The sequence below is a fragment of the Rhizobium sp. SU303 genome (genome assembly GCF_021052345.1).
GTDB lineage: Bacteria > Pseudomonadota > Alphaproteobacteria > Rhizobiales > Rhizobiaceae > Rhizobium > Rhizobium laguerreae.
Genome location: NZ_CP088096.1, coordinates 740286 through 796546, shown reverse-complemented (window position 1 = coordinate 796546; position 56261 = coordinate 740286). Strand labels below are relative to the sequence as shown.

The following is a 56261-nucleotide window of genomic DNA, read 5'->3' as shown; positions in this document are numbered from 1 at the left end:
TTTTCTCGGGCCAGGCCGATCTCAGCCGGGCGTCCTCCACGACGATCTCGTCGATTTCGATCTCGCCGGCGCCGTCGACGAAAATGCTGCCGAGGTCGGCGAGATCAATCCTGTCCGGGGTGACGGTCGGCGCCAGGCATGTCATCAGCGACAGGGCCGCCGGCTTGCCGCCGTCATAGGTGTCGACGATCTCGACATGGCGGCCGCGCAATAGCGAAACGACGCGCCGATAGCTGTGCAGCTGCGCTTCGGGGGGATAGGCGCCTGAAATATCGAGCGATATGCGCGCGCTCCCTTCGTCGAACCCGACCTCGACATCGCGCGCGCCAAAGGCTTCGCCGGCGGACTGCATGACACCGGCGAATGTCGGCAGGTTGTGGAACGCCGACTGCATCGTCCATATCTCGTAGCGCCGCGCCGAAAAGGTTTTTGCGGTATAGGTCTCGACGCCGACGTCGATCAGGAACGGACGACCGTTCTTGTAGAGCGTCACGCTCCCAACATCGTTGTGATTGTGGCCCTCGCCGTTGTTGCCGCCCTTGACGGCGAGCGAAAACTGCTCGTCGCGGGCGATGAACAGGCCGATGCCGGGATAGAAGATATCGCGTCGGGATGCGGGATGCGGCCCGGCGGCAGCGGGAAGCGTCGGGCCGACCAGCAGTTCCTGCACGCGATACCACAGGTTCCATTCCCCCGGCAGGTGGGGATTATCGGAAGCGGCTCTGTCGGATGCAGCGAACTCAGCGAGCATCTCAGAGCCAACCGCCTGTCCGAACAGGTATTCCCGCGCGCTGCAGGGTTCGACCACCGCGGAAGAATCCGCGAAATTGAAATAATAGCGGCCGGCCACATGCATGTGAGCGATATATTCGGCCATGTTGCGGATTTTCGGCTGTTGCCAAAATCGGCCGAACAGGCCCGGCGCCACCCTATCCAGGATGGTCAAAGCCCCATGCAGGCAGAGCGCGGCGTGGCGATAATAGAGCACGCCCTCCTCGCAGGCGCCGTCTTCGGCATAGTCTTTCAGGAAGGCGTCGAGGCTGCCGAGCGCCTTTTTGACGACGGCGTGACGCGTGGGTTGATCTGTTTTCAGGGAGAAGGCCGTCAACAGGACGTTCTGGCTTATCCATGCCGTCCAGTTGTTCATCCGCTCCTCGCCGCGGCCCATCCACCAGAAATGCCGTCCGAGATAAGGCGAGAGGATGCGGATCTCGATCTCGCGCTCCACGCGTGCCGCAATCTCGGGGCTGATGCCGTCGAGCTCGTCGCGAAGCAATGCGACGATGGTGGCAAGCAGGGCGGCCGTTTCGGCGGCGAAGAGATCGACGACAGGCTGCGAACTGTCGGGAAGCGGCAGGCGTGCGCCGCTTCGTTCATAGGCGTTATGCGCCGGAAGCTGCCAGCCGCTTTCCTCCGCAATCAGGAAGATGCTGTCGACGATCTTCGGCAGGAAGCGCGCCCCGCCTTCGATGAGTTCGCCGAGCACCAGATTGTTGAGCATCCGGCGGCGCGTGAAATAGAGTGCCTCGAAGTGCGAGCGGTTGCCCGTTGCGGTGAACTCCCGGTAATCCGAGGCCGCAATCAGCGGCCAGGCGCGCGCAAGCGTCTCTTCGGCCTCGCCAATGACCAGCTCCCGTACCGCCTGCGGCACGGAGTTCCATCTGGGGCGATCGGAGCCGACCGCCCAGGGCGTGAAGTCGCCCAGCACATCCGGCAGCTCCTCTGAAATCTCGCTGAACATGTCCGTCCCCGCACCGGAAAAGCATCGATGAGCGCTTGGTCTTCATGCTCACCTATCATATGTGTTCTGCGCTTTCCATAAAATTCGTATGACCTATTCAGAACTTGTTTGACCAATACCGGATATGTGCTATGTGGTTGCGGGAGGAAGAGGAGGCTTCGGTGTCCATATCGAATTCGGTCATCGCGACGGACGGCGCTCCGGCAATCTCAAGCCGAAAAGTCGCGGTCTTGTCCAAGCGCCAGCGCAGGATACGCAGCGCGCTCGTCGCCTATTCCTTCATTGCCCCGAATTTCATCGGCTTTGCCGTCTTCACGCTCGGCCCGATCCTCTTCGCCTTCGCGCTCGCCTTCATGCATTGGGACGGCTCGAATGCGATCACATTCGCCGGGCTGGACAATTTCTGGCGGCTCTTCGAGGACAAGGCCTTCATCGCGGCGTTCTGGAACACGGTGATCTATACGGTCGCCTCCGTGCCGGCGACGCTCATCTGCGCGCTCGGCCTCGCCGTTCTTCTCAACCAGAAGATCGCGGGGCGCGATTTCTTTCGTACGGCGATGTTCTTCCCCTATGTCGCCTCGCTGGTGGCCGTCGCGGTCGTCTGGAACATGATCTTCAATCCCGAGATGGGGCCGGTGAACATGATCCTCTACACGCTCGGTCTCGATCCCAAGAACATGCCGGGATGGGCAGCCGATCGCCACTGGGCGATGGTGACGGTGATCCTCTTCGGCATCTGGAAGAATATGGGCTATTACATGGTCATCTACCTGGCCGGTCTGCAGGGCATCAATTCGGAGCTCTATGAGGCCGCCGATCTCGATGGCGCCAATTCCTGGCAGAAGTTCATCCATGTCACCGTGCCGCAGCTCGGGCCGACGACCTTCTTCGTCACCGTTATGCTGACGATCCAGTCCTTCAAGGTGTTCGACCAGATCTACATGATCACCCAGGGCGGGCCTGGCACCTCGACGCTCGTCCTCGTCTACCACATCTACAACGAAGCCTTCATTTCCTGGGATCTCGGCTATTCCAGCATGGTTTCGCTCGTGCTGTTCTTCCTCGTGCTCGCCGTCACCGTCTTCCAGTTCCGGCGCCAGAGGGAGGACGAGGCATGAGGATCGCCGGACGCAAGGTCACCGTCAGATCGGTCGCGATCTACGCCATCGTCATCGCCGTCACGCTCATCATGCTGATGCCCTTTGCCTGGATGCTTTCGGCATCCCTGAAGCTCAGCCGTGACGTATTCGCTTTCCCGATCGAGTGGATACCGCCCGAGCCGCAATGGCAGAACTATGTGGATATCTGGACGAAGATCCCGCTTGCGCTGTTCATCTACAACACGTCGAAGCTGACGATCATCGTCACTCTGCTGCAACTGCTGACCTCCAGCTTTGCGGCCTACGCCTTCGCGAAACTGAATTTCCCCTACAAGAACACCCTGTTCCTCGGCTACATCGCCACCATCGCCATGCCCTGGCAGGTCTATATGGTGCCGCAATTCCTGCTGATGCGTGAATTCGGCCTCAACAACACGCATCTGGCGCTGATCTGCCTGCAGGCCTTCACCGCCTTCGGCGTCTTCCTAATGCGGCAGTTCTACATGTCGATCCCGACCGAGCTCTGCGAGGCGGCCCGCATCGACGGCATGAACGAATATCAGATCTGGGCGCGCATCATGCTACCGCTGTCGAAGCCCGCGCTCTCGACGCTGACGATCTTCACCTTCGTCACCACCTGGAACGATTTTCTCGGGCCGATGATCTACCTGACCAAGACCGAGCTGAAGACCGTCCAGATCGGCCTGCGCATGTTCATCTCGCAATATTCGGCCGAATACGGGCTCATCATGGCGGCCTCCGTCGTCGCCCTCATTCCGGTTCTCATCGTCTTCCTCTCTCTCCAGCGTTTCTTCGTCGAGGGCATCGCCTCGACGGGACTGAAGGGTTAAATCCATGAACGCCGTCTCGTCCGTCGCCCCGCAACCGATCACCGATCCGGAGGTCAAAGCCGCGCTCGATCTTGCCGTCGAGCAGATCAGGCGCAACCTCCCCCAGTTCACCCATGCCTCGCAGAACCATTCGAGCGTCGGCAACTTTTATCCCGCGGTGGCGAATGATCAATGGACCGCGGGCTTCTGGCCCGGCGAGCTATGGCTCGCTTTCGAGCACAGCGGCGAGGCGGTTTTCCGGGATGCCGCGCAGGTCCAGGTCCAGTCGTTCCTGCATCGGATCGTGAACCGCATCGAGACGGATCATCACGACATGGGCTTTCTCTATTCGCCCTCCTGCATCGCCGCCTGGAAGCTCGTCGGAGACGAGGATGGCCGGAAGGCCGCCATCCTGGCCGCCGACCAGCTGATCGAGCGCTTCCAGCCCATCGGCCAGTTCATCCAGGCCTGGGGCCGCAAGGGGGTGGCGGAAGAATACCGCTATATCATCGACTGCCTGCTGAACCTGCCGCTTCTCTACTGGGCAAGCCGCGAGACTGGCGATCCGAAATACCGTGAGATCGCTCTCATTCACGCCCGCACCACGCTCGCCAACTCGGTTCGGCCTGATGATTCCACCTATCACACCTTCTATATGGACCCGGTTACCGGAGCGCCGGTGCGCGGCGCCACCAAGCAGGGCTACAGGGACGACAGCGCCTGGGCGCGCGGACAGGCCTGGGCAATCGCTGGCATGGCGCTCTCCTATCGTTATGAGCGGCTCGAGGAATATCGCCAAACCTTCGACCGGCTGCTCGCCTTCTATCTCAACCGGCTGCCGGCCGACATGGTGCCCTATTGGGACCTCGTCTTTTCTGACGGCGACGGCGAGCCGCGCGACAGTTCGTCGGCATCGATCACCGCCTGCGGCCTTCTGGAGATGGCCGATCTCGTCGAGCCGGAACCGGCCGCACGTTATCGTACACTGGCGCGCCGCATGATGAAGAGCCTTACGGATCATTATGCGGTCAAGGATCCCACCGTCTCCAACGGCCTGGTGCTGCACGCCACCTATTCGAAGAAATCGCCGTTCAACACCTGCCGCGGCGAGGGTGTCGATGAATGCGTCTCCTGGGGAGATTATTATTACATGGAAGCTTTGACGCGCCTTTCGCGCAGCTGGTCTTCCTATTGGTGAATTCAGGAGAACCCGATGGCCAGCATTTCGCTTAAAGAGCTGAACAAGAGCTACGGTGCGCTCACCGTCGTCCACGACATCGACCTCGAGATCGCAGATAAGGAATTCATCATTCTGGTCGGCCCCTCCGGCTGCGGCAAATCGACAACGCTGCGGATGATCGCTGGCCTCGAGGAAATATCGGGAGGAGAGCTTAAGATCGGCGGCGACGTCATGAACGATGTCCCGTCCAAGGATCGGGATATCGCCATGGTCTTCCAGAACTATGCGCTCTATCCGCATATGACAGTCTACAAGAACATGGCTTTCGGCCTGCAGCTCAGGAAGGTATCGCGCGACTTCATCGATGCGCAGGTGCAGGACGCCGCCAGGATCCTCGACATCTCTCATCTCCTGAACCGCAAGCCGAAGGCGCTTTCGGGCGGGCAGCGCCAGCGCGTCGCACTTGGCCGCGCCATGGTGCGCAATCCGGCCGTCTTCCTTCTCGACGAGCCGCTTTCCAATCTCGACGCCAAGCTGCGCGGCACGATGCGCTCCGAAATCACCAAGCTGCACAAGCGTCTCAATGCCACCTTCATCTATGTCACCCACGACCAGGTCGAGGCCATGACCATGGCGGACCGGATCGTCGTCATGAAGGACGGGCATATCCAGCAGGTCGATACGCCGCAGAACCTCTATGACCGCCCCGTCAATATGTTCGTTGCCGGTTTCATCGGCGCACCGCAGATGAACATGCTGCCCTCGACCATTCTGCGACGGGGCGATGACTACATCGCCGTCTTCGACGGCCGGGAACTGCCGCTGCCTGCCCATTTCGACAAGGCCAGGATCGCCCCCTACGAGGGCCGCGAACTGGTGCTCGGCATCCGTCCCGAGAATTTCCACGAGCTGCCGCCGGCCGACATCGCACCGGAGAACCTGGCGCCCCTCAAGGCGATCGTCGAACTTGCCGAGCCCATGGGCTCGGAAGTGCACCTGAACATGGTGACAGGCGGTCGCAATCTGATCGCCCGCGTCTCGCCGCGCTACCGGCCCGATATCGGCGAGGAGGCGACGCTGGTCGCCGATATGACCAATGCGCAGCTGTTCGACAAGGAAACGGAACGCTCGATTCTATACTGAGGCGCCTGCGGGAGACGGCTATGCAGTGGTTGCGGGACATGTGGACGAGGGAGGGGCCGGGCATTCCGAAGGATGCGCCGAAGAAGAACGGCCTTGCCCTGTTCGCCGAGATCCTCGTCCGCGAATGGTGGGAGATGGTCAAGCTGAACATCCTCTTCATCCTGGCTGGCCTCTTCGTCGTGACGCTGCCGGCAGCGCTCGCCGCCATGGCCCGGGTCTCGGTGGCCTTGGTGGAAGATCGCAACACCTATCTGCTGCGGGACTTCACGGAAGCCTTTCTGCGCTACTTCTGGCGCGCCACCGCCTGGGGTCTGGCGTTGTGCGGCGCGCTCGCAATCGGCCTCTATGCGATCGTCACCTATGCCGCAGGCGCACGCGACAATCTGTTGCTGAGCGCACCGCTGACGATCGCCCTCGTCGCCACCGCCTTCGTCGCGGTCCTCGCCTGCCATCTCTTCGTTCTCATGGTGATGCGCGATCTGCCGGCTCTCAGCCTGCTACGCCTCGCCGCCCTCGCCTCCATTGTCCGTCCTTTTCCGGCGCTTGCAGCGCTCGCCTTTACCGCCAGTCTCTGGCTGGCGCACATCCTCTTCTATCCGGTTTCGGTGTTCATGCCGGCAACCTTCAATTTTTCACTCGGAATGTTCGCCGTCGCATTCGGCGTCCATCGGGCGGCGGTGACGGTTCTAGACCTGCCAAACGAAACACAGCCGCACCGCGAACCGCATAGACGAGACGCTTCATAAAATAACTGATCCAGAGATGATCCAGGGAAGGAGAACGGGAATGTATTTGGATAAATTCGGGGGGACGATGAAACTTGCCGTGGCGGGTTTCACCTTGGCGGCGATGACGGCCGGGGCAGCGTTTGCCCAGGACGCCGTGACGCTCAAATGGGCTTTGTGGGACTGGGACAAGACCGCCTATTACAAGCCGCTGATCGAGGCCTATCAGGCCAAGCACCCCAACGTGAAGTTCGAGCCGATGGACCTCGGCTCGCAGGACTACCAGCAGATGATCTCGACGCAGCTGACCGGCGGCTCCAAGGACATCGACATCGTCACCATCAAGGATGTGCCGGGCTACACCAATCTGGTGCGCGCCGGTAACATCGCCGATCTCAGCGGCTTCGTGAAGGATCAGAAGATCGACCCGGCTCCCTTTGGCGGCCTGATCGAGGAACTGACCATCGATGGTAAGATCTACTCCCTGCCGTTCCGCTCCGACTTCTGGGTCGTCTATTACAACAAGGATATCTTCGACAAAGCAGGCGTCCCCTACCCCACCAATGACATGACCTGGGCGCAGTTCGACGAGACCGCCGAGAAGCTTTCGGGCGGCATGGGCACCAACAAAACCTATGGCGCGCTTCTGCATACCTGGCGGTCGACCGTTCAATTGCCCGCCATCCTCGACGGAAAACACACGCTGGTCGATGGCGACTACGGCTTCCTGAAGCCCTGGTACGAGAGGGCGCTGACCCTGCAGAAGGATGGCGCGATTCCCTCCTATGCCTTCCTGAAGACGTCGAACACACATTATTCGGCACTCTTCTTCAATGGCACGATCGGCATGCTGCCGATGGGAACCTGGTTCGTCGGCACCCAGATCACCAAGGTGAAATCGGGTGAATCGAAGAGCAAGAACTGGGGCATCGTCAAGTTCCCGCATCCCGACGGCGTGGCAACCGGCACGACCGCTGCGCAGATCTCGGGCCTGGCGGTCAACGCCAATTCCGTTCACAAGGAGGCCGCGCTCGATTTCATCAAGTTCGTCACCGGTCCTGATGGCGCGGCAGTCATCGCGTCGACGGGTACCTTCCCTGCGCTCAAGACGGATGACGTCAGCGCCAAGATCGCGGCGACACCCGGCTTTCCTGAGGATGCGGCCAGCAAGGAGGCGCTGAAGCCGTCGAAAACCTACCTGGAGATGGCGGTCAACCCGAACGCCGCCAAGATCGAGGTCGTGCTCAACCGGGCGCATGACGCGATCATGACCGACAGCACCTCCGTCGATGAAGGGCTGAAGGAAATGACCGAAGGCGTGAAGGCGATCAAGTAGGCGTCCAGAAATGTCGACGGCCGCGGGCAATATCTGCCCGCGGCCGATCCTGTTTTTCATGAATTTCGAGCCTGACAATGATTTATGATCCCGCCCGGGCCAATCCGCTTTTCGGCAATCCCCTGAAGACACGCGACGACCTCGCCAAGGCCATCATCGATCTCTTCGAGCCGCTGCTGCCGTATTTTTCCGAAGGCGGCGCCCGGGTGCGCCTCGGCGCGGCCGGCGCGATCTTCGATCGGGCGGCGGCGGATTTGGAGGGATTTGCGCGGCCGCTCTGGGGGATCGTTCCGCTCGTTGCCGGCGGCGGCGCGTTTCCGCACTGGGATCTCTATCGCCGTGGGCTGGCGAACGGGACCAATCCCGCTCATCCCGAATATTGGGGCGATCTTGCCGACCGCAATCAGCGGCTGGTCGAGCTCGCCGCCGTCGGCTTCGCCCTGGCGCTCGTGCCCGAGCACATCTGGGAACCGCTCGACGACAGCGAGAAGAAGACGGTCGCTGCCTATCTTCTCAGAGCGCGCGAGTTGGAATTCATCGACAATAACTGGAAATTCTTCCGTGTGCTCATCGATCTCGGACTGGAACGCGTGAGCGTGACATTCGATCACCGGAAGACCCTCACCTATCTCGACGAAGTAGAGGCTTTCGACCTCGGAGAAGGCTGGTATCGCGACGGGCCGGTTCGGCGGGTCGATCATTACATTCCCTTCGCCATGCATTTCTACGGCCTGATCTATGCGGCGCTGGCCAAGGGCGACGAGGCGCGCAAGGATCGCTTCCGCGATCGTGCAGAGATCTTCGCCAGGGATATCCGCCACTGGTTCGGCCCCGATGGCGCAGCCCTTGCCTTCGGCCGCAGCCAGACTTACCGCTTCGCGGCGGGAGGTTTTTGGGGTGCGCTTGCCTTTGCCGGCATCGAAGCCCTGCCCTGGACGGAGATCAAGGGCTATTACATGCGCCATATCCGCTGGTGGTCGGCGATGCCGATTGCCGATCGCGACGGCGTTCTTTCGGTCGGCTACGGCTATCCGAACCTCTTCATGAGCGAGAGCTACAACTCTCCCGGCTCGCCCTATTGGGCGCTGAAATTCTTCCTGCCGCTCGCTCTTCCGGGAGATCATCCGTTCTGGGCGGCCGAGGAGGCACCGCAGCCGGAATTTCCGGAGCCGGTTGCGTTGAAGCCGGCGGGAATGGTCGCCATGCACACGCCGGGAAACGTGGTCGTGCTCTCCTCAGGGCAGCAGCACGACAAGATGCTCGGCGCAAACGAGAAATATTCGAAATTCGTCTATTCCACCCGCTACGCCTTCAACGTCGAAGCCGACGACCGGAATTTCTCCGCCGCCAGCTTCGACGGCATGCTCGGCCTCTCCGATGACGGCGTCCATTTCCGCATGCGCGAAACCCTCGAAGAGGCGTTGATCGCTGGCGACCTGCTCTATTCGCGCTGGCGCCCCTGGAGCGATGTCACGATCGAAACCTGGCTGCTTCCTGAAAATCCGTGGCACATCCGCATTCACAGCATCGCCACGCCACGCACACTCAGCACCATCGAGGGCGGTTTTGCGATCGAGCGCGCGGATTTCAATGCCGACCGCTCCGATGCAAGGGATGGCCGGGCTGTCTGGTACGGACAAACTGACATCAGCGCGATCGTCGATCTGTCGCCCGATCGGAGGGTCGGCCATGCGATGAGCCCGATCCCGAACACCAATCTCATCCACGCCAAGACCCTACTGCCGCAGCTGCGCGGCGAAATCGGCCCCGGAACCACCGTGCTCGTAACCGCCGCGATGGCCCTGCCCAGTCGCGATAATTGGGCAAAAGCGCTCGATAACCCGCCCGCCTGCCCTCGCCTCGACGAGGTGGAGCGGCTCTTTCGCGAGAAAGGTGCGCGGGTGCCGGCATTCGCCCTCGGAACGTAGCCTGGAGCATTGGCTTTCGGGTTCGACCACGAGCCGGATGGTTGATTATCGTGCGGTCAGCTCCGAACGGTATGCTTCGGCAATGCGCTGCGCCAACTGTGCCATTTGATCGTCAGGGATCTGCAGAACCCCGTGCTCCGCCATCAGTGCATGGTATTGCTGCTTTTCAAGCGGCACACCTGAGGGCAAGGGAACGACATGAAAATGCAGATGGCTATTGGCTTGCTGGCTACCGAGAGAAAGCACATAAACTCGCTCGGCGTCGAACAGGCTTTTGAGGGCGCGAGACAAAATATGCACCTTCTCCTGTAATCGAAGATATTCATCGGTCGACATGTCTCGCGCGAGATCCTCGAGGTGCTCCCTCGGACAGACAAGGCAATAGCCCGGCAGGGTGGGATATTTGCTCAGGAAAATGATCGTCTCACCGTCTTCAAAAATGCGATGATGGAAGAAGGCAGGGTCATTCCTGACCAAGCCGCAGATAAAGCATGGCCTTGTTCCGATGTCGCGCCCATAGGCCTTGAGATCAAATGGTTGGCGTTCGCTCATCCTGAACCTCTGTCGTCTCACGCGCCGAGGCGTATCCGATCGTCAAATTGGTGCGACAACCGATATTGGGAAGTCAAATCGATCCTGCCATCAAATCTGTCCACGGCGCACATGCGAGGTTATGGTCATCCTGACACTCGCCATTGCAATCGACTTTGCATGACTTAAGTGATATTGAGATGTTCATCACTAATCTCACGTGGCCGAAATGACCGAAGCTCTCTTTTCCGAATTTCTCATGATTGACCGGTCGTCCGCCAACGAGGGACGAACCGTGCCATTGGCTGGCCGCCGGCGCAAAGGCGTTGCTCCAGAACGGACCTCGGATGAAAACGCTCTGCGTGATGCTTTCGCGGATGCCTTCCTGCAGACCCTGACGAAGTTCGCCGTCGATCGATCTGCTTTTCCTGAGAACGCGGACCCCGAGCTCGCCAAGCTCGCCAGGGCGATGGCAAATGTTGCGGTCGGGGATTCCGTGGTAATCCGCTTGAAACCCGATCTCCCGGAAGGACGTCGCAGATCCGTCAAGACTTTCTTCCAGATGATGGTCCGCGTCAGCGGCTCCCTGGAGGAAAGCCGGCTGGAAGACGCGATCAACAAGCTCGCGGACGTTATTCTGCCTGATGAGCTTGGCGAGGCGCGCGGTGTGCTCGCAGCGGACAATCTGGAGCTCAGGGATCGCTTCATCGCTGAGGTGTCGCAACTCACCAGCGCGGAGATCGGAAACCGCGCCGGCTCAAGCGCGAGAAACCTGTACGCGACCGCAGCGCGCTGGAAGAAAGCCGGTGACATTTTCTCGGTACATCATCGTGGTACCGAATATTTTCCGGCGTTTCAGCTCCGGGATGGACGGCCACATCCTGCAATCAAGAAGGCGCTTGCGGCTCTTCCGGAGAACCTGTCTCCGTGGCAGCGCGCATTCTGGTTCGTTTCAACGAACGGCTGGCTTGACGACAAGGCGCCCATGGATGTGCTTGACGATATGGACGCGGTGACGGCTGCCGCGACCCGCGAGCGGCAAGAAGTCGCTGGGTGAGCCACCCTCCTCTGCCAAGCCCGCCGTCGCCCTTTCCAACGATCAACATCCGGACGGTCAAGGCAGGTACGGCGCTTCATCGAAGCCATCTGTCTTCGTTCCGGGCAGGGCAATTCAATCCCTGCAAGGGACAAGCGACCCAATTCGCACCGTTCAACGACGCGCACGGCAATTGTGTCGCGACGCTCTATGCGGCAACGAGCAGAGAGGCGGCCGCCTTCGAGTCGATCTTTCACGACATCGAACCGGCCGCCGCTTTCAAGACCGTCCGGCTTGCCGTCGTCGAAGCGCGAACGGTCAGCGTCATCGCGCCAAAGCGTGATCTGCAGCTGGCAAGCCTTTTCGCACCCGATTTGAAGGCCTGGAAACTCCGTCGAACGGATCTCATCGAAACGCCGAAGTCGACCTATGGCGAGACCGTCCTGTGGGCCGAAACCATTCATCGGGCGCGCACCGACATTGACGGGTTGATCTGGACGTCCCGCCAGTGCGACCCCGAACAATGCATCATCCTGTTCGAGGATCGCTTGGCAGAGGACCGGCTCGACGTCGTTCAATCCATCGACGCCGGTGCGGACGCCGATCGCCTTCTCGAACTGCGGGACTATGGGCGCCGTGCGGGCATCACGATCATATCTTAGCGCCAATGACGCTCGCTGACTCCGGAACCGTCACCAAAGCTATTTTCAAAAACCAATGCGCGCTCAACGCCGCCGTCGCATAATATTTTCGAATTACCCAATAATTATATTTATACCTTCAACTAATGAATAAGAAAAACCCACTCTTCGCAACATTGCTGTAATGAAATCCGGCAAAGCGCAGCATACTCAGCTTTCAGTTTCCGAAATCTTGAGAGGAGGACGCAATGCCTACCATAATGATCTGCCACGACGTCAAAGACACGAAACACTGGCTCGCCTCACCGATCCGCAAGCAGGTATTGGAACCCGTTGGCGTCACGAACATTCGCACGTTTACAGACCCTCAAAACTCCAACCGCGTCGGCTTGGTCATGGACGTTGCAGACATGGAAAAGTTGATGGCCTTCATGCAGACCAAGACAGCGGCCGATGCGATGGCCAGTGACGGCGTCTTGCCCGAGACCATGACGTTCCTCGTTCAATCATAACACACATCTCGACGAGACTTGGAAATGCAACGCGGGAGGATGATATGACGACATTATTCGTAAGGCACGAGGTCTCCGATTATGCCGCCTGGCGCAAGATATATGATGGCTTTTCGCCGGTGCAGAAGGCCAATGGGGTGACGGCGCAAGCCGTTTATCGCGCCATCGACAATCCGAACGATATTACCGTCACCCACGAGTTTGCCACGCTTGAAGCGGCGCAGGCATTCAGCAAGCTGGACGAGTTGAAGACGGCGATGCGCACGGGAGGCGTGCTCGGCGCCCCGACGGTGTGGTTTGCCAACAAAGCATGAAATGCGGCCAAACGGGCTCCGTCGCTGCAAGCGGAGGCCAGGTTGCGGTCACGCTCTGCACGTGACATGGAAGCCGAGGAGTGCGCCCTTGCGCCGATTCCCGACCTTTGTCCGCGTTCCTATTGTCCGTTCCTGATGTCGCGCAGGAGATCCAGGCCGCGCTGGTATTTTTCCGTTTTCTTGCCAGCTTGTTCGGCCTGTCGGAGATTGTCTTCGAGGTCGGCCTGTTTGACGGGCAAGGCCAGCGGGTTTGATGCCGCACGTCTGACGAAGCCGTCATCCGGTTCGTCCGGTCGCCGTGTCAGAGCATTTACCGCGGCGATGATCGCCGGCGGAAAGCCTTCTTCCCTCAGCCTGTCGAGCGTCCAGCCGCTTCCCTTCTCGACGACGTCATGAAGGTAGGCGACCGTTCGCGTCTCCTCACCGGAAACGAGAAGCGCTACCCGCTGGCAGTGCTCGAAGAACGGCCGGCCGGTCTTGTCCGCTTGGCCTTCGTGGGCCGTAAGAGCGATCTGGATGGCATGGTCGAGATGCTGCATGGCGATCAAGGCCCTTCGGTCTTCCTGATCTTCCGCCAGGAAGGCTTTTCGCCCGTCGTCATCTCGATGTCAGGGACGGGAGCCGCGGCGGCCTGGACAGGTCTCGCCCGTGGCCGATCGAGATCGCCACTCTCGCCGGCGCCTTGAAGCAGCGCCGCGTCATCCCTGTCGTCTTCATCGAGCAGGTTCTGCAGCGTCTCATTCTCGTCCTCGCCGGCAAGTTCGTCGCAGGCTTGAAGCCAATGGCGCTGGTCAGCGCCATCCGGGCGGCCCTCGGCCTCCCAGATTTCGTAGGCACGGCGACGGATCTGCTCGTGCTTGTCTATAGCCATGATCGCCTCCAAGCGCATTGGAACGAGCCCGCCCGAAGAGCGGCTCGGCCGCCCTTTCAGGGCGTGTTGATGGTTGGAAGAAAATCCTCCACCTGCTTGCGTTGATCCTTTGGAAGCGTCTCCACCCGTTCCTTCCAGAACCGTTCGGCCTCCGGCGGATCCTTGTCCCAGTGGCGAACATCGGTGATATTGTCATCGATCATCGACCGGCGTTGGCCGCCGAGACTGAGATATTCCTTTGCAAGCTTCAGGCTTGGGGTTTCGGTGCCGCGATCGCGATCTAATGCCGAACTCACGTTGCGCCGGGCAGTCTCCAATGCCCTTTTGCGGTCGGTCTCGGCCCGTTCGCTATCGGCGGACCGCGCATCGTCGGTGCCGCTCTCTGGCGGCACGTTGGATCTGGAAGTCATCATGGATCACCTTTCGATGTTGTGATCCAATAACCTTCGCAAGCAGTGAGAGTTCCGTGTGGGTGGCGATTGATTTGAGCGGGCGACCGAGGCGGGCCCGAAGCGGCGATCAATGGACGGCCATGCTCACCATCCGATAGGGGTGCACGGCTTCGAATTGCGAGATCATCGCCGTTGCCTGCTGCAATACGAGCTCGGCATTTTCCGGATCGTCACGGGCGAGCTCATCGGCGTTGACGCGGATCGCTTCAGCCATGTTGTTGGAGAGTGCCGCAAAATGCGTATTGCCTTCGACAAAGGCCTCACGCGCCGTGTCCTCCAGCGTACGAGCGATATCGACGAGGATTTCCTCGCGTTCCTCGATACTGAGGTCTTTGATTAGTTTGGTGTTCTCTTCCATGTCACTCACTCCTAAAGACGTGGGACGGTGACCGAGCTCATCAAGCCTCGGCCACCAAAGAACTAGGAATGCCGAAATACGGATTCAAGCCTCAATGCCGTTCGCCCTTTTATTCGAACGCAGGAGCCGATTGTCTGTTCCCTGTTGGGCGTTAGCAGTCTCCGGCGGAGAGTGCTAATTTTTCTTTCGCCGCCTCTTGAAATTGCTGAACCCTCGAACCAGATCATTCGCGCAAGGCGCGCGCGCGAACCTGCACCCGCCCGGATTGGTTATCCGGTCCGGCCACGGGAACAACGTCATCATTGTTCATCGATAGAGGAAGACATGTCGTTTCGACCGCTTCATGACCGTATTCTCGTCCGCCGGGTCGATTCAGAGGAAAAGACCAAGGGCGGCATCATCATTCCCGACACCGCCAAGGAGAAGCCGCAGGAAGGCGAGGTTATCGCCGTCGGCCCCGGCGCACGCAACGACGCCGGACAGATTCAGGCTCTCGACGTCAAGCCCGGCGATCGCATCCTGTTCGGCAAATGGTCCGGCACCGAGATCAAGATCAATGGCGAAGATCGGCTGATCATGAAGGAAAGCGACGTGATGGGGATTATCGAAACCCGGGGCGAAAAGAAGCAGGCCGCCTGAGATTCCTGCGGGCATCCGTCGATGCAGGAGCGCATCGGCTTTTCATGGAAACGCAGAACCGCTCCAACCTTTTATTTCTGACGCAATTCCAAACGGAAAACCACGTCGCACTTTTCCAGGAATTGCTCTGGCTGCCTATGAAGGAGTGAGGACAATGGCTGCTAAAGAAATCAAATTCAGCACCGAAGCCCGTGAGAAGATGCTGCGTGGCGTCGACATCCTGGCCAACGCCGTGAAGGCGACCCTCGGCCCGAAAGGCCGCAACGTCGTGATCGAAAGGTCTTTCGGCGCACCGCGCATGACCAAGGACGGCGTTTCGGTCGCCAAGGAAATCGAACTCGAAGACAAGTTCGAAAACATGGGCGCCCAGATGGTCCGCGAAGTCGCCTCGAAGACCAGCGACGTCGCCGGCGACGGCACCACGACGGCAACGGTGCTGGCCCAGGCAATCGTCAAGGAGGGCGCCAAGGCCGTTACGTCGGGCATGAACCCGATGGACCTGAAACGCGGCATCGATCTTGCGGTCGGCGCCATCGTTGCGGAACTGAAGGCCAACGCCCGCAAGATCTCCAACAATTCCGAAATCGCCCAGGTCGGCACGATCTCCGCCAATGGCGATGCCGAAATCGGCCGCTTTTTGGCGGAAGCGATGGAAAGGGTCGGCAATGATGGCGTCATCACGGTTGAAGAAGCCAAGACCGCCGAAACCGAACTCGAAGTCGTCGAAGGCATGCAGTTCGACCGCGGCTATCTCAGCCCCTATTTCGTGACCAATGCCGACAAGATGCGGGTCGAGTTTGAAGACCCCTATATTCTCATCCACGAGAAGAAGCTCTCGAACCTGCAGTCGATGCTCCCGGTTCTCGAAGCCGTCGTCCAATCCAGCAAGCCGCTGCTGATCATCGCTGAAGACGTCGAAGGCGAGGCGCTTGCGACCCTCGTCGTCAACAAGCTGCGCGGCGGCCTGAAGATCGCCGCCGTCAAGGCGCCTGGCTTCGGCGACCGCCGCAAGGCCATGCTGGAAGACATCGCCATCCTGACCGCCGGCACTGTCATCTCCGAAGATCTCGGCATCAAGCTCGAATCCGTCACGCTCGACATGCTCGGCCGTGCCAAGAAGGTGTCGATCGAGAAGGAAAACACCATGATTGTCGACGGTTCGGGCGCCAAGTCCGACATCCAAGGCCGTGTTGCCCAGATCCGCGCCCAGATCGAAGAAACCACGTCCGACTACGACCGCGAGAAGCTGCAGGAACGCCTTGCCAAGCTCGCCGGCGGCGTTGCCGTCATCCGCGTCGGCGGCTCGACGGAAGTCGAGGTGAAGGAAAAGAAGGACCGCGTCGACGACGCGCTTCATGCAACCCGCGCGGCGGTCGAGGAGGGTATCCTGCCGGGCGGAGGCGTGGCGCTGCTGCGCGCCGTCAAGGCGCTCGATAATCTCAGCGTGGCCAACCAGGACCAGCGCGTCGGTATCGATATCGTCCGTCGCGCTCTCGAGGCGCCGGCTCGCCAGATCGCCGAAAATGCCGGAGCGGAAGGCTCGATCGTCGTCGGCAAGCTGCGCGAGAAAAGCGAGTTCTCCTACGGCTGGAACGCTCAGACGGGCGAATATGGCGACCTCTATGCCCAGGGCGTCATCGATCCGGCCAAGGTTGTTCGCACTGCGCTTCAGGATGCCGCCTCCATTGCCGGTCTTCTCGTCACGACGGAAGCCATGATCGCCGAAAAACCCAAGAAGGACGCCGCTCCGCCAATGCCTCCCGGCGCCGGCATGGATTTCTAGAAAGGCTGCCGGCCCGCCCGCACCCCGGGCGGGCCTTGTCTAAGGGAATAGAGATGGTTCAAACGATCAAAAGCCGATCGCAGGTACCGCTGGACTCCCGCGATCTCGAAATCTGCCAGCAGGTCTTCGACAAGATCAGATCCGATTACCAGGTGGCAAAGGACAGCGACGAAGCCGAACGAATGGCGAGCATCGTCATCGAGCTCTACCGACAGGGCGTACGCGACCCCAATCACCTGCAGTCGATGGTCGAGGCGGCCCGCGGCCTCTTCGAAACGAACGAGCGGTAGGGAATGCCGTGCCTGCGCGTAATAAGCACCGCGTGGGAGCACATATCATGATGGTGTCAGCGCGGGTGCCGTCCGGAGGATCTTCCCCGGAGAACGGTCATCTGTTCCTGCTGCACTTCATTTTCATCGTTCAAAACGGCTTGCCAAAGCCTGTTGCCGAGCCGAAGCGACACCCGTTTCGTCCCCTCATGTTCAGCGGTACCGATTTCCACGGAACTGACGACGGAACCATGGCGCATGTGGCGGCGAAGATCGGCGAGCGACAGCCCGAACCGCTCCGCCAGTTCCGATGATTCCAGGATGAAGTCGCCATTTGAATCGCGCTCGATCAGCACCGACTTTTTCTCCAGCTACGTCTCACGCCGACCGCTCACGCCACCGCCGGGATCGCATTCTCTTCCTTCGGCAGCAGTCGCGCTACTGCGCTCAGCAGATCCGTCTGCGATATCACGCCAAGGATCCGATAATCGTCATCGACAATGATGACGGCATGCGTGCGTCCGTCCGTCAGAACGGGCAATAGCGACAGGGCGGGGTCCGAAGGCCTCGCTACCGTCGGTCTCGAGATCGCATGCGCGATGGTCTCGGTGCCCCTCGACAATTCCCGCAAGCCGACGGTGCCGATGAGGCGGCCCTCCGGGTCCTTCACCGGCAGCGTACGGATATTATGCTTCAAGAGAAGATGCCGTGCGGCATCCGGCTCCGGAGCTTCGCCAATGGCGATCACGTCACGCGACATGATATCGGCACAGCTGATCTTGCCGTTTGAGCGGATGGCCGCCTGCAGCTGGACCTGCTGCAACAGCCGGCCAAGGTCTGCCCGATCGATATCGAAGGTTTCGTCGAGCGCTTCGAGGGCAGCATCGACATCCTCCTCTCGAAAACCCACCCGCACGGCCGAGGGCAAGTCGATCGTCTGATGGGTGTTCTCCGCGGGTTTCGGAACGACGTGCGGATAATTCCGCTTGGAAAGCTTGTGGAACAGCAGGCCAAGGCCGACGAGAATGCAGGAGTTCAAAGCGACGGGCACGAAGGGAAAGAGGAATCCCCAGCCGGCAACGACAGGGCCGCCGAGAACGGCGGTCAGGGCAGCGGCTCCTCCCGGCGGATGAAGGCAGCGCGTGAAGGACATCGCGCCGATGGCAAGCGAAACGCCGACACCGGTCGCGATGATCGGATCACGAATGAAATAGGCGGCAATGATTCCCATCAGGGCGGAAATCGTATTGCCGCCGATGATCGACCAAGGCTGCGCCAGCGGGCTTGCCGGCACCGCGAAAAGAAGCACCGCGGACGCCCCCATCGGCGCGACGATCAGGGGAAGATGCGGCCCCTGGCCGAACAGATAGCCGCTGATGACGCCGGTGAAACCAATGGCCAGCAAAGCGCCGAGACATGCAATCAATCGCTCTCGTAAGGTCGCACCGGCCAGAATAGGTGAAAACAAACGGAAGCGGCGGAAGCGGCTCGGTCCCACCTTCGGGGAAACGGGATACTGCATAACAAGACCAATTTTAAGCGAGGATTATCTAGCGGACCAAGGAGGAAGACGTTCAGGCTAGTTTGCCGCGAGCCTGATATCTCTGCCTTTTGTTGCGCTGAGGACTTCGTGGAATGCGCTGAACGCGCTGGGACGATCATTCTTGCGATAGACGAGCAGCGTCTCGACGGGTCCCAGCTGGTGGGTCTGGACAGGCGTCGGCCAGTGCATGAGATCAAGGACGGATCGCGGCATGACGCCGGCCGTGTTGCCGGTCGCAACGCTCGCCAGGATCGCGTGGTAGGAGCCGAGCTCGCTCGTCGGCAGGGCGCTCGATTTGCGCGCCCAGTTTTCGGCGATCCTGCGATAGGTGCAGCCGGGCTCTAGAGCGGCGAGCGATCCGACACGCAGGTCTGCGGCGGATTTGATGGGGGGATGTCCGGAGGGCAAGACGATCAACAGGTCCTCGACAAAGATCGGCTCGATCTCGAGCGCCTTGAGTTCGGCATCTAAACCTGAATCTTCCTCGCGCATCGTCTTGGGCGGGCGGGCAATCAGCGCGCAATCCAGCGCATCGGAGAGAACATCGCGGGTCAGATCGCGGGACGCTCCCATCGTCAGATGAAGCGACACATCAGGCCACATCTGATTGAATTGCGTCAGCGCCGCCGGCAGCCTGCTTGCCGCCGTGCTCTCCATGGTGCCGACCCGCAACGTCCCCGATGGGGCGAGAGGCCGCACGGCCTGGCGCGCTTCGAGCGCAAGCGCCATAAGCCGGTTGGCATAGCCGAGAAACGTCTCGCCCTCCCGTGTCAACGTCATCTTCTTGCCGTCACGACTGAAGAGGGAAACGCCGAAGTCCTCTTCCAACTGCTGGATGCGCGTCGTCACATTCGACGGCACCCGCCCGACGGCCTTGGCAGCCTTCGTCACGCTGCGGTCGCTGGCAACGGCGAGGAATATCTCGATCGATGAAAGGTCCAATGAAAAGATCTCGTTTCCGGAATTAAGACGATAGATAATTCTCTATATAAAAATCATTATGCCAACTCAAGCCGGTTTCGGCATTGGGCGAAAAAACGCCATCCGCGGACCGAGCAGGCAGGCGATTGCCGAAAAAAGGATCGCGACGCCGAGGAAATAGCCATGCAGGCGGCGACATCGCCTCTGTCGGATGAGGATTTTAGGGTTTGGGGCTGGCATGAGGTTTGCATCCGCAAGGCCATCTGCAGATCGATCGGCGACGACCTCATGTTGCATCTTGTCTTGACCTGTCTTCTTCTGAGCGTCGCTTCAGGCTTGAGCATGCGGCGTTTTCTTCTGCCGTATTTTTCAAGCGGCGATCTCGCCGAGAAATCTGCCCCAGTGACAATCGTCGCAAGCGCCGTCTTTCTGGCGGCAATCGCTTTCACCGTCTCCGATCAGGATCTTTGGGCAAAATCCGCCATTCTGCTGATCGGCCTTTTGCTGGCGGCGATGTTCGACGATGCGAGACCCAGGTTGACGATCGCTCTCTCCGCCGTCAGTTTGGCGGCCTATCTCGGGCTGCGTTCGATTAGCTGAGCCATCCAACCATCACGCAAGCAGATCAGTGGTGATTGAACACCGCAGCTCATCGCCGGTGTCGAAGCCCAATCGAGGCGTTGTATCCACCGGCGAAATCATTCGTCAACAGAGCCACATCTTACAACCTGAAACATCCCCCGACCGCGGACAAGAAAGTCTTCGCGCAATACGGGAAAATGATCTCCATTGAAGAATATTCTCTCACTGTTATTCTCCACAATAGAACATTTGTCGAGGCACGCCGGGACCGCAACGACTCCCGTGCCGCACGGATGTTCGAGTTGCGCCGATGATGAGGAGGCGAGTGGCGATCATGGACAGCGACCCGGCAGGAAAAATCTGGTCGGAATGGTATGCGTGGCATCCTGTCTTGCCGATCGATGACACAGTGTTCTGGCTCGAGACCGTATACCGCAGGGAAAGCCCGGATGGTTTCTGGCAATACCGCTCGTTCCGGCCCGAATTCGAACGTCAGCAGGCTCTGACCTGCATACCGGTCTGTCCGGGCGCTTAAACCCCGACAACGATCGCCAGGTAGGCTTCCTCAACCGAGTGCTTGGCTGACGAGTGCATAAGTCTTCGGCTCGGGCGCCACCGCACGTCCGGCAACCGGAAGCCAAGGGCCACCGAGCGACATGGTCGTCACGATATCGTAGACAGGAAGACCGCAGCGGGAGAGGAAATCGGAAAAGGCTCCGCCCTGCTCGCGCGTGTCGAGGCGCAGGAACGCTCCTGCGTGCTCGGCAGCATGCGGGCGGACGACGGCGATCGCGTCTGCGTCACTGCGCGCCACAACGGGACCGATGACATGGCCACGCCCGAACCGCCGGCAAAGCGAGAATGCCTCGATCCGGCCGGCGCGGCTCAACACGATGCCCTTGGAACTTGCCATGAGCCGGGCCAGCAGCAGTTTGCGATCCGTGCCGAAGGCCACGCAATCCAATTCGGCGATCGCTTGCAGATCGCCAGCCTCGACGGCCCGTATCACGGCGCCGGACGGCGGCGCCACATCCGGCGGCAATATCGCTTCGCCATGGCATTGAAAGACGAGCGCCTCCCGAACAAAATTCAGGGACCGATAAAGACGGCGCGCTGCGCGCGTCGCATTCAGCCCGAGGTTCCGCCCGGCGACCTGATTCAGCGCATGGCCCATCAACCATTGACCGGCGCCATTTGTTTGAAGACGCGGCGAGGTAATGACCATACCGACCGTGGCAAATTGCGCGTCATAGGGAAACCACATGGCAGAGCCCAGGATACGGCCGATTTCATCGATCGCCACGATACCCTGTCCAAACTCCCGCAGGAACTGCCAGTCCTCACCGCGATGCGGCCAGGCGACGGTCATCGAAAGTGCGTGCAACTGGTCAAGGGCAACGCTGTCGATCCCGGCGATATGCGTCTCGAAACTATCGACCAACCTGGATTCGGATATCAGTTCACTCACTCCCGCCCTCCTGCCGCATTTTTCTGGCCAAGTCTGCGCCCGGAAACTTCTCCGCCCAGACTAGAACAGATCGTTCGATACAATTCACTGGTGAAGTCTGCGCAAACACAACAATCGACCAAATCCGATGCGCTTTCGGCAAGTAACGCCTGCGCCTCCCTCTAGACTCATCAACAGATCCAGCGGCCGGAGTCGCCATTCACTGTGAGAGCCCGGAAATGTCACCTCCCTCAGCCCAGTTGCAAACACCTCTAACATCTCGCTGGGCCGAATTGTCGTTTCCGTCGACGGCATGGCCGCCGTCTCGGCAAGCAGGGCATGTTTGTGAGGTCGCCGATGCAGGCCATTGAAATTCTCGAAAGGCTCATTGGCTTCCCCTCCGTCGTCGGCACGCCGAACGGCGAGATCGTCGCGTGGATCCGGCACTACCTGCAAAGCCACGGCGCCGTCGTCACCGAGCTTCTCGGCCCGGAGGGCGATCGCTCGAACCTCTTCGCCACAATCGGCCCGAAGGAGGAGCCGGGCTATATCCTCTCAGGCCATATGGACGTGGTCCCCGCCGCCGAAGGCGGTTGGACCAGCGACCCGTTTCGCCTGCGCGCCGAAGCGGACCGCCTCTACGGTCGCGGCGCCACGGATATGAAGGGCTTCCTGGCCGCGGTTCTCGCGGCCGTCCCCGCGCTGGCGGCCGCATCGCTTCGCCGGCCTGTCCACCTTGCCTTTTCCTATGACGAAGAGGCCGGCTGCCGCGGCGTGCCGCACATGATCGCACGCCTGCCGGAGCTCTGCGAAACTCCGCTTGGCGCGATCATCGGCGAGCCGAGCGGCATGCGAGCAATCCGCGCCCACAAAGGCAAGGCCGCGGCCCGGCTGACGGTCAGGGGCCGGTCCGGTCATTCCTCGCGTCCGGACCAGGGACTGAACGCAATCCATGCCATTACCGACGTCCTGGCTTGCGCTCGCGCCGAAGCCGAACGGCTCACGCGCGGCCCGTATGAGCCTGCCTTCGAACCGCCCTACTCCTCGCTTCAGGTCGGCACGCTGAAGGGCGGCCAGGCGGTCAACATCATTCCCGACACCTGCGAGGCCGAGTTCGAAGCGCGGGCCATTTCCGGCGTCGATCCGATCATCTTGCTTGCCCCACTCCGAGCGGCGGCCGAAGCGCTATCGCGGCGAGGCTTCCAGATAGAATGGCGCGAACTCAGCGCCTATCCGGCGCTTTCGCTGGCCGCCGATGCGCCGCTTGCGGCGCTGCTTGGCGAACTGACCGGCATCGAACCGCTCGCCGCCGTCAGCTACGGCACCGAGGCCGGCCTTTTTCAGCGCGCCGGCATCGATGCGATCATCTGCGGACCCGGCGACATCGGCCGCGCCCACAAGCCGGACGAATTCATCCTCGCCAGCGAACTGCTCGCCTGCCAGGCGATGGTCGAGGCGCTTGGCCGCCGCTGCACCTGATGACATCGGATCAAGGAGCCGACGCCATGACCTTTCTCTTCAATTCCGATGCGAAGCGCGGCGCCATCTTCGCCGAAGCCTTCGCGCGCGAAATGCCCGACATTGCTTTCTCCATGGATCCCAAGTCGGTCGAACCGGACGCCGTGCGCTACCTGATCACCTGGACCGTGCCGGATGATCTCGCACGCTATCGCAATCTCGAAATCCTGTTTTCGATCGGCGCCGGCATCGACCAGTTCCATATCGATGCAGTGCCTGCTTCGGTGAAGGTGGTGCGCATGGTCGAGGACGGCATCGTCAGGATGATGCAGGAATATGTGACGCTGGCCGTACTTGCCCTGCATCGCGACTTGCCGGCCTATCTCGACCAGCAGCGGCGCCGGACCTGGCAGACGATCGCTTCTAGGCAGGCCTCGGAACGCCGTATCGGCGTGCTTGGCCTCGGCATGCTTGGCAGCGCCGTGCTCGAACGGTTGCAGCCCTTCGGCTTTCCGCTTTCGGGATGGAGCCGCAGCCCGCGCGAGATCGACGGCGTCCGATGCCTGAGCGGCCGCGACGGCCTCGATACTCTGCTTGCAACCACCGACATTCTCGTCTGCCTGCTGCCGCTGACGGATGAAACGCGCGGCTTCCTGAATGCCGAGCTTTTCGCCGGACTGCCGGCCGGCGCCGCACTCGTCCATGTCGGCCGCGGCGCTCAACTCGACCATCAGGCGCTCGTCGACGCACTCGACGCCGGGCATCTCTCCGGCGCCGTCGTCGACGTCACCGATCCGGAGCCGCTGCCCGCGGACCACGCCTTCTGGAACCATCCGAAGATCCTGCTGACGCCGCACATTGCGAGCGTCACCCAGCCTGAAACCGCCGCGGCGGCCGTCATCGGCAACATCAAACGGCATCAGGCAGGCCTCGATCCGATTGGACTGATCGATCGCAGCCGCGGCTACTGAGTTCTCAACCTAGGAAAGCAAAATCATGTCCCTCCTCAAAACGATCGACACCAACCCATCCTTCGCGCCGCGCGAATCCGGCCCCCTCCCCGAACGGCTGATCTCGGGCAATCCTGCCTTCAAGACCTGGGCGCAGGATGTCGCCCGCGGCGAGACGGTTCATAGCGGCATCTGGGAAGCGACACCCGGCGAGACGCGCTCGATCAAGGGCGAGACCTTCGAGTTCTGCCATATCCTTTCCGGCCTGATTGAACTCACGCCGGACGGCGGCGAACCGGTGGTCTACAAGGCCGGCGACAGCTTCGTCATGAAGCCGGGCTTCGTTGGTGTCTGGAAGACGATCGAGACGGTACGCAAGATCTACGTCACCGTGTCGTGATGCCGACGCCGTAGATTTGACTGCGGCGGCGGCGAAAACGCAATTTTTCGCCGCTGCGGCATCACCGGTCGACGCATGCTGCTCGCTTTCCCCAGTTAGGCTTGCCTCAGCCCATCCCGAGGACATGCGATGACACTCAGCTTCGATCCGAACACGATTTCTTTGCCCGTCGGACATTTCATCGGCGGCCGGCTGGTTCCGGCCGAAGCCGTCATCGACATGCACCGTCCATCCGACGGCAAGGCTTATGCCGGCTGTCCGCTGGCCGACGAAGCCCTTGTCGACCAGGCCGTCGAAACCGCCAGGACCGCATTGAAGACGAGCAATTGGGGCGGCATGCGGCCGCGCGAGCGCACCGTGGTGATGCACCGATGGGCGGACTTGATCGAAGCCGAGGCCGAGACCCTCGCCAGGCTCGAAGCGCTCTCCTCGACACGGCCCATCGGTCATCTCGTCGCCGGCGATATCACCGTCACTGCCGAGCAAATCCGCTTCTTTGCCGAATTCGCGGATAAGGAAGGTGGCGACCTCGTCCCAACCGACGATGCGAACTTCGGCATGATCATGACGGAACCCTATGGCGTCGTCGGCGCCATCACGCCCTGGAATTTTCCCTTGTCCATGGCCGGCTGGAAGCTCGGCCCGGCGCTGGCGGCGGGCAATGCAGTGGTGCTGAAGCCATCGGAAATGACGCCGTTTTCCACACTCTACCTCGCCGAACTTTCGGTGCGAGCCGGCCTGCCGGCCGGTCTCGTCAACATCGTGCTCGGCGACGGCCCGACCACAGGAAACGCGATCACCGGACATCCGGGCATCTCCAAGGTCAGTTTCACCGGCTCGACCGCAGCAGGCGCGGCGATCATGACCAACATCGCCCGCACCGGCGTCAAGCCGATGACGCTCGAACTCGGGGGCAAGAGCCCGCAACTGGTTTTCGCCGATGCCGATCTCGAGCTTGCAGCAGGCGCAATCGCCGGCAGCATTCTCTCCAACGCCGGTCAGGCCTGCGTTTGCGGATCCCGCCTGATCGTCGAGGCGAAGGTGGCGGACGCGCTCGCAGCTGCACTCGTCGAGAGGCTGGCGGCCATCCGCCCCGGCCCCACCTGGGATGAAGCGACCGATTATTCGCCCGTCATCTCCGAACGACAGATCGCCCGCATGGACGGTATCATCCGTGCCGCGATCGACGGCGGCGCCGAGTGCCTCACCGGTGGCCGCCGCCTCGACCGCGAGGGCTATTTCTATGCACCGACCCTGATTTCGGGGGTGACGGCAACATCGCCGGCGGTTCTGGAAGAAATCTTCGGACCGGTGCTGACCATTCAGACCTTCGAGGACGAGGAGGAGGCGCTGAGCCTCGCCGACCATCCGGCCTATGGGCTCGCCGCCGGCCTCTTCACCCGCGATCTCTCGCGTGCCATCCGCGTGACGCGCCGCCTGCAGGCCGGCACCGTCTGGGTCAACCGCTACGGCCGCTCGCGCGACCATATCCTGCCGACCGGCGGCTACAAGCAGTCCGGCATCGGCAAGGATCTCGGCCGCGACGCCTATCTCGCCAACCGCAAGAGCAAGAGTGTGCTCATCAGCCTGTGAGGATCTGCGATGAAAACCTACAAGATCGCCCTTCTGCCCGGAGACGGCATCGGCCGTGACGTGACGGCAGCAGCCTGGGCCGTGCTCGAAAAGGCAGCGCGCCTGAACGGATTTGCTCTTGACGCAACCAGCTATCCCTGGTCCTGCGACTACTATCTGGAGAACGGCAGCATGATGCCCGCCGATGGCATCGAAACGCTCAGATCCTTCGACGCCATCCTGCTCGGCGCCGTCGGCTGGCCTCGCAAAGTGCCGGATTCGGTGTCGCTGCATGGGCTTCTGCTGCCGATCCGCAAGGCTTTCGTTCAATATGCCAATATCCGCCCGCACCGGCTGCTGCCGGGTGTGCAGGGGCCGTTAAGGGCTGACGCCTTTGACATCCTCTGCATTCGTGAAAACACCGAAGGCGAATATTCCGGCGCCGGTGGCCGCGTCCACCAGGGCACCGATAATGAGGTAGCGGTCGAAACCTCGATTTTCACCCGCAAGGGAGTCGAGCGCATCCTGCGTTTCGGCTTTGAGCAGGCGCGTGCGCGCAGCGGCAAACTTGCCTCGGTGACGAAGTCCAACGCCCAGAAATATTCGATGGTCTTCTGGGACGAGATCACCCAGAGGCTTTCTGCGGAATATTCCGATGTCGAGGTGACCAGCTACCATATCGACGCCATGGCTGCCCGCATGGTCATGGCGCCTGATAGTCTCGACGTCGTGGTCGCCTCCAACCTGTTCGGCGATATCCTGACCGACCTCGGCGCCGCCATCCAGGGCGGGCTTGGCTTTGCCGCCTCTGCCAATATCAATCCCGATCGCTCGGCGCCATCGATGTTCGAACCCGTCCACGGCTCAGCGCCCGATATCGCTCATCTCGGCATCGCCAATCCGATCGCCGCCATCTGGTCGGGCGCAATGATGCTGGAGCATCTCGGAGAAAAGGCTGCCGCCGCAAGGGTGATGGCATCAATCGAGGCGACGACGGCACGCGGCATCGGCGCAATTCCCGGCAAGGACAAGACCGACGCGATCACGGCATCGGTGCTTTCGGCACTTGGCTGATCAATGGAGAACAGAATGAACGGATTAAGGGATAGCAGCCTGCTTCGTCAGCAGGGACTGATCGACGGAGAATGGCGGGGGGCCGCGGCTGGGCACACGATCGAGGTGATCGATCCGGCGACCCAGCATGTGCTGGGCACGGTGCCCGACATGGACGGAGCCGATACGAGGGCGGCGATCGCCGCGGCAGAAAAGGCCTTTGGTCCATGGCGCGCAAAGACCAATGCCGAGCGCGGCGCATTGCTGGAAGCCTGGCACGATCTGATGCTCGACAATATCGAGGATCTGGCGCTGATCCTCACCCGGGAGCAGGGCAAGCCACTGACGGAAGCGCGCGGCGAAATCCGCTACGGCGCCTCGTTCATCAAATGGTTCTCCGAGGAGGCGCGCCGCATCGGCGGAACGACCATCCCCTCGCCGACGGCAGATCGGCGGATCGTCGTTCTGAAAGAGCCCGTCGGCGTATCGGCGATCATCACGCCGTGGAATTTTCCGAATGCGATGATCACCCGCAAGGTCGGGCCGGCACTCGCCGCGGGCTGCACCGTCATCGTCAAGCCATCGGACCTCACCCCTTTTTCGGCGCTGGCGCTCGGCGTATTGGCGGAGCGCGCCGGCATTCCCAAGGGGGTGATCAATATCGTCACCGGCATGCCGGCCGGCATCGGCGACGAACTTATGGCGAACCAAACCGTCCGCAAGATCTCTTTCACCGGCTCGACCCGCGTCGGCTCGCTGCTGATGCGCGGCGCGGCCGACAGCGTCAAGCGGCTCAGCCTCGAACTCGGCGGCAACGCACCCTTCATCGTCTTCGACGACGCCGATCTCGATCTTGCCGTGGAAGGCGCGATCGCCTCGAAATTCCGCAATGGCGGGCAGACCTGCGTCTGCGCCAACCGGCTTCTCGTCCAGTCCGGTGTCTATGAGGCCTTTGCCGCCAAACTTTCCGCGCGCGTATCGGCCATGAAGGTCGGGGCCGGCACGGATGCCGGCACCGATATCGGGCCGATGATCAACAAGGCAGCGATCGAGAAGATCAAGCGTCATGTCGACGATGCTGTGGAAAAGGGAGCGAGGATCCTCGCCACCGCGGGTTCCGTGCCTGAAGGCGATCAATATGCGGTGCCGATGGTGCTTGGCGGTGCGACGACCGAGATGCAGCTTGCCAGCGAAGAGACCTTCGGGCCTGTTGCCCCGCTTTTCCGTTTCGACCACGAGGAGGAGGCGATCCGCATCGCCAACGCCACGCCCTTCGGGCTTGCGGCCTATTTCTACACCGAGAGCCTGAAACGCTCCTGGCGTGTCGCCGAAGCGCTCGAATTCGGGATGGTCGGCCTGAACACAGGGGCGATCTCGACCGAGGTGGCTCCCTTCGGCGGCGTCAAACAATCCGGTCTTGGCCGGGAGGGCGCGCAATGCGGCATCGAGGAATATCTCGAAATGAAGAGCTTCCACATCGGCGGGCTCGCCTGACTACAGGAAAACAAAAGAGCGCCGGGACATCATCCCGGCGCTGGATGATCGGAGCGACGGTCGATGCTCCTGCTGGAGCAACTCCGACACGTCGTTTTAAAGTACTCCGCAGCCTTTAGCGGATGCCTGCAAAATTACGGTGCCTAAACAACATTTCTTTGACGCTGCTTTGACGGCAGGATGCTACGGCCGCTTTGCGAAGTTACGCAGAGGGATTTCAACCGGTTATGCTTCAGTTCGATCATCGTCATAGCATAGATTTACATTTCGCAATCCCGGTTTCCCTTCCCGGTTGCTTGTCAGGAGCCGAAGTTGTGGCAGACTGGCCCCTGGATGCCAGGTTTTCCGGCCGCCAAACGAGCGTATCGGAGGCAGCGGGGGCGGGGCCGTTGGATCGCATAAACAAGGAGCACTATCCGTTTCGGATGTTCCTGCTTGGGCCTTTTGCCCTTGTGGACGCCGGGGGGCGGTCGGTTGCTCCGAAATCCAAAAAGGCACAGGCTCTTCTGGCAATGCTTGCATTGTCCACCCGGGGCTCGCGCTCGAGAATCTGGCTTAGGGACAAGTTATGGAGCGATCGCTCCGATGACCAGGCGGCAGCCAGTCTACGCCAGGCGCTTTTGGACATTCATAAGAGTCTGGGGCCGGCACGCGATCTCTTGATTGCGGATAAGAACACCGTTTGGCTGGATACGGACCGACTCGTGCTCGATACCGACCTGGTGCTTCGGACGGAGCGGTCTCCGGATCAAGTTACCGACGAATTGCTCGAAGGTATAGACATCCGCGATCCCGAATTCGAGGACTGGTTGGCGCTGGAAAGGCAAAATTGGTATCGCCGTCTCGATGAAGGACAAGTCCACGATGTATTCGAGCCGCGACAGCAGCCGAGCCGCGATATCGCCAAACATTCCGCCCTGCTGCCTTTAACAGGCGCCCCGGATACGTCGAGAACAGGCAAATCCGTGGACATCGCCAGCAGCGACCCATATGGGCGGCGGGTCGGCGGTGGCTGGCAATGGATGATGGCTCTTCTGTCCCCCATCGTGGTGGGTGCCGGAGAGGGTGGACAAATTGCTGCGACACGGTTCCAGAACCTCATTGCAAAAGCCATCATCGATGGGCTGGGCTTTGGCGTCACCGACCTCTCCTTTACCTTGCCGGATACTGAAGAGAACGAACAGCAGATCAGCCTTCCCATATGCCTGCAGCTTCGCCTGACGTTTGATGGTGACATGGTGCTGATCGAACTGGCGATGAAGCACCTGATCAACAACCGTATTCATTGGCTGGGCAGTCAGGCAATCAACCGCACGCAGTTCGAGCGGGGCGAGTTCGGCATCGCCGCTGCGCTGATCAGCCAGGCCGTCGATCAGCTGGCCTATTTCCAGGAGATCCAGGCAACCGACAGTCGATTGTCGCAAGACGGTCTTCTGATCGATGCCGTCAATGCGATCTTCCGGCTGTCGCGCGACGACCTCGATAACGCGGAACGGCGGCTGGAAGAACAGATCCAGTATCAGCCGCGGTCATCGACTTTTGCCTGGCTGTCATTCATTCGCACTTTCCAGGTTGGCCAAGGTTTCAACGCGCTGGACGCGCATCTGATCGAGGAAGCCCAGGCCTATGCACGCAAGGCGCTGGAACTCGATCCGCAGAATTCCGTGTCGCTCGCGCTCGTCGGCCACGTCCATTCGTTCCTGTTCGGCGAATACGACTATGCGGCCAACCTGTTCGAAAAATCGATCCGCCTGAATCCGGCCCTGCCGCTCGGTTGGGACCTCTACGCAATGCTGCACTGCTATGCGGGCCAGCCCGACAAGGCGGTGGCGATGGCACGTTGGGTACAGGAACTCGGCGTCTACAGCCCGCATAAATATTACTTCGATACGACCAAATGCATTGCGGCAGCGCTTGCAGGCGATCATGCCGCAGCCATAGCCGCAGGCGAAGAAGCCTTGCGGGCACGACCGAACTTCAACAGCCTGCTGCGCTATCTTGCCTCCAGTCATGCCCATTCCAACGATCTTGGCGGCGCGCGGCATTACCTGCAGCGTCTTGAGGCAGTCGAGGGCGGCTTCTCCATCAACGCCTTCCGCGGCAGCGGCTATCCGCTACTCGACACAGGCGGCGGCCAGATCTTGATCGACGGCCTGCTCAAGGCCGGCGCCAAGCTGCGCTGAACCTCGGACAATTCTTCACATCATCGCGCAAGGAGGCTGCAATGGAAGCGGACACTGCCCACGAATCGCAATCAAAATTAGTTTTATTTCTAAACAGTTATAAATTCAGGATTGAGCCGGATACGGTCCTTCCATGCGAACCGAGGGACGATGCCGGTGCTGATCCTATCGCTGGCGCGTCGCCGGCTGCACCTGATGCGGCCTCCGAACCTGCGCTTTTCTCCGGCACGGGTGAAGATGCATCGCCTCTGGCCGAGCCGATGATGGCGACAATGGCCGCAGCCTCGGTCCTCACGAGCGTGGCGAACAAGTCGGTGCTCAACAAGGCGTCGTTGAACAAAAACAAGAACAAAAATAAGAACAAGAACAAAAACAAGAACAAGTCGACGATGGACGGCGCCAGCCTCGGCGTGTCGCAGCTTATCCCCTCCTTCGAGCTGCGCAGGCTGCACCAGCAGCCGTCACGCAACGCCTATACCGCGGCTCGGCGCTTCACCTGGGAAATGCTGGATATACTTCCGCCGCCCGGCCCGGATTATACCCGCCTCGAAACGACGGTGCTGCTCTCTATGCAGCGCCGCGACCGCGAACGCGTGCGGCGCCTGCCCGACATCCAAATCGAGGCGACGATCTCTGTCGGGGAATTCACCCGCGCATTGTATATCGAGGATCTCGGCGGTTTCGAGCAGACGGAGGGCCTTTTCCAGGCGATCCTGACGGCCTGCGAGTATGTCGGACTGATCTACAAGAGCCAGTTCAACCGGCAGCGACCAAACCAGTTTGAGCCCTTGCTGCGGCCTTTGCTGTCCGTGCCGGTTCACGAGTCCTATCCCAGCAACCATTCGTTCCAGTGCTTTTCGATCGCCTTCGCATTCTCGACGATCTTGCCGGAACATCCCGCTACCGACGAGCTTGCCCGCATCGCCCAGAACGTCGCCGAAAATCGCGAATGGGCCGGCCTGCACTATCCGAGCGACACGCAGGCAGGGCGAGATCTCGCCCGACGCTTCGCTCCCTACCTCCACGACGCGTTCGGTCCTCTGTTCCAGGCCGTACACGACGAATGGGTCTGAATTCTCCAGCTGCTGCTCAACAGGGTTACAACCATGACGGATCAAACACAAATGCCTGGGCCCGCGCCGATCAACTACTACTATCTCTGGCACCTGACTGCTCTTGGCGTCGTCGACGCGGAATACGGATCGGCTCCGCCGGCGCCTCCAGCGCCCGATGCGAGCGCCGCACGCGCGCTCCCCGATCCCCTCATCACCGGCACAGTCTGGGATGCCATCGCTTCCGCCGGCCCGCTGCGACCCGCACGGGTCGCGCTGATCGATGTCGGCGTATCTCCGGATCATCCCAATCTGGCAACCCGGCTTGACCGGGAGGCGTCAATCGATTTGACGACCCATCGCTACGGCGCCCGCGTGCTCGAAATTCTCGATACGACCACGTCTTTTGACCGCGAGGAAAGACATGCCTTCTTTGCCGGGCTCGACATCGCTCCGCTCGGCAATATGGGCCTTTCGAACGACGACCGAGACTATCTCGGTGATCTGGTTGCCGAATACGCCGCGTCGGAGGGTGTTCTCCGGCGGCTCTACAATCCGGAATCGCTGTTTGCGTCGCATGGTACCTGTTGCGCTGGGCTGATCGTCGGCGAACCCGCCGTTGTTGCGGAAGAGGGCACCTCAAGCCTTCCGCCGGAAGGAGCCTTCTACGGGAATGGCGACGAGCTGCATACGAGCGGCAATCGCAATGTCATCCCCTATTTCGGCGTTGATCCTTTCTCAAGGCTCATCTCCATCAGAACATCCTTCGAAGACGATGTCAGGCAGTTCATTGCGGCCTTCCTCTATGCCTATCTTCAGAAAGCAGACGTGATCGTCTTGCCGCGCGGTCTGCCTGACCCGAAACGCAGCATCGTTGATCCGAAGAACGAGCTGAAGGCCGACCTGGAATTATGGAAAAACCAGGATGCCGCCAACCTATTCACGCGCATTGCCGTTGCTGATCAAGGCGGGCCTGAACTGGAGCCGAAGGCTGCGCAGAAAGGCTCCAATCCGGATCGCCCATGGCATGTCCTCAAACAACTCATCCTCTCCATCAGCCGGCACATCCCGATCGTCTGCGCCGCAGGAAACAGTGGCGAGAGCCAGCTGATCTATCCGGCAAGTCTTGCCGCCGACAACAACGGCGTCATTGCAGTTGGAGCCGTTACCGTCGAAGGTTTCCGTTCGGGCTACAGCAATTACGGCGAAGGATTGACGGTTGTCTCCCCCTCCGACGACGGGGAAGTCTTCAACAGGCATCAGTTGCGCCTCGACCGGCTTTCTCCATTTGCCGCGCAGCACGACTACAGCGCTTTTCGAACGCGGGAATATTGCTATTCGCACTTCTCGCTGCTGACGACCGACCTATCGGGGATTTTCGGCTATGATCATGGCTCCGATCCGTGGTCGGCCGTCGTGCCGTTCGGAACCAATCCCGGCATCGGGGGCGGATACTACACCACCTTCGGGGGCACATCAGGCGCGGCGGCGCAGGTGGGCGGGCTATGTGCCCTGATACAGCGGGCCTACAAAAGCCGCCACAATCTGGGTGACCGCCTCTCGGGACCTCAAGTGAAATCGATTCTGAAGACCACATCCCGCCTGGACGCCATTGTCGCCCCCGGTACGAGGAAATTGACGGCGGATTGCATGAACGCCGAAAGCGAGGACGCCGTCGAGATGGGCTATTTCTTTGGATCGGGCCTGCCAAATGCGCGGGCTGCGGTACAGGCAGCCCTGGCCATCTGAAGCCCGGGGATGCTTTTCGAGAGATTCCAAGCCTCCTCTATCGAGGGGGCTTTTTCTTTGTTTACGCCCCTTTTTACGGATTTTTAACGCGGTACTGGCGGGCGAATGACGCCCTTGGGCAATAGTGCCTCTCAACGGACGGCGCATACCGTTCCAATACTCGACGAAGCCGGCCCGAACTCCGGCATTCTTGCCCGAGATGCAACCTTGATCCGCCCGAAGACAAACTCACGGAGGCTGCCGATGTCCGCGTCACGCACACAACAGTTGGCAGATGAGGCGCGCCTCCTGCTCAAGCGCAATCCCCTGATGGCAAGTTCCGTCTCCCTGCAGCGCGTGGCAACACGCAACCTTTTGAAGCGACGCTTCCAATATGGCCGCACGCTTGCGGCGGCTTCGAAGCTCGCCGGTTGTTCGGCTGGGGTAGAGGCACTGTCAGGTTATTTCCCCGATCTTGCAGATGGCGGATACACTCGCCTGCCGGAGCTTCCGCCAGCGGTTGCCGGACCGGTCGGCGCCGACCCTTACCGTTCATCCGTACTTGCAGCCTGGATGGGTGCGCTCGCGCGCAGTCTGGAATGGCAGGCAGCCCGCCCCGATGTGCAGGTCGTCGGCCGCTATCTGCAGCCGGATCTGATCGCATCGGATCTTGAACTCGAACGTCAGACAGCGTGCCGGCTCTCTTGCGGCATCGGCCTCGTGCACATCGAAAGTCCGGCGCGAAGCCGTATCATGCAAGCCCTCCTCCGCCAATGCATGCCGGACTATCCCCGGCCCGGCTATCCGATCACCGACGATGCGGAATTGGATCGAATCGCCGACCATCTGGAGAAGGCCTTCGCATTGATCGCGGACTTGGACGAGTACGGCCATCAGCGTCTGATCGCCGGCCTGCACACGCTTTACGTTGGCGTGCGGCGCGAACCGCAGTGCTCCTTTTCGAGTTCGAACGAATTGCCGGGCAGCGCGCTCATCGTCCTTTCCAGAGAGAGATTGCGCGCCGGCGATCATGCCGCGACAGCGGCCCAACTGCTTCATGAGGCGGGGAATATCCTGCTCGGGTTCTATACGGCCTCGGCGGCGGCATCCCTGCCCGGCGAGTTCCAATATGTTTCCCCATACAAGAAGGACTTACAGACGCTCGAGAGCATCCTGCATACGGCCTACACCATTCCCTGGGAGTGCGCCTTGCGCATGGCATGCCTATCCACCGAGACGGATCCTGAGCGCCGCGCCCGGAAAGCGGCATTCATAATCGCCTATGCCGCGCGGCAAGTCCCGCTTGTCGACATCGCTCGGAAAGGAATCGAACGTCTCGGCGGCGATGTCCTCCTCGACCTCCCAGACATCGCCGCCATTCCTTCCTGGAGCAGTCGGATCTTGTTCCTCGTCAGCCAGTTGCTTGCCGAAGAACCCATTGCGCACCGGCAGGCGCATCTTGCCGAGCGCCAGCGAGTTCTCGATCGCCAAGCCTGGGATATCGGACAGATGCTGCTGCGCGGCAAGGAGCCGATCGATCCTCGGATGGGCCGGCGAGAGATCGATGACAGCGGCGACAATGTCAGCCTCTGGTACGACGGCAAATTCCACGTGATTGTGAAGACCCCCGACCATGCGATGGGCGAGGATTACGGTCACTACGCCGCGACGATCCGCGGAGTTGCGCCCAGCGAGATGGAGGCGATGTGATGGTCAATGATCGGTCCAAACGATTATCGGCGGCCGCCACCGCGTCCGTCGACTTCCCGAACCTCGTCACCCACAGCCTTGGGCGGGGCGGCCGGGGGGCTCTGTTCACCGGCAATAGTGCCGATTCTGTCGAGGAACAGAGCCCCCATGTTACCAGGTCTGCATTCGTCGTCTCGTTGAAGGCTTCCGATATGCCGGCGGAGGACGAATATGACTCCGCCGCAATCGATCACCACGACGCCATCCTGACGCCTCTCCATCGGCAACGCGACATCGCACGGTTTGGCGATATCGACTTCGTCATCATCGGATGCGGCGACTTGGGCTCACAGATCGCCATCCAGCTCGCGGCCCTCGGCGCGCGCCATTTCCTTCTCGTGGATGCCGATCGTATCGACGAAAACGATTTGAACCGTCTCCCTTGGGCAGGTGAGGCTGATCTCGGCTGGCTGAAGACCGACAGGCTGGCAACCCATCTGGCCGCGGGTTTCTCGGCCTATGTCTTCACGCTGCCGGAATTTGCGGAAGGCGCCTCGGCGCTGCGGTTAATCGCAGACTACGCTAATAACCCGTTCTTCATTTTCGCCGGCGACGATTCTCGTCCAACCCAAGATCTCCTGTCGGCCTGCCGAGCATTGAAAGCCGGCCTGCCGCCGCATCTGCATGTCGGCCGCTCTGCAAACTATTGCATGGCAGGTCCTTTGGTCTTGGTGCATGAGGACGCTTGTTCCGTCTGCCATTGCGCCACCCAAGTCGCAACCGACGGCAGCTTTCGCGCGCCGCCGGCCACCGTCGACAACCCATTGGTCGCCGGCCTTGCTGTGTCGCAGATCGCCCAAAACTGCCGTTCGAGACACTCGGTCGCCCGGGGACGCCAATGGATATTGGACCTCAAAGGCGATCAAGCCGAGCTGCACTCTCTTAAAACACCCCGAATGTAAGGTATGTCCATGATCGCGCTATTTTCCTCGGAATATTGTTGCCCCGTTGGCGCAACTGCCGGAAAGAACGATGAGCTGACGATAACCGAAGCTCTTCGTGATCCACTGATCGCCATCGTGATGCGCGCGGATGGCGTGACCTCCGAAGAATTCAAGCGACTCCTTGAGGCGGCAGCCCGCGAGCTAAAGGCCAATCTAGCGAACTCCTCCTTCCCACCAACCGGAGGATAGGCACGTGATTGTCGAAACGACGCGGAAGATGGTTGACGAGCATGTGTGGCCAATCTCGGTCCGAACCATGACCCGGCATTGGCACTGGCCATCCCGCGGAGTTCAGGGGCAATGAGATTCGATATGGTGAGAAAGTTCCCAACGATAATTCTTGTTTTTGCCGAAGGGAAGGATCGCAAGGTGATCCGTACCGCTCACGAGGCTGCCCAAGTGTTGCTGAAGGAATGGCCCACCGACGATGGTGAGGAATTCCTCACGGCGGTGAGAATCTGTTTGGAGGTTCTTACTGGAGAGAGCGAACCCGAGCAATTGCATGAGGCAATCGTCCGCGCCGCATATGAAGCGGGTATTGCAGCGATCACGACTGATAACCGCCTTGGGATTCTCAGGATCTATCCAGTCAGCGAGGCCAGATAGTTGAGCGCCGGGCAGGCGGTCATCTCAATCCTGCCCCATCGAGCCGTTTCGGCTGCAATCGGACTGATCCGGTCCGTTACTGGAAGCGATCGAGGGTCTTGTAATAGAGCCCGACGAGCGGCAGGAACCACGGCTTTCCGAAATGGCCGGGAACGGCCGGCCATTCGAGCCCCTTGATCGGATTGTGGTCGGCCTTGCCGAGGATGGCGTCGGCCATGATCATGCCGAGATGGGTGGAGAGCTGGGCGCCGTGGCCGGAATAGCCCATGGCATACCAGACACCATCGACATAGCCGGCGCGCGGATAGCGGTCCTTGGTCATGTCGACGAGCCCGCCCCAGCAATAGTCGATCTCGACGCCGGCAAGCTGCGGGAAGATTTCAGCCAGGCTGGCGCGGAGAATGTCGCCGCTCCTTGCGTCCGAGCGCTGATCCGATGTGGCGGAAAACCGGGCGCGACCGCCGAAAATCAGCCGCTTGTCGGGCGACAGCCGGAAATAGTTGCCGATGTTCATCGACGTGACGCAGGTGCGGTTGCCCGGCATCGTAGCGGCGATTTCGGCGTCAGTCAGCGGACGGGTCGCGATCAGAAAGCTGCCGACGGAAATGATCCGGCGGCGGAAATAATTAAAGAGCGACGGCGTATAGGCGCCTGTCGCGACTAGGACGTGGTCTGCGGTGACGGTGCCGCGTGCGGTCTCAAGGCTGTGGCGACCGTTGCCCTGCCGGTGTGCGGTCACGGAGGCCTTTTCGAAGATGACTGCACCGTGACGGGTGGCCGCAGTGGCGAGCCCCGCGACATAGCGGCCCATATGCATCATCGCGCTCTTCTTCGAGAGCATGGCGCCATGGAAGGGCGACCTAACCTCGCTTTTCAGGTCACTCGCCGTCAGAAGCGCCGTGTCCGGATCGACCTCTCTGTGAACAGCCTCGAAATTGCGGGCAAGGGCATCGAAATGCTGCGGCTTGGAGGCAAGCTTTAGCTTTCCGGCGCGGCGGAAATTGCAGTCGATCCCCTCTTCGGCGATAATCGCCTCGATCGTGTCGATGGAATCGTCGAACGCCTTGTAGAGGGCGACGGCCCGCTCCACGCCGAGTGCTGATTTGGCGGACAGGAAACTGTGGGCGAGCCCGTTGTTGAGGTGGCCGCCATTGCGCCCCGATGCCCCCCAGCCGACCCGTTCGCCTTCCAGCACGACGACCTTGACGCCCGTTTTCGCAAGCTGGCGCGCAGCGGCAAGCCCGGTGAAGCCGGCGCCGATGACGGCGACGTCATAATGTCCTTCGACGGGGCCCTGAGCGCCGCCGGGAAAGGCTGGTGCCGTGTTGTGCCAGTAGGATTCGAATTGCATCCGCGCGTCTCCGTCAGAGCCCGACGACGCCAGGCAGGCCCGAGATGTCAGGAATTTCGACATAGCCGTAATAGGGGTTGGCCGGCTCGTGGCCGCGATTGACCCAAACCTTGTTCTTGATGCCGAGATCGTGGGCCGACATCAGGTCGTAGCGGAAGGAGGACGAGCAATGCAGCACGTCTTCCGGTCCGCAACCCAGCATATCGAGCATATATTCAAAGCCCTTGAAGCGTGGCTTATAGGACTGCGCCTGCTCGGCGGTATAGACCGCATGGAAGGGCGCGCCCAGTTTTTCGACGTTCGACATGATCTGCGAATTCATGGCGTTGGAAAGGATGACCAAGGGGATTTCCTTGGCGACCTTGGCGAGACCGGCCGGGACATCTGAATGCGGCCCCCAGGTCGGAACCCGCTCATAGACCATCCGGGCGGCTTCGTCGCGAAATGTCACGCCGTTGCGTTTGCACGTCCGCTCGAGTGAATTGTGCACCACCTCGGCATAGGGTTTCCAGTCACCCATAATCTCGTCGAGCCGATAGGCGGCGAAATTCTTGATGAACTCCGCCATGCGTGGCTCGTCGAGCTCTTCGCCGTAGAGATCGCGTGCCGCCTCCGCCATCTGAAAGTTGGTCAGCGTGCCGTAGCAGTCGAAGGTGATGTATTTCGGACGGAACGTCGTCATTTGAGTATCCTTGAGCGATCGGAACTGGGGACGTGTCACAATCATAGGCATCGCTTCACCCACAGCTCGCCTGAATTGCCGCCATCGGAAGCAGAATCTATCGTATCGAAAGCAGGGTTTGGCAGAAGGTTGCGCGCCTGCCCGCGGTCAACGGTCGGCGGAGTGACTCATTCAATCGCCGTCGTGATCATGATCGTGATGCGACGGGAGGTCGAGGCCGAAGGTGTTGACGAGATCGGCCACCTGCGCCGGGCTGAGGAAACGGGGATTGAGGTTGCGCAACAGCAGATAGAGCTTCGCCGTTTCCTCCAGTTCCTCGGTCGCAAAGACCGCCGCCTCCAGGCTGTCGCCGGCAACAACAGGTCCGTGATTGGCCAGAAGCACTGACGAATATTTGCCCGCCAGTCCGCGGATCGCGTCGGCCACCGCCGGATCGCCGGGACGATAATAGGGCACCAGCGCGGTTTCGCCGGCGCGCATCAGATAATATGGCGTCATTGGTGGCAGGGCGGCGCGCGGATCGATCTCCGGCAGCATGGTCAGTGCCACCGCGTGGGTGGAATGAAGATGGACGATGGCGCGGGCGCTGCCGCGCGTATCATAGAGGGCAGTGTGCAGCGGGATCTCCTTGGTCGGCTTGTCGCCGGACAGGAGCCGGCCTTCGGCATCGAGCCTGGAGATCCGTGCCGGGTCGAGGAAACCGAGCGAGGCGTTGGTCGGCGTGACCAGCCAGCCGCCATCCTCCAGCCGCAGCGATATGTTGCCCGACGAACCGGGCGTCAGCCCGCGTTCGAACAGCGAGCGGCCATATCGGCAGATTTCCTCACGCAGGCGCGCGTCGGACATGACAGTTCCTCCAATATTACGCGGTTGCCCCTTCGATCAATTCAAAGCCGAGATCGACGGCCTGCGGCGGCGCATTAGTGACGACCAACTGCGCGGCTATCTGCCCCGTCGCCACACGCGGCGTTCGGATGGTCGACAGCGGTTGCGGGGTTGCCCGGCCGATATCGAGGCCGTTATAGCCGAAAATGGCGAGCTTCGAGGGAATCGCTATCCCCTCGGCCAGACAATGAAAATAGCCGCCCAGCGCCATGTCGTCGTTGGAGAAATAAACCGCATCGAGATCATTCGTCCGGGCAAGCAGCCGCTCCAGCCCCAGCCTGCCATTTTCCACGGACGAAGCGCCTGGGAGAATTTCGCGGGCGACGAGCGGGGCGTCATGCGCAGCGAGCGTTTCGCAAAAGCTGGAAAACCGCTTGCCGGCACGGGTATCGCGGTTCAGGTCGTGGCCGACATAGCCGATCCGGCGATACCCCCGCTTCAGCAGGAATGCAGCGCTCTCCCGCCCGGCCGCGCGGTTCGAGAAACCGACCGCGATATCGAGAGCATCGCCGTCCAGATCGAGCAGTTCGACGACCCGGCACCCGCTGGCGCGCAGCATCTTCACCGTGCCCTCGGTATGCTCGCATCCCGCCAGCATGACCGCCGCCGGCCGCCAGGCAAGCATCGCAGCAGCGAGCGCTTCTTCCTTGCCCGGATCATAATCGGTCACGGAGAAAACCGCCTGATACCGGTTTTCTTCCAGAACGGCGCTGGCGCCGCGCAGCACATCGGGAAAGACGATGTTGGACAAAGACGGAATGACGAAGGCGACAAGACGCGAACCGGTGGAGGCGAGCGTTCCCGCGATCCGGTTCGGCACATAGCCCAGCCGCTCGACGGCGACCATTACCCGCTCGCGCGTCTTGCCGGAAAACGAACCGTGGTTGCGCAGTACGCGCGACACCGTGCTCTCGCCAACACCGGCCGCTTCTGCGACCTCGGCAAGCGTCACCGTCGCCTGATGTTTGAATTCCATCGTTACGTTTTGAACCCGACTGTTGAGGTGGTTGCCCGGCCTGCCCGCCCGATGACCACCGCTCTGCCCCCATTTTTCACCGCTACCGTCAAGAAGCAAGGTTTTTTTGGCAGCGCTACCAATTTGCCGTTGGCAGCGCTGCCAAAATGGATTAATGAGAATGGCAGCGCTGCCAAAAAAGTGGCATGGCGTGCCGCGGTAGGATCTCAAGGAGACCGCGGCAACAATCGGAGGAGAAAGTCATGACGCTGCAGACGCAAGCGCCAGTTGTTGGCGCACATCCCGCCCAGACGCTCGAAGACCGTGCTTATGGCAAGGTATTCTGGCGCATCGTACCCTTTTTGATGCTGTGCTACGTGGTCGCCAATCTCGACCGCGTCAATGTCGGCTTCGCCAAGCTGCAGATGTCGAGCGAACCCGGCCTCTCCGAAGCCGCCTATGGCATCGGCGCAGGCATTTTCTTCATCGGCTATTTTCTGTTTGAAGTGCCGAGCAACATCATCATGAACAAGGTTGGCGCGCGGGTGTGGATCGCCCGCATCATGGTCACCTGGGGCATCGTTTCCGCCGCCTTCATGTTCACCTCGTCGGAAACCGTCTTCTATGTCCTGCGTTTCCTGCTGGGCGTTGCCGAAGCCGGATTTTTTCCCGGCATCATTCTTTATCTGACCGCTTGGTATCCAGCCCATCGCCGCGCCAGGATCATCACCACCTTCATGTCGGCGATCCCGATATCCGCCATTTTCGGCAATCCGCTTTCGGGTCTCCTGATGGACAGTTTTCACGGCACGCACGGCCTTTCCGGCTGGCAGTGGATGTTCCTGATCGAAGCCATTCCGGCTATACTTTTCGGCGTTGCGACGTTCTTCTACCTTGATGACACGATCCAGGGCGCGAAATGGCTGAACGATGAGGAAAAGCGCGTGCTGACGGCCAATATCGAGGCGGAGAACCGGGCCAAGACAGCAAGCCCGCACAGCATCGCCGCAACGCTGGCCGACCGCCGCGTCTGGCTGATGTGCCTGATCTACTTCTGCTTCGTGCTCGGGCAATATGGCCTGAATTTCTGGATGCCGACCATCGTCAAGGCCTCGGGCGTCAACGGAAACCTCAATATCGGCCTGATTTCCGCGATCCCCTATATCTGCACATTCGTCGTCATGCTGGCCCTCGGACGTTCCGCCGACAGGCTGCGCGAACGCCGCTGGCACCTCGTCGTCCCGGCCTTCATCGCCGCCGGTGGTTTCGTCGCGGCGACGATGGCGACGAGCACGACGGTCTCGATTGTCTGCCTCTCGCTGGCTGCCGCCGGCGCCATCAGCTGCGCGCCGCTGTTCTGGTCGCTTCCGACGGCTTTTCTCGCCGGCACGGGCGCTGCGGCCGGCATTGCCTGGATCAACTCGGTCGGTAATCTCGCCGGGTTTCTCGGGCCGTTTCTGGTAGGCTATCTCAAAGACTTCACCGGCACCAACAGCGCCGGCATGTATCTGCTGGCGGCTGCCTTGGTCATTGGTTCGCTGGCCGTGTTGACGGTTCCTGCGAAAACCGTCAATCGCTGAGCTACAGCCCCTCCGGGATGGCACCCGGAGGGGCGCAGACCTTTCCTCACAAGACTGGAGAACCTCCTCATGCCACCGCTTGCTGAAAACTCAGGTCCCGACATTATCGCAGCCGTCATCGGTCTTGGTTCGATGGGGCTTGGGATGGCCCAGTCGATGAAGCGCGCAGGTCTCGACGTCGTTGGTTATGACATCACGCCGGCGGCGGTAGACCGCTTTGTCGCCGAGGGCGGACGTGGCGCGGCGACCCCTGCCGCTGCGGCAAAGGACGCCGACATCGTCGTCTCCGTAGTCGTCAACGGCGCGCAGACCGAGGCCGTGCTGTTCGGGCCGCAAGGCGTCGCGAGCACAATGAAGCCCGGTGCCGTCTTCATTTCGTCGGCAACCATGGATCCCGCCGTCGCACGTGATCTGGCCGAGCGGACGGAGGCTCTCGGCCTGCATTACCTCGACGCGCCGATTTCGGGCGGCGCGGCCAAGGCGGCGCGTGGCGAACTGACGATCATGGCATCCGGCTCCGGCCAGGCCTTCGATACGGCGCGCCCGGGTCTCGACGCCATGGCCGCCAAGGTCTACGAGCTCGGCGACGAGGCCGGAAAAGGCGCTGCCTTCAAGATGATCAACCAGCTTCTCGCCGGCGTGCACATCGCGGCCGCCTGTGAGGCCATCACCTTTGCCGCCAAGCAGGGCCTCGACCTCGATAAGGTCTATGAGGTGATCACAGCTTCGGCCGGCAATTCCTGGATGTTCGAAAACCGCGTGCCGCATGTGCTGGCCGGAGACTATACGCCGCTCAGCAGCATCGAGATTTTCGTCAAGGATCTCGGTATCGTCCAAGACATGGCCCGCTCCGAGCGCTACCCGGTACCGCTGACGGCAGCGGCCTTGCAGATGTATCTGGCCGCCTCCGGGGCCGGCATGGGCCGTGATGACGATTCCTCGTTGGCGCGGCTCTATGCCAGGCTTTCCGGCGCTGAATTGCCCAGCTCTACCAAAGAGCCGCAGAGCCTGTAGAAGGAACGCTAGACATGCCGGTTTTCGCCGCCAACCTGACGATGATGTTCAACGAATGGGCGTTCCTCGACCGCTTCGACGCCGCAGCCGATGCTGGCTTTGCCGCCGTCGAATACCTCTTTCCCTACGAGGCCACGCCGGAGGCAATCGCCGAACGGCTTGACCGCAACAATCTGCGACAGGCCTTGTTCAACCTGCCGCCGGGCGACTGGGCAGCAGGCGAACGTGGCATCGCCGCTCTTCCGGGACGGTTCGATGCGCTGAAAGCGGATGTCGAGCGGGCACTGGACTATGCGGCGGCAACGGGCGTCAGACGGTTGCACCTGATGGCAGGCATCGCCGACCGTCATGACGAAGACGCCTCCTCCGCTTATCGGCGCTCCGTCACCTATGCTGCCGGGCGGCTTGCGGAAAAGGGCATCGATCTGCTGCTCGAGCCGATCAACGGCCGAAACATGCCAGGATATTTCCTCAACGATTTCGGCGCCGCCGAGCGGCTGATTGCCGAATGCGATCTGCCGAACCTGAAGCTGCAGTTCGACATCTATCACCGACAGATCATCCATGGCGACGTCACTATCGCATTGCGGCGCCTGCTGCCGATCACCGGCCATATCCAGATCGCCAGCGTGCCGTCACGCAATGAGCCGGATGGGGAGGAACTGAACTATGCCTCTCTGTTCGGCGAAATCGACAGCCTGGCTTATGACGGTTTCATTGGCTGCGAATACATCCCGCGCGGCCACACACTCGACGGTCTTAGCTGGTTCAAACCTTTTGCACGGAGCTAGACGATGGCTATTTTCCTCGGATCAATTGCTGACGACTATACGGGCGCGTCCGACCTCGCCAACACCCTGACGAAGAACGGTCTGCGCACGGTGCAGACGGTCGGCATCCCTGACCCGTCGCTGGCACTACCGGATGTCGACGCCGTGGTCGTTTCCCTGAAGATCCGTTCCGTCCCCGCCTCGGACGCCGTGGCGGCGGCGGCGAGCGCCGAGCGATGGCTGCGCCGGCGGGGTGCCGGCCATGTGCTTTACAAGATCTGCTCGACCTTCGATTCCACCGATGCCGGCAATATCGGTCCGGTCACCGAGGCCTTGAGCGATGCTGCCGGCGGCGGCATCGTACTGGTAACGCCCGCCTTTCCGGAAACGGGACGCACCGTCTATCTTGGCCATCTCTTCGTCGGCGGACAGCCTTTGAACGAAAGCCCGCTCAAGGACCACCCCCTCAATCCGATGCATGACGCCAATCTCGTGCGGGTTCTGACCCGCCAGTCGCGCAATGTCGTCGGACTGATCGATCTGACGACCATCGCGGCCGGACCCGGCGCCGTCAAAATGAGGCTCGATGCCTTTCGCACCGCAGGCGTCACTGCTGTTATCGCCGATGCGATCTTCGAACGGGATCTTGAAACGCTCGGCGAGGTCGCTCTCGAAACGCCGGTGTCCACCGGTGCGTCCGGCCTCGGCCTCGGCCTTGCCCGTGCGCTCGTCCGCTCCGGCCGGATATCCTCCGGCGGCGCAACGACGGCGGACGCCATTCGCCCCGTGGGCGGACTTTCAGCGATCGTTGCCGGCAGTTGCTCCAAGGCGACGCTCCGTCAGCTCGACGTCGCCGAACGGTCGATGCCCGTCCTGCGGCTCGATCCGGAGCGGCTGCTTGCTGGTCCGGATGAGATCGCCACGGCGATTTCCTGGGCCGGAGAGCGCATCGCCGCCGGCCCCGTCATCATCGCCGCGAGTGCTGCGCCTGAAACCGTGTCCCGGCTGCAATTGCTCTATGGACGAGAGGCCTCCGGCCACGCGATCGAGACCGCGACGTCGATCATCACAGCCGAGCTGGTGGAGAGAGGCGTGCGGCGCCTGGTGGTCGCCGGCGGCGAAACCTCGGGCGCGGCCGTCGACCGGCTCGCCATTCCGGCATTTCTGATCGGGCCGGAGATTGCGCCCGGCGTGCCGGTGCTGCGCACGATCGGCAATGCCCAGGGCGATATGCTTCTGGCGTTGAAATCAGGAAACTTCGGAGGCGAAGATTTCTTTACGGCAGCGCTGGCGATGATGCACTGACAGACCTGGGACCCGATGAATATCGGTCGGTTCTAGCATAAGATGCGGCTCCCCATGACAGCAACGCCATAAGATACTGCTTGAACCATGGCCTTCAGACGATCTGCCCGCCGGCGCTCCGGCAGACTGGCGGGTACGATATGAAGGACGCCTCCATGCAAACAAGTCAGATCGAAATCGTCCCGTTCGGCCCCGACCATCTGGAAGCCGCCGTCGCGCTGTCAAGACAGGCGGGCTGGCCGCATCGGACGGAAGACTGGCAGCTGGCGCTCGCCTTGAGCGACGGGATGGTTGCGGTCGAGGATGGCAGGGTCGTCGGCACCGTCCTCGTCACGCCGTACAAGGGCGATTGTGCGACGATCAACATGGTCATCGTCGACGAGACGATGCGCGGCAGGGGTCTCGGCCGCAAGCTAATGGACGCCGCATTGCTGGCCGCCGGAGACCGGCCGCTGAGGCTGGTGGCGACGGTGGCAGGCCTGCCGCTCTACCAGAAGCTTGGCTTCCTCGAGACGGGAACCGTGGCGCAACATCAGGGCCTTGCCGGAGACATCGCCGCGCCGGCGGAAACGCAAGCCGCCACCGACGCCGACCTCCCTGCTATCGCGGCACTCGACCGCCTTGCCTTCGGCGCCGACCGCGAACGGCTGCTCTCTTATTTCACCGGGATCGGCGAGTTCGCCGTCATTCGTCGCGACGGCCACGTTTCCGGCTTCGCTTGCCTGCGTCCCTTCGGCCGCGGCGAAGTGATCGGACCCGTGGTGGCCGCCGACGTCGGCGAGGCCAGGAAACTCATCGAACATTTCATCGCCAAGCGGCCCGGGCAGTTCCTCAGGGTCGACACCACGGCCGAGACCGGGCTTTCCCCGTGGCTCGCCGAACACGGGCTCGCCCATGTCGGCGGCGGAATCACCATGAAAAAGCCCTTCGTCCACCACGCCGCCGAACCGGCCGTCACCACCTTTGCCCTCGCCAGCCAGGCACTCGGCTGATCCGGAGATCTCCATGTACAGCAATTCTCTCATCGAACTCGATCGCGCCCATCTCATTCATCCTGTCGCCTCCTATCGAGGCCATGAAAAGCTTGGCGTGCGGGTGCTGGCCTCGGCCAAGGGCGCGACGGTCACCGACGCCTCCGGCAAGCAGCTGATCGACGGCTTCGCCGGCCTCTGGTGCGTCAATGCCGGTTACGGCCACGAGAGCATCGTCGAGGCAGCGGCCCGGCAGATGCGCGAGCTTCCCTATGCGACGGCCTATTTCGGCCTCGGCTCAGAGCCCGCGATCCGGCTTGCCGGCGAACTCGCCGACCGCGCACCGGGCGATCTCAACCACGTCTATTTCACGCTCGGCGGCTCCGATGCGGTGGACAGCACGATCCGCTTCATCCGCTATTATTGGCATGCCCGTGGACAGCCTCAGCGCGATCAGTTCATCTCCGTCGAACAGGGCTATCATGGTTCCTCGACGGTCGGCGCGGGTCTGACCGCGCTACCTGCCTTCCATGCCGGCTTCGGCGTTCCATTCGATTGGCAGCATAAGATTCCGTCTCACTACGCCTATCGCAACCCGGTGGGCGACAATCCGCAGGCGATCATCGACGCCTCGCTTGCGGCGCTGAAAAGCAAGGTCGAGGCGATCGGGCCGGAACGCGTCGCCGCTTTCTACGTCGAGCCGATCCAGGGATCGGGCGGCGTTCTGGTGCCGCCGAAAGGCTGGATGAAAGCCATGCGCGAATTCTGCCGCGCGCACGACATCCTTTTTGTCGCGGACGAGGTGATCACCGGCTTTGGCCGCACCGGCCCGCTTTTCGCCTGCAGCGAGGATGAGGTCGTGCCCGACTTCATGACGACCGCCAAGGGCCTCACCTCGGGCTACGTTCCCATGGGCGCCGTCTTGATGGCCGATCATGTCTATCAAACGATCGCCGAGGGCGCGGGTGCTGCCGCCGTTGGCCATGGCTATACCTATTCGGCCCATCCCGTCAGCGCCGCGGTCGGCCTCGAAGTCCTGAAGCTCTACGAAAACGGCCTTCTCGAAAACGGCGTCAGGGCCGGCGCACGGCTGATGCGGGGCCTGGAATCGCTGAGGGATCATCCGCTCGTCGGCGATGTCCGCGGCCGCGGCATGCTGGCCGCCGTCGAGCTGGTGGTCGACAAGGTGAACAAAACGCCCTTGCCGGCATCTGCCGAACCCGCCCGCCGCATCTTCGATCGCGCATGGGAAAACGGCCTCGTCATCCGCGCCTTCGGCAATGGTGCAATTGGCTATGCTCCGCCGCTTTGCTGCACAGAGACGGAGATTGACGCGATCGTCGAGCGCACCCGCATCACCCTGGACGAGACGCTGGAGGATCCGGATGTGCGTCGGGCGCTGCAGGCCTGAGAATATCGGGAAACCGTCAGATTCGGTATTTTGTGCCGCCTCATGGCGTCTATTCGGCGAATCCGGCGCAGTGCAGGTGACAAACTGAAGTCAACGAAAGGCCTGGATCCCGGCAGATGCGGGCCTTCCCATAAAAGAGCGGGACAATGACCCCGCCAGCGGAACAGAATTTTCTTCTTCGAGAAGCCGAGCTCCCATCGGAGCCGAACACTGGGGAATTCGCGTGAGCAAGAGCCTTTCGGAATTCAAATATATGACCTTCGACGTCGTCGGCACGCTTATCGACTTCGAGGGCGGCCTCAAGACCTGCTTCGCCGAGATCGCGGCCGAGGTCGGAAGTACCGTCGACGGCGAGCAAGCGCTTAGTCTCTACCGCGCAGCCCGCTACTCCAAAGATGCCGATCTCTTTCCGGACGACCTCGTGCGCGTCTATCTCGCGATCGCGCCGAAGCTCGGCCTGCCCACTGAGCAAAAATATGGCGAACGGCTGCGGGATTCGGCGAAGAGCTGGAAGGGTTTTGCAGACAGCGCCGCAGCGCTGGCAAGTCTTGCGAAGGATTACCGCCTTGTTGCAATGACCAATGCCCGCCGCTGGGCATTCGATTTCTTCGAGAAAGAACTCGGCAATCCATTTTATGCCGCCTTCACCGCGGATGATACCGGGACCGAGAAACCCGATCCCGCCTTCTTCGAGAAGGTATTCGACTACGTCGCCTCGGAAGGACATTCGAAGGACGACATCCTGCATGTCGCCCAGAGCCAGTACCACGACATCGGGATTTCCAGGAAACTCGGGCTGACCAATTGCTGGATCGAGCGGCGACATGCCGAGAAGGGTTACGGCGGCACGATCGAACCGGCCGAGTTCACCAAACCCGACTACCATTTCACCTCCATGGCCGGCCTTGCCGATGCCGTGGCCGCCGCGCGCGCCTGACTTTGAAGCAGATCGGGCCTGCCCGCAACGGGCAGCCCGCCACACAAGAAAAGGGGAATGAGATGAACGACAAGATCACCAATTGGACCAGCTCCGACGACGCCATGGTCGAAAGCGCCATCCGTCGTGGCGCCACTCGTCGCGAGTTGCTGCATATGATGCTTGCGGGCGGCGTGGCCATATCAGCTGGCGGGCTCGTGCTTGGCCGCGCCGGCAAGGCGCTCGCCGCTACGCCCGTTTCCGGCGGCTCGCTCAAGGCGGCCGGCTGGTCGTCCTCCACAGCCGATACGCTCGACCCTGCCAAGGCGTCGCTCTCCACCGACTATGTCCGGTGCTGCTCCTTCTATAACCGCCTCACCTTCCTCGACAAATCAGGCACGCCGCAGATGGAGCTTGCCGAAGCGATCGAGTCCAAGGATGCGAAGACCTGGACGGTCAAGCTGAAGAACGGCGTTACTTTCCATGACGGCAAGCCGCTGACCGCCGATGACGTGGTTTTCTCGCTGAAGCGCCATCTCGACCCATCCGTCGGCTCGAAGGTCGCCAAGATCGCCGCCCAGATGACCGGGTTCAAGGCGGTCGACAAACAAACCGTCGAGATCACACTCGCCAGCCCGAATGCCGACCTGCCGACCATCCTGTCGATGCATCATTTCATGATCGTCGCCGACGGCACGACCGATTTCACCAAGGCCAACGGCACCGGCGCTTTCGTCAAGGAAGTCTTCGAGCCGGGCGTCCGGTCCGTCGGGATCAAGAACAAGAATTACTGGAAATCCGGCCCGAATGTCGATTCCTTCGAATATTTCGCGATCAGCGACGACAATGCCCGTGTAAACGCACTGCTTGCGGGCGACATCCATCTCGCAGCCACGATCAATCCGCGCTCTATGCGCCTCGTCGAGGCCCAGGGCGACGGCTTCACCTTGTCTAAGACGACGTCCGGCAACTATACCAATCTCAACATGCGACTGGATATGGAGCCCGGCAACAAGCGGGACTTCATCGAGGGCATGAAGTATCTCGTCAACCGCGAACAGATCGTCAAATCGGCGCTGCGCGGTCTCGGTGAAGTCGGCAACGATCAACCCGTTTCGCCGGCGAACTTCTATCATGACGCAGAGCTGAAAGCGCGAGCCTTTGATCCTGAGAAGGCGAAGTTCCACTTCGAAAAGGCCGGTGTGCTTGGCCAATCCATTCCGATCATCGCTTCCGATGCGGCGAGCTCGTCTATCGACATGGCCATGATCATCCAGGCGGCCGGCGCCGAAATCGGCATGAAGCTCGATGTACAGCGAGTGCCATCCGATGGTTATTGGGACAATTACTGGCTCAAGGCGCCGGTCCACTTCGGCAATATCAACCCGCGGCCGACACCCGATATCCTCTTCTCCCTGCTCTACACCTCGGACGCTCCGTGGAACGAAAGCCACTACAAGTCGGAGAAGTTCGACAAGATGCTGATCGAGGCGCGCGGCTCTCTCGATCAAGACAAGCGCAAGACGATCTATAACGAGATGCAGGGCATGGTCGCCCAGGAAGCTGGTACAATCATTCCAGCCTATATCTCGAACGTCGATGCAACGACCGCCAAGCTCAAGGGCCTGGAAGCCAACCCGCTCGGCGGCCAGATGGGATACGCTTTCGCGGAATATGTCTGGCTTGAAGCCTGATGCAGCAAAGGAGACTGGGGCTGCAGCCGCGCCCCAGTTCGTCCATCTGCCTTGATGGAACTTAACTCGAACGCAAAGGGAAGACGCCCGTGAACCGCCAGGTCTTATCCCTTGTACTGAGCAGATTGTTCGTCGCCGTGATCACCCTGGTGATCGTCTCCTTCGCCGTCTTCTTCGCGACAACGCTGTTGCCTGGAGATACGGCGACGATCCTGCTCGGCCAAGCCGCCACCCCGGAAGCCGTCGAAGGCCTGCGCAAGGCCATGCATCTCGACGAACCGGCGCTCTTTCGTTTCCTGCGCTGGTTAGTCGGGCTGCTGCAAGGCGACCTCGGCACGTCCTATGCCAACGACATGCCGATCGCCGCTCTCATCGCCGGCCGCTTCGTCAACACGCTGAAACTTGCCGGCGTCACCGCGCTTTTCTCCGTACCTATCGCGCTGACGCTCGGGATCACTGCGGCGATGCTGCGCGGCACCCTTTACGACCGGATCGTCACGGTGATCACCATCGGCGTCATCTCCGTGCCGGAGTTCATGGTCGCGACCTCCGCGGCGCTCATCTTTGCCGTCTATCTGAAATGGCTGCCGGCACTTTCTTTCGCCAATGAGGTCCACAGTCTGACCGATCTGTTGCGCGTCTATGCCATGCCGGTGATCACCCTCACCTTCGTCGTCTCGGCCCAGATGATCCGCATGACGCGGGCGGCTGTCATCGAGACGCTACACACACCCTATGTCGAGATGGCATTGCTCAAGGGCGCCTCCCGGCCGCGCATCGTCTTTCGCCATGCACTGCCGAATGCGCTCGGCCCGATCGTCAATGCCGTTGCGCTTTCGCTGTCTTATCTGCTCGGAGGCGTCATCATCGTCGAGACCATTTTCAACTATCCCGGTATCGCCAAGCTGATGCTGGATGCCGTCGCCACCCGCGACCTGCCGCTGATCCAGAGCTGCGCGATGATCTTCTGTCTTGGCTACCTGCTGCTGATCACCATCGCCGATATCATCGCCATCCTTTCCAATCCGAGGCTCCGATGACCATGACCAGTTCCGAAACCACCTCCGGCCGGCTGTCCGGAACCCGGTTTGGCTATCGCTTCAACATCGTCGGCGCGATCGGCTTCACTGTGATCCTCTTATGGGCGCTCGTCGCGATCTTCGCGCCATGGATCATCCCCTACCCGGTCGGCGAGATCATCGATCTCGACTATTTCGGCCCGATGAGCCGGGAACTCTGGCTCGGCTCCGATTATCTCGGCCGCGACATGCTCTCAAGGATTCTGATGGGCGCGCGCTATACGGTCGGCATCTCGCTGGCGGCGGTCACGATCGCCTGCTTCAGCGGCGTCGTGCTCGGCATGATCGCAGCTGTCGCCGGCGGCTGGCTGGACACGATCCTCAGCCGCTTCCTCGATGCGCTTAACTCCATCCCGAGCAAGCTGTTCGGTCTGGTGGTCGTCGCTGCCGTCGGCTCCTCGGTCCCGGTGCTGATCATGACGCTGTCGGTGATCTACATCCCCGGCGCTTACCGCTTCGCCCGGGCGCTCGCCGTCAACATCAATGCGATGGATTTCATTACGGTTGCGCGCATCCGCGGTGAAAGCACGCTCTATCTCATTCGCTCGGAAATCCTGCCCAACATCGTCGGGCCGGTACTTGCCGATCTCGGCATCCGCTTCGTCTTCATCGTTCTGCTGCTCTCCGGGCTTTCCTTCCTCGGCCTTGGCGTCCAGCCGCCCTATGCCGATTGGGGAGCGCTGGTGCGCGAGAATATCGGCGGCCTGCCATTTGGTGCACCGGCGGTGATGTTTCCCTCGCTTGCCATCGCCAGCCTGACGATCAGCGTCAACCTGCTGATCGACAACCTGCCGCAGAAAATTCGCGACCGGAGTGTGTCATGAGCAATTTCATCGAAATCCGTGACCTGAAGGTCGAAGCCACTACCGATTCCGGTCGGCGTGTCGAAATCATCAAAGGTGTCAGCCTCGATGTTGCCGAGGGCGAGATCGTTGCGCTGATCGGCGAGAGCGGCTCGGGCAAGACAACCATCGCCCTGACCCTGATGGGCCATACCCGTGCGGGCTGTCGCATCTCCGGCGGCAGCGTTTCGGTCGGCGGCAAGGACATGGTCACGCTCGGCGAAAAGCAGCGCGCCAAGGTGCGCGGCACCGAAGTTGCCTATGTCCCGCAATCGGCGGCTGCCGCCTTCAACCCGGCCACATCGATCATGGACCAGGTGATCGAAGTCACGCGTATTCACCAGCTGATGTCGCCGGACGAGGCGCGTGCCCGGGCCGTCGAACTCTTCCGGGCGCTGTCCCTGCCGGAACCCGAGACGATCGGCAGCCGTTATCCGCACCAGGTTTCCGGCGGCCAGCTGCAACGTCTGGCGGCCGCCATGGCGCTGATCGGCGACCCGACCCTCGTCATCTTCGACGAGCCGACGACGGCGCTCGACGTCACGACCCAGATCGAAGTGCTGCGGGCTTTCAAGTCGGTCATGAAGAAGGGGGGCATCGCTGGCGTTTATGTCTCGCACGACCTTGCCGTCGTCGCCCAGATCGCCGACCGCATCGTGGTCCTGAAAGGCGGGGAGACCCAGGAAACCGGCACCACCGGCGAAATCCTCAACAATGCCAAGCACCCCTATACCAGGGAGCTGCTCGCAGCCTTCGAACCGAAACCGCGCGGCGCAACTGGCCCCGCCGAACCCGCGACCGCTCCCCTGCTGAGCATCGAAGATCTCGTCGCGGGTTATGGACAGCGCCAGGCTGACGGCCTGCCGCTCGTTCGCGCGGTCGAGCATGTCAGCCTGAAAGTGGAGAAAGGCCGTAATCTCGGCATCATCGGCGAATCCGGTTGCGGCAAGTCGACGCTCGCCCGCACCATCGCCGGCATCCTGCCGGCCGCGGTCGGCAAGATCGTCTTCGACGGCACGGAACTGCGCCGCAACGCGCGCGAGCGTTCGCGTGATGAGTTGCGCGAGATGCAGATCGTCTTCCAATATGCCGATACCGCACTCAACCCGGCAAAATCGGTCGAGGACATCCTCGACAGACCTCTGGTCTTTTACCACGGCATGGATCGAAAGGCGCGGAACGCCCGGATCGATCAACTGCTCGACATGGTACGCCTGCCCCGCAATCTGCGCCATCGGCGGCCGGGCGAACTCTCGGGTGGACAGAAACAGCGAGTCAACTTCGCCAGGGCGCTCGCCGCCGATCCGAAGCTGATCCTCTGCGACGAGATTACCTCGGCGCTCGACACAGTGGTCGCCGCCGCGGTCATCGACCTGCTCAAGGAATTGCAGCGCGAACTCGGCCTCTCCTACATCTTCATCAGCCACGACCTCTCGGTGGTGGAGGCAATCTGCGACGAGATCGTCGTGATGTATGGAGGCAGGAAGGTCGAGGAGATCACCTCATCGACGGTGAAGGCGCCGCAACACCCCTATTCGCAGCTGCTCTTCTCATCGGTGCCGACCCTCGATCCGGCCTGGCTCGACGGGCTCCAGCAGGATCCGGAATTGGTGCGGGCCTATTGCAGGCACTGAGCGCCGATTCAAGGCGTTGCCGCGCTGCCCTGCTCGGAGCCAAAAGCGAGATGCTTGCCGGACTTTAGCGCGCACCCGGTCAGGTCGTGCTGGAACGTCTCCGGCCTCACGGCAGAGATCAGCAAGTGGCAAAGAATATGGCTTTAGAGAGCAGGCCCCACATCCTGTCGCAAGTCCTTCCAACCAGTATGGAACTCTTATTATAGGGAGAACAACCTGCGACAGAGAGAATCGGCCTCTCGATTGGGTCGAGGAGGTGCAGTTGGGTAAGGTCGATCTGGAGCCCTGACAGAGTGCGTTGGGACATTCGGCCACGGGGGCGGACGAAAGGACATCCAGCCGTGATATCAGGAGCGGCTCCCTGTGCGGTCCTTCTCGCCGACTAATGCGGAAACAAGGTGGTGAGCGGCATGTGGGCCTTGATGATCGGCGACTTCAGGACGACGAAGCTGAAATATTTGTCGATGCCGACATCCAGGTCAGTCAGCCGCTCCATGATCGTCTGGTATTCGTCGATGCCGGCGGTGACGAACTTCAGCAGATAATCGTAGCCGCCCGAAACGAGATGACATTCGATCACCTGATCGACCTTCTCGATCGCCGCCAGGAAGCGGGCGAAGTCGATCTGCCGGTGGTTCTTCAGGGTGATCTCGGTGAACACCGTCAGCGTCTGCCCCAGTTTGCTCACGTTGATCTGGGCTGAATAACCTTCGATGTAGCCCTCCGACTGCAGCTTCTTCACCCGCATCAGGCAGGGGCTCGGCGACAGATTGACCAGTTCGGCGAGTTCCACATTCGTGACGCGGCCATTCTTCTGCAGTTCGTAAAGGATTTTTACGTCGATTCGGTCGAGTTTCATCTCACACGCCCTCACTTGCTGGAGATCGCCAATGACGCAGCAGATTATGCTGCTTGTTCCCGACACCAACCTTAACACATGACATTGATCTGTCGATCGCGTTGCGAGACAGGCCGAAGCACAAACGGCTGCTGGCATCCTCCCCACGCGGAATCTTCTGCTGCCACCAACCGATCTCCGGCAAAGCCGTGGCGTCGGATCCGCTACACTACGCTAAAACGGAGACTCTCCCATGCCCGCACCGCTCAATCGCGTCGACACCACGCCGGAACTGCCTCCCACCGCTGATGTCGTGGTGATCGGCGGCGGCATCGTTGGCGTTTTCGCGGCCTACTATCTCACCCGGCGCGGATTGAAGGTCGCCCTCGTCGAGAAGGGCCTGATCGGCGCCGAGCAGTCGAGCCGCAACTGGGGCTGGTGCCGGCAGCAGAACCGCGACGCGCGCGAATTGCCGATGTCGACGAAGAGCCTCGATTTGTGGGAGCGTTTCGCCACTGAGACCGGTGAGGACACCGGCTTCCGTCGTTGCGGTCTCTTCTACCTCAGCAATAGCGACGAGGAACTGTCCGGCTGGGCCCGTTGGCGCGATTTCGCCCGCTCGGTCGGCGTCACGACACATATGCTGAGCAGCGCGGAGGCAACCGAACGCGGGCATGCCACCGGCACCTCATGGAAAGGCGGGGTGTTTTCGCCGACCGACGGCACCGCCGACCCAGCGAGCGCTGCGCCGGCCGTCGCGCGTGCGATCCTCAAGCTCGGCGGCACGGTGCATCAGTCCTGTGCGGCCCGCGGCCTCGACGTCGAAGGCGGCAGGCTCTCGGGCGTCGTCACCGAGCATGGCACGATCCGGACAAAGATCGCGATCCTCGCCGGTGGCGCCTGGGCCTCCTCCTTCTGCCGCCAGCTTGGCATTCGATTTCCGCAAGCCTCGATACGTTCCTCGATCCTCTCCGTATCCCCAGGCGCGAGCGGCCTGCCGGATGCATTGCATACATCAGCCGTGTCGGTGACGCGACGTCGCGATGGCGGCTACACGCTGGCGATCAGCGGCCGCGGCCGCGTCGATCCGACGCCGCAGCAGCTTCGCTTCGCGCGGCAGTTCCTGCCGATGTTTGCCCGGCGCTGGCGCAGTCTCGCACCCGGCGGGTTGGAAGGTTTTCGCTCAGGGCATGAATCTCTGGCACGCTGGCGGCTCGACAGGCCGACACCGATGGAGCGCATGCGCATCCTCGACCCGGCGGC

At 61.3% G+C, this 56261-nt stretch carries 56 protein-coding genes (2 of these 56 cut by a window edge); 41 read left to right on the top strand and 15 right to left on the bottom strand.

Going from position 1 to position 56261, the window contains the following annotated elements:
• A protein-coding gene (locus RlegSU303_RS28360) for a heparinase II/III domain-containing protein (protein WP_131718993.1) crosses the window boundary here: on the bottom strand, positions 1-1741 show its 5' portion. Its footprint begins 56 nt before the window's first position; the window shows 1741 of its 1797 coding nt (coding positions 1-1741); it begins with the start codon at positions 1739-1741; the stop codon falls past the left edge of the window.
• 131 nt (positions 1742-1872) lie between these two features.
• On the opposite strand from RlegSU303_RS28360, the gene RlegSU303_RS28355 reads away from it, so the two are divergent.
• The 7 genes from RlegSU303_RS28355 (at position 1873) to RlegSU303_RS28325 (ending at position 9983) form a co-directional block, all read left to right on the top strand.
• Positions 1873-2859, top strand: a complete 987-nt coding sequence (locus tag RlegSU303_RS28355; protein ID WP_094088245.1) for a carbohydrate ABC transporter permease — start codon at positions 1873-1875, stop codon at positions 2857-2859.
• A complete protein-coding gene (locus RlegSU303_RS28350) occupies positions 2856-3692 on the top strand; it encodes a carbohydrate ABC transporter permease (RefSeq protein WP_094088246.1) in 837 nt (278 codons plus the stop codon). The genes RlegSU303_RS28355 and RlegSU303_RS28350 overlap by 4 nt, the downstream gene beginning before the upstream one ends.
• 4 nt (positions 3693-3696) lie before the next feature.
• The gene (locus RlegSU303_RS28345; protein ID WP_131718994.1) at positions 3697-4869 is read left to right on the top strand and encodes a glycoside hydrolase family 88 protein; all 1173 of its coding nucleotides are present in this window, start codon (positions 3697-3699) and stop codon (positions 4867-4869) included.
• A 15-nt stretch (positions 4870-4884) separates the two neighbouring features.
• Positions 4885-5994, top strand: a complete 1110-nt coding sequence (locus tag RlegSU303_RS28340) for an ABC transporter ATP-binding protein (protein WP_131718995.1) — start codon at positions 4885-4887, stop codon at positions 5992-5994.
• A gap of 20 nt (positions 5995-6014) precedes the next feature.
• Positions 6015-6740, top strand: coding sequence for a YesL family protein (locus tag RlegSU303_RS28335; protein ID WP_131718996.1), 726 nt, complete (start codon positions 6015-6017; stop codon positions 6738-6740).
• A gap of 40 nt (positions 6741-6780) precedes the next feature.
• Positions 6781-8055 carry an ABC transporter substrate-binding protein gene (locus RlegSU303_RS28330; RefSeq protein WP_026158212.1) on the top strand — a complete coding sequence of 425 codons (1275 nt, stop codon included), beginning with the start codon at positions 6781-6783 and terminating at the stop codon, positions 8053-8055.
• A gap of 77 nt (positions 8056-8132) precedes the next feature.
• Positions 8133-9983, top strand: coding sequence for a DUF2264 domain-containing protein (locus tag RlegSU303_RS28325; protein ID WP_131718997.1), 1851 nt, complete (start codon positions 8133-8135; stop codon positions 9981-9983).
• Positions 9984-10028: 45 nt separating this feature from the next.
• Here RlegSU303_RS28325 and RlegSU303_RS28320 read toward each other — a convergent pair whose 3' ends face one another.
• Positions 10029-10535, bottom strand: coding sequence for an HIT family protein (locus RlegSU303_RS28320; protein WP_094088252.1), 507 nt, complete (start codon positions 10533-10535; stop codon positions 10029-10031).
• Between the two features lie 208 nt (positions 10536-10743).
• Here RlegSU303_RS28320 and RlegSU303_RS34430 point away from each other — a divergent pair, with 208 nt between their 5' ends.
• The 4 genes from RlegSU303_RS34430 (at position 10744) to RlegSU303_RS28300 (ending at position 13017) form a co-directional block, all read left to right on the top strand.
• Positions 10744-11571, top strand: coding sequence for a hypothetical protein (locus RlegSU303_RS34430; protein WP_017956746.1), 828 nt, complete (start codon positions 10744-10746; stop codon positions 11569-11571).
• Positions 11568-12212 carry an RES family NAD+ phosphorylase gene (locus tag RlegSU303_RS28310; protein ID WP_017956747.1) on the top strand — a complete coding sequence of 215 codons (645 nt, stop codon included), beginning with the start codon at positions 11568-11570 and terminating at the stop codon, positions 12210-12212. The genes RlegSU303_RS34430 and RlegSU303_RS28310 overlap by 4 nt, the downstream gene beginning before the upstream one ends.
• A 227-nt stretch (positions 12213-12439) precedes the next feature.
• Positions 12440-12703, top strand: a complete 264-nt coding sequence (locus tag RlegSU303_RS28305; RefSeq protein WP_094088255.1) for a hypothetical protein — start codon at positions 12440-12442, stop codon at positions 12701-12703.
• Positions 12704-12747: 44 nt separating this feature from the next.
• Entirely contained in the window at positions 12748-13017 is a 270-nt protein-coding gene (locus RlegSU303_RS28300; protein ID WP_017956749.1) for a hypothetical protein, read from the top strand.
• A 119-nt stretch (positions 13018-13136) separates the two neighbouring features.
• Here RlegSU303_RS28300 and RlegSU303_RS28295 read toward each other — a convergent pair whose 3' ends face one another.
• The 4 genes from RlegSU303_RS28295 to RlegSU303_RS28280 all read right to left on the bottom strand — a co-directional run bounded on the left by RlegSU303_RS28295 (position 13137) and on the right by RlegSU303_RS28280 (position 14698).
• Complete coding sequence (locus RlegSU303_RS28295; RefSeq protein ID WP_131719023.1) at positions 13137-13556, bottom strand: HD domain-containing protein; 420 nt, start codon at positions 13554-13556, stop codon at positions 13137-13139.
• 5 nt (positions 13557-13561) lie between these two features.
• A complete protein-coding gene (locus tag RlegSU303_RS28290) occupies positions 13562-13888 on the bottom strand; it encodes a DUF2934 domain-containing protein (protein ID WP_131718998.1) in 327 nt (108 codons plus the stop codon).
• Positions 13889-13944: 56 nt separating this feature from the next.
• The gene (locus RlegSU303_RS28285; protein WP_094088256.1) at positions 13945-14301 is read right to left on the bottom strand and encodes a hypothetical protein; all 357 of its coding nucleotides are present in this window, start codon (positions 14299-14301) and stop codon (positions 13945-13947) included.
• Between the two features lie 106 nt (positions 14302-14407).
• Positions 14408-14698 (bottom strand): hypothetical protein, encoded by a 291-nt coding sequence (locus tag RlegSU303_RS28280; RefSeq protein WP_017956753.1) that lies wholly within the window; start codon positions 14696-14698, stop codon positions 14408-14410.
• Between the two features lie 324 nt (positions 14699-15022).
• Here RlegSU303_RS28280 and RlegSU303_RS28275 point away from each other — a divergent pair, with 324 nt between their 5' ends.
• The 3 genes from RlegSU303_RS28275 (at position 15023) to RlegSU303_RS28265 (ending at position 17410) form a co-directional block, all read left to right on the top strand.
• Positions 15023-15337 (top strand): co-chaperone GroES, encoded by a 315-nt coding sequence (locus RlegSU303_RS28275; protein ID WP_017956754.1) that lies wholly within the window; start codon positions 15023-15025, stop codon positions 15335-15337.
• 154 nt (positions 15338-15491) lie between these two features.
• Complete coding sequence (gene groL / locus RlegSU303_RS28270) at positions 15492-17120, top strand: chaperonin GroEL (protein WP_017956756.1); 1629 nt, start codon at positions 15492-15494, stop codon at positions 17118-17120.
• Positions 17121-17173: 53 nt separating this feature from the next.
• Positions 17174-17410 carry a hypothetical protein gene (locus RlegSU303_RS28265; RefSeq protein WP_094088259.1) on the top strand — a complete coding sequence of 79 codons (237 nt, stop codon included), beginning with the start codon at positions 17174-17176 and terminating at the stop codon, positions 17408-17410.
• A 56-nt stretch (positions 17411-17466) separates the two neighbouring features.
• Here RlegSU303_RS28265 and RlegSU303_RS28260 read toward each other — a convergent pair whose 3' ends face one another.
• The 3 genes from RlegSU303_RS28260 to RlegSU303_RS28250 are packed head-to-tail and all read right to left on the bottom strand — an operon-like array spanning position 17467 to position 19874.
• Positions 17467-17745, bottom strand: coding sequence for a DUF6522 family protein (locus RlegSU303_RS28260; protein WP_017956758.1), 279 nt, complete (start codon positions 17743-17745; stop codon positions 17467-17469).
• 35 nt (positions 17746-17780) lie between these two features.
• On the bottom strand, positions 17781-18911 hold the full coding sequence (locus tag RlegSU303_RS28255) for an HPP family protein (protein WP_017956759.1): 1131 nt from the start codon (positions 18909-18911) through the stop codon (positions 17781-17783).
• A 57-nt stretch (positions 18912-18968) separates the two neighbouring features.
• Positions 18969-19874 (bottom strand): LysR family transcriptional regulator, encoded by a 906-nt coding sequence (locus tag RlegSU303_RS28250; RefSeq protein ID WP_017956760.1) that lies wholly within the window; start codon positions 19872-19874, stop codon positions 18969-18971.
• A gap of 267 nt (positions 19875-20141) precedes the next feature.
• Between RlegSU303_RS28250 and RlegSU303_RS28245 the strand changes: the two genes are divergently transcribed.
• Positions 20142-20453 carry a hypothetical protein gene (locus RlegSU303_RS28245; RefSeq protein ID WP_026158213.1) on the top strand — a complete coding sequence of 104 codons (312 nt, stop codon included), beginning with the start codon at positions 20142-20144 and terminating at the stop codon, positions 20451-20453.
• Positions 20454-20745: 292 nt separating this feature from the next.
• The gene (locus RlegSU303_RS28240; protein ID WP_017956762.1) at positions 20746-20970 is read left to right on the top strand and encodes a hypothetical protein; all 225 of its coding nucleotides are present in this window, start codon (positions 20746-20748) and stop codon (positions 20968-20970) included.
• A gap of 30 nt (positions 20971-21000) precedes the next feature.
• On the opposite strand, the gene RlegSU303_RS28235 is transcribed toward RlegSU303_RS28240, so the two are convergent.
• Positions 21001-21903: a GNAT family N-acetyltransferase gene (locus tag RlegSU303_RS28235; protein ID WP_017956763.1), complete on the bottom strand. Its 903-nt coding sequence runs from the start codon at positions 21901-21903 to the stop codon at positions 21001-21003.
• Between the two features lie 336 nt (positions 21904-22239).
• On the opposite strand from RlegSU303_RS28235, the gene argE reads away from it, so the two are divergent.
• The 13 genes from argE (at position 22240) to RlegSU303_RS28170 (ending at position 37071) form a co-directional block, all read left to right on the top strand.
• Positions 22240-23361 (top strand): acetylornithine deacetylase, encoded by a 1122-nt coding sequence (gene argE, locus RlegSU303_RS28230; RefSeq protein ID WP_131627557.1) that lies wholly within the window; start codon positions 22240-22242, stop codon positions 23359-23361.
• A gap of 26 nt (positions 23362-23387) precedes the next feature.
• Entirely contained in the window at positions 23388-24311 is a 924-nt protein-coding gene (locus tag RlegSU303_RS28225) for a 2-hydroxyacid dehydrogenase (RefSeq protein ID WP_026158215.1), read from the top strand.
• A gap of 25 nt (positions 24312-24336) precedes the next feature.
• A complete protein-coding gene (locus tag RlegSU303_RS28220) occupies positions 24337-24690 on the top strand; it encodes a cupin domain-containing protein (RefSeq protein ID WP_094088262.1) in 354 nt (117 codons plus the stop codon).
• Positions 24691-24819: 129 nt separating this feature from the next.
• Positions 24820-26283, top strand: a complete 1464-nt coding sequence (locus RlegSU303_RS28215; RefSeq protein WP_094088263.1) for an aldehyde dehydrogenase family protein — start codon at positions 24820-24822, stop codon at positions 26281-26283.
• A 9-nt stretch (positions 26284-26292) separates the two neighbouring features.
• A complete protein-coding gene (locus tag RlegSU303_RS28210) occupies positions 26293-27336 on the top strand; it encodes a tartrate dehydrogenase (protein ID WP_131620210.1) in 1044 nt (347 codons plus the stop codon).
• A 15-nt stretch (positions 27337-27351) separates the two neighbouring features.
• Positions 27352-28809 (top strand): NAD-dependent succinate-semialdehyde dehydrogenase, encoded by a 1458-nt coding sequence (locus tag RlegSU303_RS28205; protein WP_026158216.1) that lies wholly within the window; start codon positions 27352-27354, stop codon positions 28807-28809.
• Positions 28810-29036: 227 nt separating this feature from the next.
• Entirely contained in the window at positions 29037-30992 is a 1956-nt protein-coding gene (locus RlegSU303_RS28200; RefSeq protein ID WP_017956771.1) for an SARP family transcriptional regulator, read from the top strand.
• Between the two features lie 41 nt (positions 30993-31033).
• Positions 31034-32065 carry a phosphatase PAP2 family protein gene (locus RlegSU303_RS28195; protein WP_131718999.1) on the top strand — a complete coding sequence of 344 codons (1032 nt, stop codon included), beginning with the start codon at positions 31034-31036 and terminating at the stop codon, positions 32063-32065.
• Between the two features lie 33 nt (positions 32066-32098).
• Positions 32099-33793, top strand: coding sequence for a S8 family serine peptidase (locus RlegSU303_RS28190; RefSeq protein WP_017956773.1), 1695 nt, complete (start codon positions 32099-32101; stop codon positions 33791-33793).
• Between the two features lie 105 nt (positions 33794-33898).
• The gene (locus RlegSU303_RS28185) at positions 33899-35482 is read left to right on the top strand and encodes an aKG-HExxH-type peptide beta-hydroxylase (protein ID WP_131620215.1); all 1584 of its coding nucleotides are present in this window, start codon (positions 33899-33901) and stop codon (positions 35480-35482) included.
• A complete protein-coding gene (locus tag RlegSU303_RS28180; protein ID WP_017956775.1) occupies positions 35479-36423 on the top strand; it encodes a ThiF family adenylyltransferase in 945 nt (314 codons plus the stop codon). Before RlegSU303_RS28185 ends, RlegSU303_RS28180 begins: the two co-directional genes overlap by 4 nt.
• 9 nt (positions 36424-36432) lie before the next feature.
• Positions 36433-36654, top strand: a complete 222-nt coding sequence (locus tag RlegSU303_RS28175; RefSeq protein WP_003549783.1) for a hypothetical protein — start codon at positions 36433-36435, stop codon at positions 36652-36654.
• A 111-nt stretch (positions 36655-36765) separates the two neighbouring features.
• Positions 36766-37071, top strand: a complete 306-nt coding sequence (locus tag RlegSU303_RS28170; protein ID WP_131719000.1) for a DUF982 domain-containing protein — start codon at positions 36766-36768, stop codon at positions 37069-37071.
• 76 nt (positions 37072-37147) lie between these two features.
• Here RlegSU303_RS28170 and RlegSU303_RS28165 read toward each other — a convergent pair whose 3' ends face one another.
• The 4 genes from RlegSU303_RS28165 to RlegSU303_RS28150 all read right to left on the bottom strand — a co-directional run bounded on the left by RlegSU303_RS28165 (position 37148) and on the right by RlegSU303_RS28150 (position 40965).
• Complete coding sequence (locus RlegSU303_RS28165) at positions 37148-38422, bottom strand: NAD(P)/FAD-dependent oxidoreductase (protein WP_017956777.1); 1275 nt, start codon at positions 38420-38422, stop codon at positions 37148-37150.
• 13 nt (positions 38423-38435) lie between these two features.
• Positions 38436-39104 (bottom strand): haloacid dehalogenase type II, encoded by a 669-nt coding sequence (locus RlegSU303_RS28160; RefSeq protein ID WP_003562909.1) that lies wholly within the window; start codon positions 39102-39104, stop codon positions 38436-38438.
• Between the two features lie 171 nt (positions 39105-39275).
• Positions 39276-39950 carry a 3-oxo-tetronate 4-phosphate decarboxylase gene (gene otnC / locus RlegSU303_RS28155; RefSeq protein ID WP_017956779.1) on the bottom strand — a complete coding sequence of 225 codons (675 nt, stop codon included), beginning with the start codon at positions 39948-39950 and terminating at the stop codon, positions 39276-39278.
• A gap of 16 nt (positions 39951-39966) precedes the next feature.
• Positions 39967-40965, bottom strand: coding sequence for a LacI family DNA-binding transcriptional regulator (locus RlegSU303_RS28150; protein WP_017956780.1), 999 nt, complete (start codon positions 40963-40965; stop codon positions 39967-39969).
• 242 nt (positions 40966-41207) lie between these two features.
• On the opposite strand from RlegSU303_RS28150, the gene RlegSU303_RS28145 reads away from it, so the two are divergent.
• The 11 genes from RlegSU303_RS28145 to RlegSU303_RS28095 all read left to right on the top strand — a co-directional run bounded on the left by RlegSU303_RS28145 (position 41208) and on the right by RlegSU303_RS28095 (position 54160).
• Positions 41208-42524 (top strand): MFS transporter, encoded by a 1317-nt coding sequence (locus RlegSU303_RS28145; protein ID WP_131719001.1) that lies wholly within the window; start codon positions 41208-41210, stop codon positions 42522-42524.
• A gap of 69 nt (positions 42525-42593) precedes the next feature.
• The gene (gene ltnD, locus RlegSU303_RS28140) at positions 42594-43538 is read left to right on the top strand and encodes an L-threonate dehydrogenase (RefSeq protein WP_094088267.1); all 945 of its coding nucleotides are present in this window, start codon (positions 42594-42596) and stop codon (positions 43536-43538) included.
• 14 nt (positions 43539-43552) lie between these two features.
• On the top strand, positions 43553-44329 hold the full coding sequence (otnI, locus tag RlegSU303_RS28135) for a 2-oxo-tetronate isomerase (protein WP_231283880.1): 777 nt from the start codon (positions 43553-43555) through the stop codon (positions 44327-44329).
• A 3-nt stretch (positions 44330-44332) separates the two neighbouring features.
• A complete protein-coding gene (gene otnK, locus RlegSU303_RS28130) occupies positions 44333-45613 on the top strand; it encodes a 3-oxo-tetronate kinase (protein ID WP_094088269.1) in 1281 nt (426 codons plus the stop codon).
• 155 nt (positions 45614-45768) lie between these two features.
• Entirely contained in the window at positions 45769-46605 is an 837-nt protein-coding gene (locus RlegSU303_RS28125) for a GNAT family N-acetyltransferase (RefSeq protein WP_131620220.1), read from the top strand.
• A 13-nt stretch (positions 46606-46618) separates the two neighbouring features.
• Positions 46619-47995 (top strand): aspartate aminotransferase family protein, encoded by a 1377-nt coding sequence (locus RlegSU303_RS28120; RefSeq protein ID WP_131620221.1) that lies wholly within the window; start codon positions 46619-46621, stop codon positions 47993-47995.
• A 223-nt stretch (positions 47996-48218) separates the two neighbouring features.
• A complete protein-coding gene (locus RlegSU303_RS28115; protein ID WP_130788039.1) occupies positions 48219-48932 on the top strand; it encodes an HAD-IA family hydrolase in 714 nt (237 codons plus the stop codon).
• Between the two features lie 62 nt (positions 48933-48994).
• On the top strand, positions 48995-50605 hold the full coding sequence (locus tag RlegSU303_RS28110) for an ABC transporter substrate-binding protein (protein WP_131719003.1): 1611 nt from the start codon (positions 48995-48997) through the stop codon (positions 50603-50605).
• Positions 50606-50694: 89 nt separating this feature from the next.
• Positions 50695-51645 carry an ABC transporter permease gene (locus RlegSU303_RS28105; protein ID WP_231283879.1) on the top strand — a complete coding sequence of 317 codons (951 nt, stop codon included), beginning with the start codon at positions 50695-50697 and terminating at the stop codon, positions 51643-51645.
• Positions 51642-52508: an ABC transporter permease gene (locus tag RlegSU303_RS28100; RefSeq protein WP_018072919.1), complete on the top strand. Its 867-nt coding sequence runs from the start codon at positions 51642-51644 to the stop codon at positions 52506-52508. The genes RlegSU303_RS28105 and RlegSU303_RS28100 overlap by 4 nt, the downstream gene beginning before the upstream one ends.
• A complete protein-coding gene (locus tag RlegSU303_RS28095; RefSeq protein ID WP_131719004.1) occupies positions 52505-54160 on the top strand; it encodes an ABC transporter ATP-binding protein in 1656 nt (551 codons plus the stop codon). Before RlegSU303_RS28100 ends, RlegSU303_RS28095 begins: the two co-directional genes overlap by 4 nt.
• Positions 54161-54542: 382 nt before the next feature.
• Here RlegSU303_RS28095 and RlegSU303_RS28090 read toward each other — a convergent pair whose 3' ends face one another.
• Positions 54543-55019, bottom strand: a complete 477-nt coding sequence (locus RlegSU303_RS28090) for an Lrp/AsnC family transcriptional regulator (protein WP_025397104.1) — start codon at positions 55017-55019, stop codon at positions 54543-54545.
• 232 nt (positions 55020-55251) lie between these two features.
• Here RlegSU303_RS28090 and RlegSU303_RS28085 point away from each other — a divergent pair, with 232 nt between their 5' ends.
• Positions 55252-56261, top strand: partial view of an NAD(P)/FAD-dependent oxidoreductase gene (locus RlegSU303_RS28085; protein ID WP_131719005.1) — the 5' portion only. It continues 316 nt past the right edge of the window; only the first 1010 of its 1326 coding nucleotides appear in the window; its start codon is at positions 55252-55254; its stop codon lies off the right edge, out of view.

Bases quoted from the DNA above. Each gene is read 5' to 3' on its own strand.
- RlegSU303_RS28355 (WP_094088245.1), top strand. From the start codon at position 1,873: ATGTGGTTGCGGGAGGAAGAGGAGGCTTCGGTGTCCATATCGAATTCG.
- RlegSU303_RS28350 (WP_094088246.1), top strand. From the start codon at position 2,856: ATGAGGATCGCCGGACGCAAGGTCACCGTCAGATCGGTCGCGATCTAC.
- RlegSU303_RS28345 (WP_131718994.1), top strand. From the start codon at position 3,697: ATGAACGCCGTCTCGTCCGTCGCCCCGCAACCGATCACCGATCCGGAG.
- RlegSU303_RS28340 (WP_131718995.1), top strand. From the start codon at position 4,885: ATGGCCAGCATTTCGCTTAAAGAGCTGAACAAGAGCTACGGTGCGCTC.
- RlegSU303_RS28335 (WP_131718996.1), top strand. From the start codon at position 6,015: ATGCAGTGGTTGCGGGACATGTGGACGAGGGAGGGGCCGGGCATTCCG.
- RlegSU303_RS28330 (WP_026158212.1), top strand. From the start codon at position 6,781: ATGTATTTGGATAAATTCGGGGGGACGATGAAACTTGCCGTGGCGGGT.
- RlegSU303_RS28325 (WP_131718997.1), top strand. From the start codon at position 8,133: ATGATTTATGATCCCGCCCGGGCCAATCCGCTTTTCGGCAATCCCCTG.
- RlegSU303_RS28320 (WP_094088252.1), bottom strand. From the start codon at position 10,535: ATGAGCGAACGCCAACCATTTGATCTCAAGGCCTATGGGCGCGACATC.
- RlegSU303_RS34430 (WP_017956746.1), top strand. From the start codon at position 10,744: ATGACCGAAGCTCTCTTTTCCGAATTTCTCATGATTGACCGGTCGTCC.
- RlegSU303_RS28305 (WP_094088255.1), top strand. From the start codon at position 12,440: ATGCCTACCATAATGATCTGCCACGACGTCAAAGACACGAAACACTGG.
- RlegSU303_RS28300 (WP_017956749.1), top strand. From the start codon at position 12,748: ATGACGACATTATTCGTAAGGCACGAGGTCTCCGATTATGCCGCCTGG.
- RlegSU303_RS28295 (WP_131719023.1), bottom strand. From the start codon at position 13,556: ATGCAGCATCTCGACCATGCCATCCAGATCGCTCTTACGGCCCACGAA.
- RlegSU303_RS28290 (WP_131718998.1), bottom strand. From the start codon at position 13,888: ATGGCTATAGACAAGCACGAGCAGATCCGTCGCCGTGCCTACGAAATC.
- RlegSU303_RS28285 (WP_094088256.1), bottom strand. From the start codon at position 14,301: ATGATGACTTCCAGATCCAACGTGCCGCCAGAGAGCGGCACCGACGAT.
- RlegSU303_RS28280 (WP_017956753.1), bottom strand. From the start codon at position 14,698: ATGGAAGAGAACACCAAACTAATCAAAGACCTCAGTATCGAGGAACGC.
- RlegSU303_RS28275 (WP_017956754.1), top strand. From the start codon at position 15,023: ATGTCGTTTCGACCGCTTCATGACCGTATTCTCGTCCGCCGGGTCGAT.
- groL (WP_017956756.1), top strand. From the start codon at position 15,492: ATGGCTGCTAAAGAAATCAAATTCAGCACCGAAGCCCGTGAGAAGATG.
- RlegSU303_RS28265 (WP_094088259.1), top strand. From the start codon at position 17,174: ATGGTTCAAACGATCAAAAGCCGATCGCAGGTACCGCTGGACTCCCGC.
- RlegSU303_RS28255 (WP_017956759.1), bottom strand. From the start codon at position 18,911: ATGCAGTATCCCGTTTCCCCGAAGGTGGGACCGAGCCGCTTCCGCCGC.
- RlegSU303_RS28245 (WP_026158213.1), top strand. From the start codon at position 20,142: ATGTTGCATCTTGTCTTGACCTGTCTTCTTCTGAGCGTCGCTTCAGGC.
- RlegSU303_RS28240 (WP_017956762.1), top strand. From the start codon at position 20,746: ATGATGAGGAGGCGAGTGGCGATCATGGACAGCGACCCGGCAGGAAAA.
- argE (WP_131627557.1), top strand. From the start codon at position 22,240: ATGCAGGCCATTGAAATTCTCGAAAGGCTCATTGGCTTCCCCTCCGTC.
- RlegSU303_RS28225 (WP_026158215.1), top strand. From the start codon at position 23,388: ATGACCTTTCTCTTCAATTCCGATGCGAAGCGCGGCGCCATCTTCGCC.
- RlegSU303_RS28220 (WP_094088262.1), top strand. From the start codon at position 24,337: ATGTCCCTCCTCAAAACGATCGACACCAACCCATCCTTCGCGCCGCGC.
- RlegSU303_RS28215 (WP_094088263.1), top strand. From the start codon at position 24,820: ATGACACTCAGCTTCGATCCGAACACGATTTCTTTGCCCGTCGGACAT.
- RlegSU303_RS28210 (WP_131620210.1), top strand. From the start codon at position 26,293: ATGAAAACCTACAAGATCGCCCTTCTGCCCGGAGACGGCATCGGCCGT.
- RlegSU303_RS28205 (WP_026158216.1), top strand. From the start codon at position 27,352: ATGAACGGATTAAGGGATAGCAGCCTGCTTCGTCAGCAGGGACTGATC.
- RlegSU303_RS28200 (WP_017956771.1), top strand. From the start codon at position 29,037: ATGCTTCAGTTCGATCATCGTCATAGCATAGATTTACATTTCGCAATC.
- RlegSU303_RS28195 (WP_131718999.1), top strand. From the start codon at position 31,034: ATGGAAGCGGACACTGCCCACGAATCGCAATCAAAATTAGTTTTATTT.
- RlegSU303_RS28190 (WP_017956773.1), top strand. From the start codon at position 32,099: ATGACGGATCAAACACAAATGCCTGGGCCCGCGCCGATCAACTACTAC.
- RlegSU303_RS28185 (WP_131620215.1), top strand. From the start codon at position 33,899: ATGACGCCCTTGGGCAATAGTGCCTCTCAACGGACGGCGCATACCGTT.
- RlegSU303_RS28175 (WP_003549783.1), top strand. From the start codon at position 36,433: ATGATCGCGCTATTTTCCTCGGAATATTGTTGCCCCGTTGGCGCAACT.
- RlegSU303_RS28170 (WP_131719000.1), top strand. From the start codon at position 36,766: ATGAGATTCGATATGGTGAGAAAGTTCCCAACGATAATTCTTGTTTTT.
- RlegSU303_RS28165 (WP_017956777.1), bottom strand. From the start codon at position 38,422: ATGCAATTCGAATCCTACTGGCACAACACGGCACCAGCCTTTCCCGGC.
- RlegSU303_RS28160 (WP_003562909.1), bottom strand. From the start codon at position 39,104: ATGACGACGTTCCGTCCGAAATACATCACCTTCGACTGCTACGGCACG.
- otnC (WP_017956779.1), bottom strand. From the start codon at position 39,950: ATGTCCGACGCGCGCCTGCGTGAGGAAATCTGCCGATATGGCCGCTCG.
- RlegSU303_RS28150 (WP_017956780.1), bottom strand. From the start codon at position 40,965: ATGGAATTCAAACATCAGGCGACGGTGACGCTTGCCGAGGTCGCAGAA.
- RlegSU303_RS28145 (WP_131719001.1), top strand. From the start codon at position 41,208: ATGACGCTGCAGACGCAAGCGCCAGTTGTTGGCGCACATCCCGCCCAG.
- ltnD (WP_094088267.1), top strand. From the start codon at position 42,594: ATGCCACCGCTTGCTGAAAACTCAGGTCCCGACATTATCGCAGCCGTC.
- otnI (WP_231283880.1), top strand. From the start codon at position 43,553: ATGCCGGTTTTCGCCGCCAACCTGACGATGATGTTCAACGAATGGGCG.
- otnK (WP_094088269.1), top strand. From the start codon at position 44,333: ATGGCTATTTTCCTCGGATCAATTGCTGACGACTATACGGGCGCGTCC.
- RlegSU303_RS28125 (WP_131620220.1), top strand. From the start codon at position 45,769: ATGCAAACAAGTCAGATCGAAATCGTCCCGTTCGGCCCCGACCATCTG.
- RlegSU303_RS28120 (WP_131620221.1), top strand. From the start codon at position 46,619: ATGTACAGCAATTCTCTCATCGAACTCGATCGCGCCCATCTCATTCAT.
- RlegSU303_RS28110 (WP_131719003.1), top strand. From the start codon at position 48,995: ATGAACGACAAGATCACCAATTGGACCAGCTCCGACGACGCCATGGTC.
- RlegSU303_RS28100 (WP_018072919.1), top strand. From the start codon at position 51,642: ATGACCATGACCAGTTCCGAAACCACCTCCGGCCGGCTGTCCGGAACC.
- RlegSU303_RS28095 (WP_131719004.1), top strand. From the start codon at position 52,505: ATGAGCAATTTCATCGAAATCCGTGACCTGAAGGTCGAAGCCACTACC.
- RlegSU303_RS28090 (WP_025397104.1), bottom strand. From the start codon at position 55,019: ATGAAACTCGACCGAATCGACGTAAAAATCCTTTACGAACTGCAGAAG.